This is a genomic window from Vibrio sp. SG41-7, from assembly GCF_014164465.1.
Classification (GTDB): domain Bacteria; phylum Pseudomonadota; class Gammaproteobacteria; order Enterobacterales; family Vibrionaceae; genus Vibrio; species Vibrio splendidus.
Genome location: NZ_JACJFF010000030.1, coordinates 1 through 49,611 on the forward strand (window position 1 = coordinate 1; position 49,611 = coordinate 49,611).

Below are 49,611 nucleotides of genomic sequence, written 5' to 3' on the forward strand. Positions count from 1 at the left end.
CGAGTAGAATCGTGCATCTGCTCGAGTTGCAGCTTTTGTTGAGGAGTCAGTGTAATTTTCATGGGTCTTAGCATGATCCTGATTTTATCGAAAATCAAGCACCTTCATTGATCACGGGTATATAACCCTATAAAGATTAGAGTTATATACGATTGGGATATTGAAGGAAATTGACTCAATAACCTGTGTTTCAGTTAATCGAAACATGTCGCAAATTTATTGATGACAGAATCAAGGATTTTTATGAAAAGAGTGATAACACTGTTCGGTTTGGCTTACTTCTCGTGCTCTGTGCTCGCTGTTGAAAAGACAGTCGATTGCGAGAATGCGATGAATACCATAGAGATCAATCACTGTGCTGCAATTGAGTTGGAAACTGCACAAGTGGAACTTGAACAATATCTTGAAGCGAGCTTTGAGCACAACGATTATGATGCTGAGCTGGTGGCGTCAATTAAGAAGGCTCAGGAGAGCTGGCAGGCGTACATGTCGGCTCATTGTAGCTCTGTGTACACCCAATGGCGTGATGGTTCAATACGAGGCCTTATGGCGCTTTCCTGCAAGACAACGTTAACCAAGCAGCGTACGCATGAAGTGTGGGCAAATTTCTTAACCTACATGGACAGCACTCCACCAGTTTTGCCAGAGCCTAAATTAGCGCCGTAGGCAGATTTGAAATGCGTACAGGACTGTGCTCCTGCTTCAACCTTTGGCGTGCTAATAAGAAAGCGATAGGGGATTTTCTTACTCTGTCGTTCTTAGTTCTTAGTCTCTAGTTTGAAGTATTAAAGCTTGAAGCGTTACAGTTTGAAGTATTACCTAGCAAGGATTCGATTTTGAATAATGTCAGCGTCACCCTTGTTCAGCTTGAAGTTGAATATAAAAACAAACAAAAGAACATTGAGTCGGTCTCTGATCTTTTGGAAGCGGAATCGACAGTCGGGGATGTCACTCTGTTACCTGAATTGTTCACTACTGGGTATATTTTTAACGATGCTGAAGAAATTCATGAACTGGCTGAAGACTTCAACGACAGCAGTACTATTGATTCGTTAACTCAGCTTGCAGCGAAGCATCACACCTTGATTGTTGCTGGTATTGCAGAGAAAGATAGCGGCCAATATTACAATAGCGTCGTGGTGGTTGATGGTTCAGGTTTACTTCATAAATACAGAAAAGTCAGTCAAACCAAATTCGACAAACAGTATTTTTCACGTGGGTGTGAGCTCCTTACATTTGAGCTCAAGGGCTTAAAGTTTGGTGTTGCGATTTGCTTTGATATTTGGTTCCCGGAGATCATGAGGGCGTATCAGTCGGTCGACGTTATTCTGCACCCGGCCAACTTTGGCGGTCACCACAGCTTTGCTATTGCTCAAGCGAGAGCTTTAGAAGAGGGGTGTCATGTCGTGACGTGTAATCGCGTTGGGCAGGATGTGGTTGATGCGTTTACCGCGACTTATTGTGGTAGCAGTAGAACCTATTCACCAAAGGGAGATTTAATGCTTCAGCTCAACGACAAGCAATCTGTAGAAACTGTGAGTATTCAAGATCTCTCGATTGCGCCGCAATATAATGGTATTGATGTCGAAGATGAGGTCCAGCAAATAACCGCCCTGTTAAACCGTTAGACCGTTAAATCGTTAGAACAAAGACTAGAGCGACATAAGATCGAAAAGCGCAAAGTGATTAAACCTTGCGCTTTGGTTTGAGAGTGGATTTTTTAAGTTTTATCATTCATTTGAGTCTGGCGCTCAATCGAATTAACCGCTTTCATCCGCTGAGCTTGATGTATGTTGACCGTAAGTCGATTGAGCAGCTTTTGCAGCAGTTCAATATCAGGCAGTTGCTGGTCTTTTGCTTGCACTTCTAGCTCTAATGCCTGCTTAGAAAGCATGTTGAGACCTAAGTTTAACGACATACCTTTAATGGAGTGCAGGGTGCGACATAGTGGCTCTAACTCCTTCGATAAATAGTATTCGATGACTCGATCAACAGACTGTTCGAACTCAATAATGGTTGAATCGATAAGTAAGCTAAATCCTTCCGTGTCGTCTTTAAGTATGCGTATCACTTCTGACTGACTTATCTCTTCTTCTGTTAATCTCAGTGTTTCAATTGGCTTGCGATGAAGTTCGACGATGTTTTTGATGTCACTCGAGCTTTCGGTTTTTATTTGCTTAGGTAATCGATTCGAAAATTGTTGCAGGGCGTCGAAAAAGCTCTCTTGTTGCAGAGGTTTAGTCAGAATATGGTCGACACCGGCTTGAATGAAGTTGTCATGAGCTTCACGGAAAACATCGGCCGTGTAGGCGAATATCAAGGTGTCGAGTTTTAGTTTCTCGCGGATGTACTGAGTGGTCTCGATCCCGTTCATTTCCGGCATGTGATTGTCCATCAAGATCAGATCGTATTGATTGGTTTTGAGGCGTTCAATTGCCAATTTGCCATTCTCCGAAAGATCAACATGATGGCCGAGCTTTTCACAGAAGCCTTGTGCCACGATCGCATTAATACGATTGTCTTCCACCAATAAAATACGCAATGAATCACAAGTCAGGTTTTCTGTATTGATTACTGGTGTGACGATATCCCCTGTTTTTCCTTCTTGCCAAGCGATAGGTAGAGAGACTTGGAATTTTGTGCCAAGCCCAACAGCGCTCGTCAGTGTTATTTCACCATTCATTAGACTGACTAGATTCTTAACGATCGCGAGTCCAAGCCCCGTCCCGCCAAACTTTCTTGTGGTTGAAGTGTCAGCTTGTTCAAACGAATTAAAGATTTGCTCGTGTTTGTCCTTTGGAATGCCAATACCCGTGTCTGTTACCGTGAGAATAAGTTGGTTGTTTGGTCTGTTGAGATCCGCTTGAATGGATACGTGACCTTCTTTAGTAAATTTGGTCGCATTACCGCCCAAGTTGAACATGATCTGACGTAATCTTGCACAGTCTCCGATCAGCTGGATGCTTGTTGGTATATTATTTTCGATTAACAGGCGAATGCCTTTTTCATCGGCCAAGGGTTTAAGCGCGCTACGTACAGGTTGTATTACTTGGACAAAATTAAAGGGTGCAAAGTCTAACTCAAGTTTATTTTCTTCCACTTTCGAGAAATCTAATATGTCGTTGAGTATCGTCATTAAATGATGGCCAGAATCGAGAATGAGATCGATGTTCTCTTTTGTTTCCGGCTCTTGGGTTTGGCTGGCAATGATCTGGGAGATACCAAGTACTCCATTCATTGGCGTTCGAATCTCGTGGCTCATGGTCGACAGAAACTCGCTCTTAGCCTTTACAGCCGCTTCTGCTTTGGTTCTTTCTTCGACTAACTCCTGATTTTTCTCTCGCATTTCGCTGTCATTTTTTACGAGGTTTGTTGTCATTTTTTGAAAGCTTTGTGTGAGGAGAGCCACTTCGTCTTGGCTGTCGTTCTTTGAACCAAGTTCGAGAGTCGCAGCGCCTTGTTTCAAATGGCCAGCGGCAACTTGGTTCGCTGCTTGAAGTAGAGTGTGTAATCTTCGTTTAATTCGCTTGGACGACCACGTAGCGACAAGGAGTGAGATAAACACCGAAAACAGTGTTCCCAGAATGAGTACATAACTGGTTTGATTGGCTGAGCTTTCGGACTTGGCGACTCTGACACTGATAAGTTGTTGTTCAATTTCAATAAATTGAGCAATCTCTTGACGGACCTCATCAATCAGTTTTTTTCCGGTTTGCTGCTGAGTGAGATAGACAACACTTTGCATTTCAGCTTCACCTCTGTTCACGAGGTTGCGCTGCATGATCTCTTTCTCTCCTGATTTTTCTAGCCATGTGTTGTGGATAGCATCAATTCGATTAAGGCGTTCTACTTGAGGTGGGTTGTCACTCACTTGAGTCGCAAGGGTTTGAATTTTTTGAGGCCATACATCAAGTGCCAAGTAGTAGGGTTCTAAAAAAACGAGGTCACCGGAGATCAGATAGCCACGCTGAGCCGTTTCCATGTCTACTGTTAAGCTGAGAAGTTCTTGAGCCCGAGCGATGGCTTTGTGTGTATGAACGACCCAATTATTGTCTTTCACAATATTTCGGGTGTTGTCATGAACAGAAAAAGCAACGATAAGCATCAAAGCGATAGGAATAAAAAAGCTAACCAATAGCTTCTTCTGTAGGGATATGTTGTCAAACCAACCCGCGATCATAAAACAGCGCTCTCCATGTCGATGTCATTTCATTGTTAGTGTAGATGATAATCAGTAGCTAAGTGCGTAAATAGTTGCTAAGCGCGCAAATGCATACGTTGGGGGTGTAAGTCCTGCATATAAAGGGTATTTATGGAGCAAGTAAGAGTCGTAATTATGTGCCAAAGACAAAAAAGCTAGCCCGAATAAGCTAGCTTTCAACTGTATCATGGGCAGGTTGAGCCCTAAATCGCTTTTACGCTGCTTCGCTCTACAAGAGTCGGTTCTAGTTCAACGACTTGCGGGTAGGCGTCTGGCGTTTGTAGTCGGCTTAGCAGGGTATCGACCGCCGCTTTGCCTAAACGGTGCTTTGGCTGGTGGATTGTGCTTAAAGCGGGTGTCATGTACTTAGATAAGTGGATGTCATCGTAGCCAATGATAGACAGGTCATTTGGAATCAATATGCCATCTTGAGCTGCCGCATGAATCACACCCATCGCCATCATGTCGTTACTAACGAACAAGGCCGAAGGCATTTGACCACGAGCTTTCAATGTTTGGTAAGAATCAAAGCCACCATCGCATTCGAAGTTTGATTCAACAATCCACTTAGGGTTGATCTCTAAATTCGCTTCTTCCATTGCTTGTTTATAGCCTTGATAACGAGAAGAGGCTTGGTTGCGATGCAGTGGGCCAGTAATACAGCCAATATCCGAGTGACCATTATCGATCAGGTGTTTGGTTGCCATGTAGCCACCTTGATGCGAGTTGTCTTGGATTTTATCACTTGCGAACAGCATTGGCCCCCAGTCCATTACCACGACAGGTAACTCTGGGTAGCGCTCGAACACATCGATATGTTGACCTTCAAGCGTTGAACACATCAGCATCAAGCCATCAACACGCTTTTGCAGCAAGGTGTCGATCGAGGATTTCATGCGTTCGCTATCGCCTTCTGTATTACACAAGATAAGGTTGTAGCCTTTCTCATAACAACGACGTTCAACACCTTTCACTACTTCACCAAAGAATGGGTTGGTAGAGGTGGTAACCAGCATGCCCAAGGTTTTGGTTTGCTTCATTTTTAAGCTGCGAGCTAATGCAGACGGCGCGTAGTTGAGTTCTTTGGCCGCACTGTTTACACGCTCAGCAATCTCTTCGCTGACAAAACGTGACTTGTTCATCACATGGCTCACGGTAGACGTTGAAACCTTTGCAACCCGAGCGATGTCTTTCATTGTTGCCATATAAAATCCTTGTGGGAATCACTTTTCCACGTTGGGCGATATTCTGCCTGAAAACAGGGGCTTATGCTTGATATTTGTTGTTACCGAATTTGAAGGCTTACATCCGTTAACTACGGTTTAGCTCAAGAGTTAAACCTTCAAATAGGTATCAAGCTAAGCAGACAGTTGCTCTGCCAAAAACGCATCGGTTTCAGCACGGCTTGGAATCGACGTTTGAGCGCCAAAGCGAGTCACTGAAATGGCAGCGGCAGCGTGAGCAAACTTAATCGCGCGTTCTAATGGCATGTCTTCAAGCAAGCCTGTGACTAATGCGCCATTGAAAGTATCACCAGCAGCGGTTGTGTCCGTAGCTTCAACGCGGAAGCCTGCGATTAATTCACCTTCGCTAGCTTCATTACCTTGACCACGATGACTCACCCAAACGCCTTTCGCGCCTAGCGTGATCATTACCGTTTCGATGCCTTTAGCATGCAGAGCCAAAGCTGCCTGATGAGCAGATGCGTTGTCCGTCACGGTAATGCCCGTCAGCACTTCTGCTTCGGTTTCGTTGGGTGTGATCACATCAACACAAGCAAGCAGTGAATCCGATAATGGACGAGCAGGAGCCGGGTTAAGAATCACTTGCGTGCCGCTCTCTTTTGCTACTTTTGCTGCGTATTCAATGCCTTCAATTGGCGTTTCAAGCTGAGTCAGCAGGTACTTAGCACCGCGAATCTTCTCTAGATGCGGTTCGATTTGGTCGCAAGTCAGCTTGTTGTTGGCTTCCGCAGAGAGACAAATGCTGTTTTCGCCCGTTGCTGATACTTGGATCATCGCGATGCCCGTCGGTGTGTTTTCTGCAACGATCACACCGTCGATGTTGATGCCATCTTTGGCGAAGTCTTGACGAATATTGATCCCAAATGGGTCGTCACCAACACAGGCGATAAAGCCAATGTCTGCGTTTAATCTTGCTGCAGCGACCGCTTGGTTTGCGCCTTTGCCGCCAGGGATGACCTGATAGTTACCGCCAATCAAGGTTTCACCCGGACGAGGGAACGAAGGAACTTGCAGTACGTGGTCAGCGTTAACGCTACCTAAAACAATCAGTTGAGTCATGATACGAGCCTTATGATATATCGTATTTGAAAATGCATGGGTCTTTCTCATTACGTAAATTGCTCGCCTTGTTAGACGGCTTATGAGAAACAGCGATGCACTGTCGGAGTTTTACTTTTTGTCTTGAGCCAATGAGCTAATGAGTTAAGCAAAGCAGGGGATAGGGGACCCCTGCTTTATATCGCGTTATCTAGTCACTATTACTTAGCGATGATTTTTAGAGGTACTGGTACGTACTCGTCTACTGTCTCGCCTTTCAGTACTTTGTCTGCCATTTCAACACCTAAAGAACCGATTAGGTCAGGTTGTTGTGCAACCGTTGCGCCAAGTAGGCCACGGTTAACAGCAGCGATGCCGTCTTCAGTGCCATCAAAGCCAACGATCATTACGTCTTTACCTGAAGCTTGAACAGCGCGAAGTGCACCTAGTGCCATTTCATCGTTTTGAGCGAATACTGCTTGTACGTCTGGGTTAGCAGCAAGCAAGTTTTCCATTACGTTCAGGCCTTTAGTACGGTCGAAATCAGCAGGTTGGCTTGCTAGAAGCTCTAGGTCGCTGCCGTTTACTGCGTTCATGAAGCCTTCACCACGTTCACGAGCAGCAGAAGTACCAGCAATACCTTCAAGTTGGATTACTTTTGCTTTCTCGCCTACTTTTTCCATGATGAAGTGACCTGCCATTTCGCCGCCGATTACGTTATCAGAAGCGATGTGGCTCACTACGTCACCACGACTTGCGCCACGGTCTAGCGTTAGTACAGGGATGTTTGAACGGTTAGCAATGCGAATAGCGTTAGACACAGCATCTGAATCTGTAGGGTTAATCAGGATTGCCTTAACACCACGAATGGTTAGATCTTCAATGTTCGAAAGCTCTTTGCTTGGGTCGTTTTGAGAATCAAGAACGATAAGCTTGTAGCCTAGCTCTTCAGCTTTCGCTTCTGCGCCATCTTTCATGGTTACGAAGAATGGGTTGTTCAATGTAGACAGAACGATTGCCATTGTATCTTGCGCCTGTGCAGACACAGATACCGTTGTAGAAAGAAGAGCAGCAGAAATAAGAGTCGCTAATTTTTTCATGGTGTAAGTCCTTTGTGTAGGGTGAGCTAGGAGGTGAGTCCTAGCTCGTAGTTACATTATTTATAGATTCTAATATTTAAAGGTAAAACAGGGTGTTACTTGTATTAACCTAGAGTGTGAATAGGTTTTATTTGTTTTTGTTGTCGACCAATACCGCCAGAAGAATAACCACTGCTTTTGCAATCATCTGGTAGTAAGAAGATACGTCTAATAGGTTTAGGGCGTTGTTTAGGAAGCCGATAATCAGAGCACCAATCAATGTGCCCATGATGCGGCCACGACCGCCGGCTAAGCTTGTTCCACCCAATACTACTGCGGCGATGGCGTCTAGCTCATAACCCATACCTGCGGTAGGCTGAGCTGATGACAAACGAGATGCCACGATGATGCCTGCAACCGCTGCTAACAGACCACAGATTGCGTAAACGCCGATTTTTACTTTGTCTACGTCGATGCCAGACAGGCGAGTTGCTGATTCGTTGCCACCCAGTGCGTAAACGTAGCGACCAAAACGTGTGTGGTTAAGTAGGTACCATACTGCAGCGAATACCACGGCCATGATCCATACTGGAACTGGGATGCCCATTGCGTAGCCTGTACCGAACCAAGCGAACGCGTCTGCTGTGTCAGTAAAGCCAGTCGAGATAGGACGACCATCTGTGTAAACCATGGTTACGCCGCGCAATAGAGTCATTGTTACAAGCGTTGCAATGAAGGCTTGAACCTTACCCTTGGCGATAATCACGCCACTGATCGCACCCAATGCTGCGCCTGCTACTAGAGCGGTTGGCACTGCGATCATCACTGGGATTTCCATGCCAATCATGCTGGCTGCGAAAGCACCACAAAGTGCCAGTACAGAGCCGACACTCAAGTCGATACCCGCGGTTAAGATAACCAGTGTCATACCTACTGCGATAATGGCGTTAATCGAAGTTTGGCGTAGGATATTGAGGATGTTATCGACGGTGAAAAAGTTTGGGTTTAAGAATGAAACGACAACAATCAGGAAGATCAAAGCAATCAATGACTTTTGATCAATCAGCCACTCTTTGCTGATTAACGGTTTTTTCTTTGGAGCTTCAGTTGTTTTGCTCATGGTTTTAGTACTCATGCTGCGTCCTCGTTGATCTTTTTACCGACCGCACACGCCAGTAATAATTCTTGGTTTGCTTCTTTAGCATCAAATTCACCGCTTACACGGCCTTCATGCATCACCATGATGCGGTCACTCATTCCTAACACTTCTGGCATTTCAGACGAGACCAAAATGATGCTCATGCCGTCGGCTTTAAATTTATTAATGAGTTGGTAAATCTCTTTCTTCGCACCGACATCGACACCACGAGTGGGTTCATCGAGAATCAGTACTTTTGGTTTGGTCATCAAGCCTTTAGCGATAGCCACTTTCTGTTGGTTACCACCAGATAGGTTGCCAATTATTTGTTCGCGAGTCGGGGTTTTGATGTTGAAAAGCTTGATGAAGTCATCGACTGCAATCACTTCATCTTTATGTTGGATTTGACCTTTCTTAGTCAGCAGATCCAGTGCACATAACGACATGTTTTCTTTCACTGAAAGTCCTAGCACAAGGCCATCGCCTTTACGGTCTTCAGAGATGTAAGCAATGCCATTGGCCAAGCCATCTTTCGGGCTTACAGGGTTAATGGTTTTGTTTTCTAGGTTGATGACGCCGCGCTCACTTGGAAGGGCACCGTAAATCACTTTCATCAGTTCAGTTCGGCCTGCACCCATAAGGCCAGATACACCCAGGATTTCGCCGCGCTTTATAGTAAAGCTCACGTCATGAACACCAGAACCCGTCAGGCCAATCACTTCAAGACAGGTTTCACCGTGGCTCTGCCCGATACGTGGGTATTGTTCGTCTAGCTTACGGCCAACCATCATTTCGATTAGGCCATCTTCGTCGGTGTCTTTAACTTCACACTGACCAATGAACTTACCGTCACGAAGCACGGTGATGTCATCGCAAACCTCAAAGATCTCTTTCAAGCGGTGAGAGATGTAAACAATGCCGCAGCCTTCAGAACGCAGCTCGTTAATCACCTTAAATAGAGACTCGGTTTCGGTATCGGTAAGCGCATCAGTTGGTTCATCCATAATGATGACCTTAGATTCAAACGATAGGGCTTTTGCGATCTCTACCATTTGTTGCTCACCAAGGCTCAACTGGCCTAAAGGTGTTTTCGAGCTGTGTTTCACGTTAAGGCGTTTAAGTAGCTTGTCGGCTTCTTGGTACATCTCGTTCCACAAGATGCGACCCATGGTGCCCGTGATTTCACGCCCTAAGAAGATGTTCTCGGCGATGGTTAACTCAGGAATTAGGTTCAGTTCTTGGTGAATGATACTAATGCCTGCTTGTTGAGAGTCACGCGGTCCTTTAAATGCAGCCGGTTTTCCTTGGTAAGCGATAGTGCCGCTGTCCAAATGATAGATACCCGTAAGCACTTTCATAAGCGTGGATTTACCTGCACCGTTTTCACCCATTAACGCCATTACGCGTCCTGGGTAAACGTTGAGGCTTGCCTTATCCAGTGCTTTCACACCAGGGAAGGCTTTCTCAATTGAGCTAAGTTCTAAAATGGCTTGAGTCATGTCGGTTCCTTTACTCGGGGCCAGTTGTATTTGGTTGTGTCTATCTTTTTTCAGCAATGACGCTGGACTGTCGTTGCGTTTCGCATGAGCTAAAACGTTACGCCAGCTTGGAAAATAACATTTGCGTATGGTGTGCATTCACCAGTGCGAATCACCGCGCGGCTTTCATGCGTACGCTCTTTGAATTCTTCATGAGTGATGTAAGTAATCGAAAGCGGTTTGCCGCAACGCGCTTCTTCTGTCTTGATCAAATCAATCAGCGCAGCGTGATGGTCTGGGCTTACTTTCGCAAACTCTTCTGCGATTACAACGCCTTCAATTTGAGATTCATCCAGCATGGTTTTTACTGTCTGCTGAAAACTTGGAACACCGTGAGTCAAAGCAAGGTCTATGCGAGTCACATGATCCGGAATCGGCAACCCTGCATCACAAATCGTGATTTCATCTGTATGGCCAAGAGTCGCCACTAGGTAAGAGAGCTCAGAGTTTATTAGGGTACTTTTTTTCATATCACGACCTATCGAAAAATAACGTTTAATGGGTTGAGAACAACTCAAGAAAAGCCATCGAAACGTTTCGATAGTGATAATAGTGTGTGATTTATCATTTGCACGTTTGATTGTTTTAGAGTGTGATAACGATCATCGAAACGTTTCGATGGGGCGTTTTTTGGTGATCGCAATCACTTTCATCGGCAATTAAGAAGGTAAGGCAACGTAACGTTAACTTAAGGCAAAGGGAGCTAAAGTTTATTCACCGGAACATTTTGAACAGATTCTATAGGGGAGGTTTTAAGGGGTGTTTCTATTGCAACATATCCAGCTTCATTGGTATTGGGTATGACGAACAACGTATAGCCATATCGAGGAATCGTAACAATTTTGATGTTAGATGCTCTCAAGCGAACAAAAACATTCCTTAAGCAATAAATGACATTGGTTAGTGCTTGTGTCGGCACCGTTTCGTTTCCCCAACATGCGTTCACGATGTCTTTTCTAGGGATGGGTTGTCCGGCGCTTTTCGACAGTAGACAAAGCACGGAAAACAAGTGGTGACGTAAATAGATCTTGTTCCCCTGTTTGTTAGTGATGTTTCGAGTATCTACATTAAGAGTTAGGTCGCCAAAGTGGATTTCGTTATTCATTGTTTTTCGATCTTTCTCATTCTTCATTGTGGAGGAGTGGGTTGGGATAGCAGATAAAGCGCGCGGATTATGCAAAATAACGTCACTGTTGAAAGTAAGCATGCGTAAGTCTGTACGAATAAAATCTAAAAATGGGATGGTTTGAAAATTGATGGGAGGTTTTTTTAAGAAATAGATGGATTTTATTTGTCGATTATTCAAATGGTTATTTAGCTATAACTGATTGTGTTGTATGAGATTACAAAGTGATTATATATTTATTTATTTTTTTGTTTTCTGTGAGCTTAACCTGCTTGCCAATTCGACGGGGTGTCGGATAACTCTAACAAGATTGTGCAGCATAGGAAGGCGTAACAATCTTGATTTGCATTAAGTAAGGTCAAGCCGTAATGAACAAAAAATTTCTTCTAAGCATCGCAATGATGTCAGTATTTTCAGCAAACAACGTAATGGCAGCGGACAGCGGTTTCTACCTAGGTGGTGCAATCGGTACGTCTGGTGTGGATGACGGTGGCATGTTTGATTCTGTAAATGTACCCGTTAGCTTTGAAGCAGAAGACAACACATATCGTTTGATTGCAGGTTACAAATTTAATCGCATCGTTGCGATTGAAGCGCAATACACGGACTTTGGTGATGTTGTTGCTAAATCACCAGGTCGCAATGATGGTTTCACTTGGACACCTCAAATCTTTTCAGTAACGGCTAATCTTGGTTACACGTTTGATAATGGCGTTCGTCCGTTTGGTACTATCGGTTTATCGACTATTGATCTAGACATGAAGCTTGCAGACGGCTCTCGCCCTTCAGAAAGTGGTTTTGATGATACGGGAGACGGCATCCGTATGGGTGTTGGTGTTGAATATACACCACCTACAATATCTTCTTTGAGCTTTCGTCTAGCGTACGAAGCCGATGCTTTTGACATCGAAGATGACGACAACGGACACAAGACAGAAGAAACCGTTGTTCTGGACTCTTTTTACTTAGGCGCAATGTACACATTCTAAGTTTCACACCTTGCTAAACGGTAAATCGGTTCTAAATGGGGCGTCGGTTGGCTCAACCCGTTTGGCTAAAGTGGAAGGCCGCAGTTTTTGACTGCGGTTTTTTTTCTGTCTGTTACAGCTTGCGTTTTTACAGGTTCGGATTAGGTAAGACGCCTGTTTTAAAGCGAACCTGAATCGGGCAGTTAAGCTTCACGAATATGAGCGGTGACAGCAACGATGGCATGGTCAGTACTGAATTGATCGTGTTCAAAACTAGGATTGATGAGGTGATGATCGACCACTGTGTAATCAGACAATTCCATCAAACTTGAAGAGTTCTGACAATCGAATTCGTTCGACATCAAAATGTAGTCCAGTACAGATCCTGAAGCGCCGTAGTAATGGGTTGGTTTACGCTGTTCAAGCAAGTCTTGTTCATGCAATTGATGATAAATATCCCAGCTGTCTTTTAAGCGGAAGTGGGAAAGCCAATGCTTGCTGTTTTCGTCTCGGTTGATTGAATAACTTAATAGCCCTTTAAACTCATCGTGGAATAATGGTTTATTAAAGTCACCCATCAACACGACTGGCTGATTGGTTTGGTAGCGATGATTGGTGATGTATTGATGCAGCATCTGAGCTTCAAGGCCACGTTGAACACTCGATAACCAAGAGCCAAGTTGTTCTTGGTGGAAGCGAGTGAGCGTGTCACTTTGTGGCTTTGCGCCTTGCTGAGCGTTATCCGAATCGACAGATTCAGTTCTTGGCTCCGTCGGACGCTGTGATTTGAAATGCACAACATAACAGTCGGTTGAACCTAAATGGGGTAACGTAATCGTCGCGTGAACAGGTGTTCGGTTGAATGAGAAGTTGTCACTAAGGTTGAACGCTTTCAGTAACTTCGAATCTGGCGTAACAGGCTGCACGTTTTCAATCGGGTAACGGGAAGCGATACCAACGACAGGTGAGGTATATAGGTAATCATCTTCAACGTGTGCGCTATCGACTACTGCAAAGTAAGGGTAGCCAAGTTCATTCATCAATTGCTCTAAAGACTGCGGACTAAATATCTCTTGGAAGCCAATCACATCGCAATCTAATGAACGAATCGCTTCAGCCATCCAATGTTGCTTCTTCTGCCATTCTTCGAAGCTGTAGATGTTCTCAAAATCATAATAAGCATTCGGTGGCTCGAGATAGTTCAGAAGGTTGAACGTTGCGAATGTTATGTGGTTTGGTTTATTCAAGGTTGAATCCTATTGAAATCACTTCTTTAAGGATATCTAAAATACTGAGATATTGTTTGGGTTTAGTCAGTTATTTTCATTTGATCTAGCGAAGGTTGTCGCTTTCTGCTTGGATTTTCTCTGCTCGATGCTCTTTAGGTGTCGAGTTTAATTTTATCTACGATCAATCGATCGCTTTTTATGGTTTCACAATGAAAAAATATACCTCTCTCGCTCTTGTGCTGTTGAGCGCTTTCTTCTCTACATCGTCATTGAGTCATTCTTTGGATCCTGAGTCTATTGAGCAAATCGAGTCTCGTGTATCAGCGCGCATTGGTGTCGCAGTTTATGATTCCGCGACTGAGCAAACATGGAGTTATAAGGGCGATGAACGTTTTCCAATGATGAGCACCTTTAAAACTTTAGCGTGCGCGAATCTTCTTTATGACCATGAAAATGAAGGGTTATATTTAGAATCTAAGGTTGGGGTTAAATCTGATGAGCTTATTGCTTGGTCTCCGATGACTAAAGCGTTTGTCGGTAAAGAAATCTCACTCACAGGTGCATGTGCTGCAACCATGGAAATGAGCGACAACACGGCCGCTAATATAGTGTTAGCTGGTATTGATGGGCCTAACGGGTTAACAGAGTTTTTGCGTTCAATCGGAGACCGCGAAACGCGTCTTGACCATATCGAACCCGATTTGAATCATGCTCGTCCGGGCGATGAGCGTGACACCACGACACCAAACACTATGGTAAAAACGTTAAACGAATTGGTGTATGGCAACGTGCTATCAGAAGAATCTAAAGCTCAGCTAAAGACTTGGATGATGGATAATAAAGTCTCCGATGGGATGATCCGTTCGATTCTGCCGGATGGTTGGAATATTGCCGATAGGTCTGGAGCGGGCGCTTATGGCTCACGTGCTATCACGGCTATCGTGTGGAGTGAAACTCGCGCTCCGTTAATAATCAGTATCTCTCTTACAGAAACCGAGTTAACCATTCAAGAGCGTGACACTGTGATAAATGAAATTGGTCAACTCATCTTTGATGCGTATCGCGTACAGTAGTTAATACCACGTTCAATAGTTAATACCCACTTCACTATACTTCGCGCTAGTCACTGGTCCAGCTTCGGTGCTAGCGTGTTTTATTCTTTAGACTGAACCGAGTAATTTGTAAATAAACCGTCAGAGATGGAGTGCTGATGGTTTTATTAGTTATTACATGATGTTAGATTTGAACCTATACTTGATTTAACGGCATGCATTCAAAGCCGATTAATTAACTTGAATATCGAATTCATGACATTTGAAGGGAGAGTCAAATGGGAACAGTTTTTCGACGCAAAGCCTCGCAGCGCACTCAGTTTTTCAGGTCTAATTTAAAGTCCTGTGCAGTTATGCTGCCGCTTATTGCTTTACAACCCTCCGTTACTTACGCTTCTGATACCCAATCCACTCCTGCTGTCACCGTTATTGAAACCACACAATTGGTTGGTTTTGGTGAAGCAAAATATCCAGCCGACTTCACTCACTTTGATTACGTTAATCCTGATGCGCCAAAGCAGGGCAAAGTGACCTATGGCAGTATAGGTACCTACGATAGCTTTAATCGATTCGGTTCTCGCGGCGTTGCTGCAAGTTATACCGGAGAGATTTACGATACCTTGATGTTTTCTCCGAGCGACGAGATTGATGCGTACTATCCATTGATTGCTTCAAAGGTTCGCTACGCCAGTGATTTCACTTGGATGGAAATCGACATCAACCCAAATGCTAAATTCCAAGATGGCGAGCCTATTACCGCGCACGATGTTGCCTTCACTTTTGACAAGTTTTCAAAAGAAGGTGTGCCTCAGTATCGTGTGTATTACAAAGAGATTAAGTCAGTAAAAGCGGTCTCTGATTTGGTTGTTCGTATTGAAATGAACAGTCCAAACCGCGAAAAACTGTTTAGCTTTGCGCAAAGCACTCGTGTATTGCCGGAACATTTCTGGAAAGACAGAAAACTGTCTGAGCCTCTAAGCGAGCCACCAGTCGGTAGTGGTCCCTATAAGATCATTAGCTATAAATCTGGGCAAAGTGTGACCTACGGCCTAGATGAAAACTACTGGGCAGCAGACCTACCAGTCAACGTTGGCCGTAATAACTTCAAGCAAGTGCAATACGATTACTATCGCGATGACACCGTAATGCTGGAAGCCTTTAAAGCAGGGGAGTTCGATCTTCGAACCGAGAACTCGGCTAAGTTCTGGGCCAATTCATACACGGGCGCAAACTTCGATAAAGGCTACATCATTAAAGAAGAGATCAACCATGAGAAGCCTGAAACGACTCAAGGTTTTGTCTTCAATATTCAATCTCCTGTGTTCTCTGATCCTAAAGTTCGTGAAGCGTTAACGTACGCGATGGACTTTGAGTGGATGAACAAGAACATGTTTTATGGTCAGTACAAACGGACTCGTAGTTACTTCCAAAACACTGACTATGAAGCGAAAGGCTTACCAAGCGAAGCTGAAGTTGAGTTGTTGTCTCAATACAAAGACCAAATTCCACCGCGAGTGTTTACTGAAGAATTCCAGCCATCAGTCACCGATGGCAGTGGCCGTATTCGTAGCCAAATGCGCACAGCTTTCAAATTGCTGAAAGAAGCGGGTTGGGTGCTGAAAGACAAAGTGATGACCAACGAGAAGACCGGCAAGCCGATGTCGTTTGAGTTGCTGATTTACAGCCCAACCACAGAACGTATCGCAACACCTGTTCAAAAGAACTTGAAGCGCATGGGTATCGAGATGAAGATCCGTACCATCGATACCACCCAGTACATCAAGCGCTTACGTGACCGCGATTTCGATATGGTGTCTTCGTCATTTTCTGCAAACCCTTATCCTAGCCCGAACTTAATGATCGTTTGGAACTCTAACTACATTGATTCTACTTACAATACTGCAGGTGTAATGGATCCGGTGGTTGACGCGTTAACAGAAGAAATTGCGCGTAACCAACAGCATCCTGAAAAGCTGCTTACGTTAGGTCGTTCGCTAGACCGTGTATTGCAGTGGAACTTCTACAATATCCCTCAATGGCACGTTGGTGAATATCGCGTTGCAATGTGGGACAAGTTTGAGCGTCCAGATGTATTACCTAAATACGATTTAGGTATCGATACATGGTGGATTTCAGAAGAGAAGGCGGCTTTGCTTCCTGAAAAACGTCGCTAGGAGTTAGTTAGCATGGCCGCGTATATATTTCGGCGTTTACTGTTGGTGATCCCCACGCTGTGGGCGATCATCACCATCAACTTTTTCATCATCCAGATTGCTCCTGGAGGCCCGGTAGAGCAAGCCGTTGCTCAACTAGAAGGGCACAACTCTGGCATCATGGAGCGCTTTTCTGGTGGTGGACAAGAAGTTGATTTAAGCGAAAGTGACCAAGCGTCTGCCAGTGGCTATAAAGGCTCTCGCGGGCTTGACCCTGAAGTGGTTGAAGAGATCAAAAAGCAGTTTGGTTTTGATAAACCGATTCACGTTCGTTACTTCGATATGTTGAAAAATTATGCGACCTTTAACTTTGGTGAAAGCCTGTTTAAGGGTGGTAACGTTATTGATCTCATCATCGAGCGGCTGCCCGTCTCCATTTCTTTAGGGTTGTGGAGTACGTTAATCATCTATGTGATTTCGATACCCTTGGGCATCATGAAGGCGATACATCACGGCTCTCGTTTTGATATTTGGTCGAGTGCGGTGGTGATTGTCGGTTATGCGGTGCCGGGCTTCTTGTTTGCGATCATTCTGATTATTTTATTCGCGAGTGGTAACTACTTCAGTTGGTTCCCATTACGTGGGCTAGTGTCGAGTAACTTCGACCAACTCAATTGGTATCAGCAAATTGGCGACTATTTCTGGCACTTAGCTTTGCCTATTTTTGCGATGGTCATCGGCGGCTTTGCCACACTGAGCATGCTGACCAAAAACTCCTTCCTTGATGAGATCAATAAGCAATATGTGGTGACCGCGCGAGCAAAAGGTTTGGACGAGAGCAGTATTCTCTACAAGCACGTTTTTCGTAATGCCATGTTGATTATTATTGCGGGTTTCCCAAGCGCGTTTATTAGTATTTTCTTCACGGGTTCTATGTTGATCGAAGTGATGTTTTCACTCGAAGGCATCGGTCTGCTTGGCTTTGAGTCGACCATTCAGCGAGATTATCCCGTGGTGTTCAGCTCTCTCTATATCATGACCTTGCTCGGCTTGGTGCTGAGCATTATCTCCGACCTGACGTATACCTGGGTTGATCCTCGAATTGATTTTGAAGCGCGTTAATGGCGAATGAATAAAAAGGTATTGATAATAAATGTTTAACAACCCTTTAGCTGAAGCTCGTTGGTTACGTTTTAAAGCAAATAAGCGTGGTTTTATCTCCCTTTGGATATTTACCATCTTGTTTGGCTTGAGCCTGTTCGCTGAGATCATTGCCAACGATAAACCACTCTTGGTTTCTTATGATAATCAGTGGTTTGTACCTGTTATCAATGAGCACGCCGAGACAGAGTTTGGCGGCGAGTTTGAAACCGAAGCCGACTACAAAGATCCGTATGTTATCGAACTCATTGAAGACAACGGTTACATCGTGTGGCCAATCATTCCTTTTAGCTACGATACGATAAACTTCGATATTTCAGGCGCGGTGCCATCGGAGCCAGATTCAGTGAACTGGCTAGGAACCGATGATAAAGGGCGCGATGTGCTAGCTCGCATCATTTATGGGTTCCGTATTTCCGTTCTATTTGGTTTTATTCTGACGATTGTATCGAGCGTGGTCGGCGTCGTAGTCGGGGCGACACAAGGTTACTACGGTGGTTGGGTCGACTTGTTTGGGCAGCGCTTCATTGAAGTTTGGTCTGGTATGCCGACCCTGTTCTTGCTGATCATTCTATCGAGTTTTATTGAGCCGAACTTCTGGTGGCTGCTCGGAATAATGGTGCTCTTCAGTTGGATGAGTTTGGTGGGGATTGTTCGAGCTGAATTCCTACGCTGTCGAAACTTTGATTATGTAAGAGCCGCGCAAGCCATGGGTGTTGATGACAAACGCATTATGCTTCGTCACATGTTACCCAACGCGATGGTGGCGTCGTTAACCATGATGCCGTTTATCCTTTCAGGCTCGGTCACCACATTAACGTCGTTAGATTTCTTAGGCTTTGGTTTGCCTGCGGGTTCACCTTCATTGGGTGAGCTGTTGGCGCAAGGTAAAGCTAACTTGCAAGCGCCCTGGCTTGGTATTTCTGCTTTCGTCGTACTTTCTCTGATGTTGACGTTACTTGTCTTCGTTGGTGAAGCGGTGCGTGATGCTTTCGACCCACATCAACAGAAGTAAGGATAGGTTATGACTTCAAATACAGTTCCTACTTCAGGGTTAACAGCAGAGGCTGCTAATGAATCTCCAGTTCTGACCATTGATAAATTGTCGGTAGGGTTTGGGCGTAAAGACTCGATAGAACAAGTGACGCAAGATGTCTCTTTAGAAATATACAAAGGTGAGACATTAGCGCTGGTGGGCGAGAGTGGTTCAGGCAAATCGGTTACGGCTAATTCAGTACTGAAACTACTGCCTAAAGGCTCGTCACACTACTTGAATGGTAAGATCAATTTCTCTGGTACCGACATTCTGAGTTGTTCTGAAAGGCAATTGCGAGGGATTCGTGGTGGCCGCATTGGTATGATCTTCCAAGAGCCTATGGTGTCGTTGAACCCACTTCATCGAGTCGGAAAACAGCTGGTTGAAACCCTCGCGATTCACCGTGGTATGCGAACCAACAAAGCGCAAGCCTTGGCGATAGAGTGGCTTTCAAAGGTGGGTATTCGTTACCCAGAGCAGAAGATATCAGCGTACCCGCATGAGTTATCTGGTGGAGAGCGTCAGCGTGTGATGATTGCGATGGCACTGATCAACGAACCAGAGCTACTTATCGCTGATGAGCCGACAACCGCATTGGATGTGTCGGTACAAGCGCAGATCCTCGACCTGCTTAAGGAGCTGCAACAAGAGCTGGGTATGGCGATGCTTTTCATCACCCATGATTTGAGTATCGTTCGTAAAATTGCCGACAGAGTGGCGGTAATGAAAGATGGCCGCTTAGTTGAAAGCAATGACTGTAAAACACTCTTTAATGCACCATCTCATCCTTATACTCAAAAACTTATTAATTCCGATCCAAAAGGTTTGCCTGTTCCTGTATCTCCGGAAAGTAAACCTTTGCTCAATGTTGACCAGCTGCGTGTTTGGTTCCCGATTACAGGCGGTTTGTTCAAGCGGACTATTTCGCATGTTAAAGCTGTAACCGACATGGAGTTCAGCTTGAAGAAGGGGCACTCAATAGGCCTAGTTGGAGAGAGCGGTTCTGGTAAATCAACAACCGGTATGGCGATATTGAAGTTGGTGGAGAGTGAAGGTTCAATAACTTACGCAGATGAACAAATCCAAGGCTTAAACCGCCAACAGATGTTACCGTTTCGAAGCCGTATGCAAGTGGTCTTTCAAGACCCATTCTCAGCGTTGAACCCAAGAATGTCAGTGGCTCAGGTGATTGGTGAGGGTTTGTTAGTGCATCAACAATTAGACGACACTGAACTCGATCAACGCATCTGTGATGTAATGAAAGAGGTCGACTTAGACCCAGAAACTCGTCACCGTTACCCAAATGAATTTTCTGGCGGACAAAGGCAGCGTATTGCGATTGCTCGTGCTTTGATTTTAAAGCCAGAGTTTATCTTGCTAGACGAACCGACATCGTCATTAGACAGAACCGTCCAAGCTCAAGTACTGGATTTGTTGAAGTCACTTCAAGAAAAGTATGGCCTGACCTATTTGTTTATCAGCCATGATCTGAGTGTCGTGAAATCCTTGTGTCATTACACCATTGTGATGAAAGCAGGCGAGGTAATAGAGAAGGGTGACACTGAGACTTTGTTTGGTAATCCGCAGCATGAATACACCAAGCAACTTGTGAGTCTTTCCAATGTTGGTGGGACGTTATAACGAAGGTGTCAGCACTAAAACAAATAATGACCTGATCAATTCAACATGGTCATTTTGTTGTTTTAAGATTACACTGCGCCCAATATTCCAGAAGTACATATTTAGGTAGAGGTCACCATGGACCAAGAACATTACGAAGACGCTGATTACGAAGGCCAAGAGCTGGGCGAAGAAGGCGAAGAGATTGAAATTGAAGCAATTGGTATTGATGTTTCATCACAGCCAATCGAGCTCTACAAAGTGTTTAAAATTGCTAACCTAGTGAGTGGTGGCGGTGAAGCTAAGCACATCATCTCTGAAGGCTACGTAGCGGTAAATGGTGAGCTGGAAACGCGCAAGCGTCGTAAAATGTACGATGGCGACTTCTTTGAATTCAACCAAGAATACTATGTAGTGGTGTGTGATCAGCCAGTACAAGAAGAGTCAGAAAAGCCGAAAAAGAAAGAAGCGCCTAAAAAAGATAACAAGGCGAAGAAAGGTCAGTCTAAAAAGGATTCTAAGAAGAAAGAATCTAAGAAAAGCAAAGCAAAAATGCTAAGCGCAACGGCTGAACCAAAGAAAGAGAAAAAAGAGAAGAAGAAAGAAAACAAACCGAAAAAGAAAGCGGATACGCCAAAGCCAACACGTGACGACAAAAGCGGCCGTAACTCGATTGAATTCTTCTAAAGTTATTACTTTGAAACGTAAGCACCGTTAGACCCAGGTTTTACGTTAAACAGATATCAAAAGGCTCACTATTTAGTGAGCCTTTTTTGTAGGTGTAAATTAGGTCCTGACCTAATTTTGTTTTTGATGAGCCACAAACTCTACAAACTTATCCCTAAGTGGGTTTTCACTCTCTCCATTCCATATCAACCCGACTGGCCAAGTGGCGTGTTCACCTTGTAATGCAATGAATTCCACATCGGTGTTACTAATGTACTGCGCGCTGTTTGGCACAATAGTGAAACCGATATTGGCCGAAACTAACGCCAGCAGGGTAAGAATGTCGTCGGCTTCTTTTGTCTTTGATAAGTCGATTTTATTGGAAAGACAATATTGCTGAATCTGTCTGTCTAGTCCGGGGCCGCGATGTTGGGCAAGCTTTAGATAAGGCCATTTCGATAACTCAGAGACGACGAGATTTTTGCTTGGCGCTTGCTTGAGAAGATCTTTGTGTATCGCAATCACAAGCGAATCATTGAACAGTGTTAGGCTTTCTAAATCCGATGATTCTGGTATCCGATTGAAGCTGATATCGAGATCATGGCTCAACAACTCATCCGTCTGCTGCTTAGAAGGTGTGTCATTTAAGGTGATGTGAACGTCTGGATATTGCTGTTTATAAGCCGCAATCAACTTGGGCGCTTCATGATAAGTGGAAACACCAAACCCAATGTTCAAATGCCCCTGAGTTCCGTTCACCACAGAGCCTGACAGTTGTTCAAACGCCTGCATAGAATGAACCAAACGTTGGGCTTCTGCCAGTAATGTTTTTCCTGCGTGCGTCAGCTCTGCGCCATTCCTGCCACGAGAAAACAGAGACGCCCCAATGTTGGACTCAAGTCGTTGAATCTTTTTGGTGAGTGCTGATTGGGTGATGTAGAGCTGCTCTGACGCCAAGCGATAATTGCCCGATTTAGCTAACTGACAAAATGCCTTCAGTAGATTAAATTCCATTCCAAATGCTCATTGAATTGAGAATATGTTTCATTATATGGAATTGAATTGATTTTTTATACTAAGTTCATACCAATCAGATAAAGCAAAGCTTGAGGACGAATCATGAAGAAAGACATCAAAGTAGCGTCGGTTCAATTTAACCACCACGCAGGTGATAAGGCGTACAACTTATCGGTCATAGAGGAATATGTTCAAAAGGCTGCGGACAGTGGCGTGGAGATCATCAGTTTCCCAGAGATGTGCATCACTGGCTACTGGCATGTGTCTGCTTTGTCTCGCGATGAAATTGAAGTGCTAGCGGAACCTGTACCGAGCGGTGAATCCACTCAAAAGTTAGTTTCACTGGCAACGCAATTTGGCATGAGTGTTGGCGCAGGCTTGATAGAGCAGGGTGTGGATGGCGAGTTATACAACACTTATGTGTTCGCGATGCCAAATGGAGAAGTTCAGAGACACCGTAAACTGCATACCTTCGTTAGCCCTCACATGAGCAGTGGCGATCAATATACGGTGTTCGATACGCCGCATGGCTGCAAAGTCGGTATCTTGATTTGTTGGGATAACAACTTGGTCGAAAATGTCAGGATCACTGCTTTGAAAGGCGCCGATATATTGATTGCGCCACACCAAACGGGCGGTTGTCATTCACGAAGCCCGAACGCGATGAAGCGAATTGATCCTGAGTTATGGTTTAACCGAGATGAAAACCCAGATGCGATTCGTGCTGAAATGCAGGGCAAGAATGGCCGCGAGTGGTTAATGCGTTGGTTGCCAGCAAGAGCGCACGACAATGGTATGTTTGTGGTGTTCAGTAATGGTGTCGGCGTTGATATGGATGAAGTCAGAACAGGCAATGCGATGATCCTAAGTCCTTATGGGGAAATCATCACTGAGACCGATAGTGTTGATAACGATATGGTGATTGCAGAGCTAAAAGCAGAAGAGTTAGATATGTGTACTGGTAGACGCTGGATTCGTGGTCGTAAGCCTGAGCTTTATCATTCACTGACGCAGCCGCTAGGTCATGAACTTGATCCGCACCAAGCGCGTTTTACAGAGAAGTAATGTTGTAAGCGCGGGAGAAAAAGGATGTATTAGTAGCGGTTAGAAGGGTGGGGAAGTTGAAAGAGAAGTGAGGGTTTCTGATGTAGTCTACCCACTTAAACTGTTTTTAAGTGGGTAGACTATTTACACATCAAGTACTAAGCATCAAGCATCAAGCATCAAGCATCTAAGTTATATTCTCAGTGTCGAGTGCGAGAAGACGTCAGTTCTGATGCGCGAAGCTGAGCAACGGCTTTTGCTAGTTCAAGCTGAGCTTGTGCAAAGTTGATGTCTACATTGCCCTTATTGATATTTTCTAGAGCTGCATATTTCGCTTCTTCTGCGCGAGCGCGGTCAATATCTTGGCCGTGCAGGGCAGTATCGGCTAACACCGTTACCACATCCGGCTGAACTTCTAGCATCCCGCCAGAAACATAAAGCACTTGCCCCTCTGATTTAGGGTCTGTGACAAACACTGTCACGCCTGGCTTTATTTTACTGAGAAGCGGGGAGTGACCGGGGCGGATCCCCAGCTCACCATCAGCGCCAGAAACGGCTAGGGCATACGCTGGACCTGAAAACAGCGTACCTTCCGCACTTACAATATTAAGTTGAAATGTATTATCTGTAATTCCGATAGCCATGGTGCACCTGCCTCTTAGAGTGATTTTGCTTTGTTAAGCACTTCGTCGATAGAACCACAGTACAAGAATGCTTGCTCTGGGATATCATCGTATTCGCCGCCTAGCAAGCCTTTAAAGCCTCTCAGTGTTTCGCTTAGCGGTACAAATACACCTTTCTGACCAGTAAACACTTCTGCTACGTGATAAGGCTGAGTTAAGAAACGTTCAATCTTACGAGCGCGAGATACTGTCTGCTTATCTTCAGTCGATAGCTCATCCATACCAAGAATCGCGATGATGTCTTTGAGTTCTTTATAGCGTTGCAGCGTTGTTTGTACTTTTTGTGCAATGTCGTAGTGCTCTTGGCCAACCACAAGAGGATCCAATTGGCGAGATGTTGAATCCAATGGGTCGATTGCAGGGTAGAGGCCTAATGCAGCGATATTACGAGACAGTACAACGGTTGCATCCAAGTGAGCAAAGGTTGTTGCTGGCGATGGGTCGGTCAAGTCATCCGCAGGTACGTATACCGCTTGAATAGACGTGATCGAACCTTGTCTAGTCGAAGTGATACGCTCTTGAAGCACACCCATCTCTTCAGCCAGTGTTGGTTGGTAACCTACTGCTGAAGGCATACGACCTAACAGTGCTGACACCTCAGTCCCCGCAAGCGTGTAACGGTAGATGTTATCAATGAACAACAGTACGTCACGACCTTCATCACGGAAGCGCTCAGCCATAGTCAGGCCTGTAAGTGCAACACGTAGACGGTTTCCCGGTGGCTCGTTCATTTGGCCATAAACCATGGCTACTTTGTCTAGAACACCTGCTTCTTTCATCTCGTAGTAGAAGTCGTTACCCTCACGAGTACGTTCACCAACACCGGTAAATACAGAGAGACCTGAGTGGGCTTTGGCGATGTTGTTGATAAGCTCCATCATGTTGACGGTTTTACCTACGCCAGCACCACCGAACAGACCGATTTTACCACCCTTAGCGAACGGACAGATAAGGTCGATAACCTTAACGCCGGTCTCAAGAAGCTCAGTGCTGTTTGCTTGTTCTTCATAAGAGGGGGCTTCACGGTGAATTTCGTAGCTTTCTTTTTGACCGATTTCACCGCATTCATCGATGGGCTGACCGAGAACGTTCATGATACGGCCTAAAGTTTCTACGCCCACAGGAACGGTGATTGGAGAACCGGTGTTTTCAACAGTTAGGCCGCGGCGCAAGACATCTGACGTACCCATTGCAATACAACGAACGATACTGCCACCCAGTTGTTGCTGAACTTCCAATACGAGAGAGCTTGCTTCCTCGCTAGTCACTTTCAATGCATCATAAACGCGTGGGCTGTTGCCGCCGCTGAACTCGACGTCTACCACCGCGCCGATAACTTTAACTATTTTTCCAACACTCATCTCTAAATCCTCAAATTCTATTCTTAACCCACTCTTGTCTGCCCTTAGACAGCTTGAGCACCTGAGACTATTTCACTCAGCTCTTGGGTAATGGCAGCCTGTCGCGCTTTGTTGTATACCAACTGCAAATCATCGATGAGTTGGCCTGCGTTATCGGTCGCCGCTTTCATGGCCACCATCCGGGCTGCTTGCTCACAGGCAATGCTCTCTACGATGCCTTGATACACTTGTGATTCAATGTATCGATGTAACAGCTCAGAGAGGATGTCTCTTGGTGCTTGTTCATAGATGTAGTCCCAACGACGTGCTTTTTTCGCGCCTCCATCGGCCTCAGAATCTGAAGGGTGGGGCAGCAACTGCAAGGTCGTTGGTTCTTGAACCATGGTGTTGATGAACTGGTTATACACGAGATACAAACTGTCGATTTTTTCGTCGTCGTAATGCCCTAGCATCGCGTTAACCGTACCTAAAATGTCTTCTAATTTAGGCGCGTCACCAAGGCCTGACGTTTGCGCGATAACATTGCCGCTGCGTTGGAAGAACGAGATAGCCTTAGATCCCACTAAGGTCGTTTCTACTTCAACGCCTTTGGTACGCCACATCTCCATTTCTTCTAACACTTTCTTGAACAAATTCGAGTTCAAGCCACCACATAAGCCTCGATCGGACGAAATAATGATGTAAGCAACGCGTTTTGGTTCACGCTGTTGAAGGTAGGGGTGCTGGTATTCCAGCGACCCTGATGCGACATGAGAGATAACTTTACGCATGTTCTCGGCATATGGACGTGTTAGCGTCATATTGTCTTGAACTTTACGCATCTTACTTGCCGCAACCATCTCCATTGCACTGGTGATTTTCTGAGTGTTACTAACACTGCCTATCTTGGTGCGAATTTCTTTAGTATTTGCCATTATCTGCTCCTAATTTGTTTTGATTTCCAGCCAACAAACCGGAGCGTTTACCAAGCTTTCAACGCTACAAAGTCACCGAGAAGCTTTGCAAGAGCGCCATCAATTTCATCGTTGTAGTCACCGTTAGCGTTAATGGTGTCGAACAATTCTGGGTTTTGACCTTTTGCGTAAGCAATTAACTCTTCTTCAAAACGTGCAACTTTGTGCAACTCTACGTCAGCCAAATAGCCTTTTTCTGCTGCGTAGATAACCGTTGCTTGCTCAGCGACAGACATCGGCGAGTATTGTTTTTGTTTCATCAGTTCGGTTACACGTTCACCATGATCAAGCTGCTTGCGCGTCATGTCGTCTAGGTCAGAAGAGAACTGAGCAAATGCGGCTAACTCACGGTATTGAGCTAACGATGTACGAATACCACCAGATAGTTTCTTGATGATCTTGCACTGCGCTGCACCACCCACACGAGATACCGAGATACCTGGGTCAACAGCAGGACGTAGGCCTGAGTTAAACAGTTGGGTTTGAAGGAAAACCTGACCATCAGTAATTGAGATTACGTTGGTTGGTACAAACGCCGATACGTCACCCGCTTGAGTTTCAATGATCGGAAGCGCGGTTAATGAACCTGTTTGGCCTTTCACTTCACCATTTGTGAACTTCTCAACGTATTCCGCATTTACTCGTGCCGCACGTTCTAGTAGGCGTGAGTGGAGGTAGAATACGTCGCCAGGGAAGGCTTCACGACCCGGTGGGCGTTTAAGTAGCAATGAGATTTGACGGTAAGCGACGGCTTGTTTTGATAGGTCATCATAGATAATAAGTGCATCTTCACCGCGGTCACGGAAGTATTCACCCATGGTGCAACCCGCATAAGGAGCAAGGTATTGAAGAGCGGCTGATTCTGATGCTGATGCAACAACAACGATGGTGTTTTTAAGCGCATCGTGGTCTTCCAGTTTACGAACAACGTTTGCGATAGTGGAGGCTTTCTGGCCAATAGCCACATACACACATTTGATGCCAGAATCTTTCTGATTGATGATCGCATCGATAGCTAATGCTGTTTTACCCGTCTGACGGTCACCGATGATAAGTTCACGTTGACCACGGCCGATAGGCACCATGGTATCAACGGCTTTATAACCGGTTTGAATTGGCTGATCGACGGACTTACGCTCGATTACGCCGGGTGCAATTACTTCTACAGGGTCGAGTCGGTCACAACTCACTGGGCCTTTGCCATCGATTGGTTCGCCTAATGTGTTCACGACACGGCCAAGAAGCCCGTTACCGACTGGTACTTCCAAGATACGACCTGTCCCTTTCACTTTCATACCTTCAGATAGGTCAGTGTAGGGGCCCATAACTACGGCACCGACTGAGTGCGTGTCAAGGTTAAGAGCAAGAGCGTATTTGCCACCTGGAAGCTCGATCATCTCACCCTGCATGACATCCGCAAGGCCATTAATAGTAATGATGCCATCACGAACCGAGACTATGGTGCCTTCGTTGCGAGCTTCGGTGCTCACATTAAATTTCGAGATGCGATCTTTGATTAGATCGCTGATTTCATTTGAATTTAATTGCATAATTGTTACCTATCTCGCGTGAAGTTGATGGGCTAATCGGTTAATTGATGTGTTCAAAGAACCATCGATGACGGTTTCACCCGCCTTGATTACGATCCCGCCAACCAGCGAGTCATCAATAACCTGTTCCATTTCAACCTGACGCTCTAATTTCTTCTCAAGTGCAGCAGTGAGTGATGTAACTTGATCTTGTGTAAGCAATTCTGAACTGGTGACAGTGACAGGGATTACACGTTCATGTTCGTCCTTTAGGTCGCTGAACAAGTTAAACAAGTCTCTGATCACTGCAAGGCGGCCATTCTCAGCCAAGACTTTAATGAGATTAATGACGTGGTCATCAACGAGTCCTTGGCAAACGTGAATGATGAGATTGACCAGTTCTTCAGATTGCTGTGTGTGAACACCTTCTGCTGATGAAATCTGTTTAGCGATCGTTTCTTCTTCCGCTACCGTCACAAGAATGGACAGCATTGAGTGCCACTCTTGTAACTTGTTTTCACCTAAAGCAAAGTCGAACGATGCTTTAGCGTAGGGATGAGCAATATTGGTGTAATCTGACATATTGCCTCCGTTTAGAGTTCGCTTATCATTTGATCAACTAACGCTCGGTTCGTTTCAGAATCTAGGTTTTTGCTAATCAATTTCTGTGCACTTTGAATAACAGCATCTGCCATATCCGCCTGAAGTTCACGGCGTAACTTTTGACGTTCGCCTTCTAGCTCAGCTCTACCTTGTTCTAAGATGCGTGCCTTTTCTTGCTCACCTTCTTGGTGAGCTAAGGTGATGATTTCGTTGCGGCGTTTTTTGCCTTGCTCAATCAGTTCGGTCACATTTTTTTTCGCATCTGCGACGAGTTGTGCGCCATTTGATTTTGCTAGTTCTAGCTCTTTCGCTGCATTCTCTGAGTGGCGTAAACCATCAGCGATTTCTTTTTGGCGCTCGTCTAACATCGCGGTGAGAGGGGGCCATACATATTTCATGCATAGCCAAACAAAAATCACGAATGAGATTGCTTGACCAAACATGCTGGCATTTAAGTTCATACCTTCCTCACTAAATCTTGATTATTTACAAATCGATCTTTTCAAAGCTTTTAATTAAGCCACGGCAAAGATGATGTATAGACCGATACCAACACCGATCATCGGTACAGCATCCACAAGGCCCATCATGATGAAGAATTGAGTACGAAGCATTGGAGTAAGGTCTGGTTGACGAGCAACACCTTCAAGATATTTACCCGCTAAGTTACCAATACCAGATGCTGCACCTGCTGCACCTAAACCGATCAGTAATGCACCTGCTACATATAAAACTGCGCTTACGATATCCATTTGTATCTCCGATAAATAATGTGTTAGTTAATTTTTTAGTTATTAATTAGTGGTGTTCTTCTGTTGCCATTGCTAAGTAAACAACGGTCAGTACCATAAATATAAATGCTTGTAAGAATACGATTAATATGTGGAATAAGGCCCATGGAACACTTAGTGCCCATTGCATCCACCAAGGCATTAGTGCGATAAGGATGAATATCATCTCGCCTGCATACATATTTCCGAATAATCGTAAGCCTAGTGATATTGGCTTTGAAATTAATGTTATTAATTCAAGAACAAAGTTAACAGGATATAAAAGAGGGTTATCAAATGGCTGAGTAGTTAGCTCTTTGATAAAGCCTTTCAAACCTTTATTTTTAAACGTATAAGTTAACAATAAAATAAACACACCGAGTGCCATCGACATTGGGATATTTACATCCGCTGTCGGTAGGTCTCTAAAGTGTTCTAAACCCATTACACGAGTTAACCCTGGTATTAAATCTATAGGCAATAGGTCGACTGCATTCATTAACAACACCCAAACAAAAGTGGTTAATGCCAGTGGCCCTATTAATTTATCCTCCGCTTGAAAAATCTCTTTGACTAGGTTGTTAACGAAATCAAAGATAAGCTCGATAAAACATTGAAAACGACCTGGAACACCGCTAGTGCCCTTGGTCACTACATATCGAAAAGCTCCAATAAACAGTAAACCCGTGATCCAAGATACCAACATTGAGTCAATGTTGAACGCCCAGAAACCATCACCTGTAGTTAAGAAGGTTAAGTGATGCTCTATGTATTCGTGAGCGGTAGTGACTTGATCCATACTACACGTACTCCGATCTTGTAGAGGCAGTAATAAATGGTGTTAAGAAGTACCCAATCATTGTGAAAATATACGCGTATAATATTACTGGGTTATCCAATTTAAAAAACTGGAATGCCAAGATAAACATTAAGAACGTATAGGTTATTTTCACGACACGACTCATTTGCATTAAGTCACGTAAACTATAATTAGGATTCTTGTGCACCTTAAGGCTTGCATATATAAAACCAAACAGCGGTGGTAACATCGCGATTACGACACCCAAAGCTGAAGACTCCATATCTACTTTATTACCAAAAAACACTTCATATAAAACTACACCGACGGCTAATACTATTTGGCAGAGAACAACTCTTTTAGCAGCAACAAGGATGTCGCTACTTATCCCATTAAGCCTCATAATAAAACCTTATATTTAACAGTGTAAGTCAATATAAAACACAGTTTGAATATGTTTTGTTACTAGCACTTACTTGTTAATAGCAATTTGACTTGTTAATAAACCTTTACTTGTTAACAAAGAAATAATCTTTCTGGCTTTATATCTCCTGACGAAATTAAACGTTAAAAACTAACTCGCTATCGTTTCGACAAAATATAAACTACGCCTAAAATTATGTGATCAAAACGACAAATATCGGCATCAATAATTCCATTTTTGAAATGAGTGTTTTTCATTTATGAAAGTAATAGTTCTATTATTAAATCCATGAATATTTAAAATGCTTTGTTTATAGCGAGAAAAGGGAGGTTTTACCCAGAAAATTAGAGTGAAAAAATATCAGGATATAATGTTATCAAGTAAGTATATTCAATGACTTAGAGTCTTTTCTAAATGTGATGACGGGTTGGTATTCGAAGCGGGGTATAACCAAGATTTTGTTGATATTGGAAGGTTTCGTTTGTGTAGTGAAATAGCAGTATGGTGCTCCTTATCATTAAGCTAATATTTTTTAATATCGTTATCATATTTTCATTATTGATGTATTGGAACGCGAATCAACACGCCCAGCACCGGGTTCAAGATGAAAATTTGATGAAAAATTCAGCGTCCAACCGCTGATGCAACAAGATCTAGGGTCAATGATGAGGGCGAGGAAGCATACATACAGATGGAAAATACGGGTTAATTGACTCAAAAATAGAGGTATCGCTGAGGTTGGGTCGAATTATTATCGGACGAATTCGTAGAGCATCGACCCAGAAGTCACAGTTTCAATACAGAAATAATCGGAATCTAAAGATGTTTGTCATATCAATAGGCCTATAGGAAGCGCCTTCATTCATGTTTCTCTATTACTCTTCATAGCTTAGGTATTGAATACATAAGTCATGAAAGGCTTGTGCTTGTGGCGAGATCGTACGGTCAGCCAATCTGAAAATACCGATCTGACGCTGTAAGGGCGGGTCAATCAATGGAATCCAAACCAAACGGGTTTCATTGGTTGGGAAAGCCAGCTTAGGTAGTGTGGTCACGCCTATCCCGAGTTCTAACACCGAAAACAACGAAGTGATGTTCTCTACCGAATAAAGAGCCTGTTCGCTGAGCATTCGTGCGGGTGTTGGGTCAAGTAGGGTACAAGTACCGTTGCGAATGAAGGGTTGTTTTAACAAAGTTTGCCATTCTATTCCCTCTCGTTGAGAGGCGATGGGGTTGTCTTTGAGGCAGACCACACCAATAGGGTCAGAGAGCAAAGGCGTGAAATCGATGCTCTCTTCTTCTAAATGGGAGCTATTTCCGAGGGCAACATCCACCTCTCCAGAGAGTAATCTCGCTTCCACACCTGCCGCATTATCGTCAATTAAGCTGACCTCAACATTGGGGTACTTTTCGCAAAAAGCCCCTAAAACACTAGGGATAAGTTTTGCGGCCACTGAAGGGACACTCGCTATTCGAACTCGCCCTTGTTGGCCAGCTGCTGCAGCACGGAGGTCGTTATCTAATGCCTTGTAAACATTTAAGAATTGAATGATTTTCGGTAAACATATTTCGCCAAAGGTGTCAGCGTCGATTTGTTGCCCGTTTCAAACAGTGGTTGGCCGAGAATTTTTTCTAGCTCTTTTATCGATGTTGAAAGTGCCGCTTGCGAGCGATTTGCTCGGTGAGATGCCGCTCGAAATCCGCCTTCTTCGACCACTAAAACAAAATGTTTTAACTGTTGTAGCTTAATACTCATGACAGGAATCCTTCTCTAGGCCTTGCTATACCTTACTTTTTTAAAGGTGATAGATTTTATTTATCAAATGCACAAAATTTACCGTTAGATTTATCAGCCGTCAAGGTGCAGTATTTAACCATCTTGAAACATAGTTGTTACAAAGTTGGATGGAATCGTGAACGCACAAACTAAAAAACACCCAGTAAAAACCGAGCTTTTCGCTTCAAAAGCACCACTAGAGTGGGCAATCGTTAATAACGGCACTCTATACACAGCGCAGATTCCAATTGATGAAACTGGCGCAGTAGTAGAAGGCGGTATCGAAGCGCAAACGCGTCAGACTTTTAACAACCTTGTTCATACGTTGGAGTGTGCAGGCGAATCTATGGATTCAGTGCTGCAAGTTCTGATTTACGTGACAGACCGTGAATATCTAAAAACGGTTAACAGCGTATACGGAGAATACTTCAATGCACCTTATCCAAACCGTGCTGCGGTCGTCGTTGCAGGGTTAGCAAGAGAAGAAATGTTGGTTGAGTTCGTGGTTTACGCATCAGCCTCTCAACCTGAATAAAGATACTGTGAACTGAGGCAATTTGCGGATTAAAGCTATTTGTCTGTAAAGATCTTTATTGATACAAGCGTCTTGGTTCAGTTTTAGATACAAGATTTAAACGTTATTTCTTATATAAATTAACGTTTTATTCATTAATCAGATGGTTGCCAGGCTCAAACGCAACCTAACCGTTACAAGGACAGAATGATGACTCAATTACAGAATGTTCAAGCAGAAAACGCACTTTACATTGGCGGCGAATGGCAAGCGGGTGTAAGCACCGTTGCGAACATTAACCCATCAGATATTTCTGAAAACATCGGTAACTTCGCACAAGCAAGTGCTGACCAAGTTCAACAGGCGATTTCAGCGGCAAAGCACGCTCAACCAGAGTGGGAAAAAACGCCGATTGAACGTAAGCAAGCAGTACTTCAAGCAATCGGTGATGAGCTGATTGCACGTTGTGATGAGCTAGGTACGTTGCTTTCTCGTGAAGAAGGTAAGCCTTTTGCTGAAGGTCGTGGCGAAATTTACCGCGCAGGTCAGTTTTTCCAGTACTTTGCGGCTGAAGTGCTTCGTCAAATTGGCGACAACGCAGAATCAGTGCGCCCTGGCGTTTCTGTTGAAGTGACTCGTGAAGCGGTGGGCGTTATCGGCATCATCTCTCCTTGGAACTTCCCGACAGCGACTGCTGCTTGGAAAATCGCTCCAGCGCTTGCTTTCGGTAACAGCGTTATCTGGAAACCAGCAAACCTAACACCAGCAAGTGCGGTTGCACTAACTGAAATCATCCACCGTCAAGGTATGCCTGCAGGTACGTTTAACCTTGTACTGGGTAGTGGTTCAAAAGTAGGTGATGCACTGATCAACTCTAAAGAAGTGAACGGTGTGAGCTTTACCGGTTCTGTTGATACGGGTCGTAAGGTTGCCTCTGCTACAGCGCCAAACTTCGTTCGTTGCCAACTAGAAATGGGCAGCAAGAACGCACTTGTGGTTGCTGATGATGCTGATATCCAAACAGCCGTTGATGCAACGATTGCAGGTTCATTCTCTGGCGCAGGTCAAAAATGTACAGCATCTTCTCGTCTAGTGGTTATGGATGGCATTCACGACCAATACGTTGAAGCACTGATCAAGCGTATGAGCGAGCTGAAAGTGGGTCACGCACTAGAAGACGGTGTGTTCATGGGTCCTGTTGTTGACGGAAACCAACTTGAAGCAAACCTAGGTTGGGTTGAGAAAGCACGTCAAAGCGGCGGTGAACTAGCATTCGGTGGCGAACGCCTAAGCATGAAACACGAAGGTTTCTACATGTCTCCAACGCTGTTCTTAAACACTAAGAACGATTGGGAAGTGAACCAAGAAGAAGTGTTTGCACCAATGGCAAGCGTAATTCGTGTGGCTGACCTAGAAGAAGCTATCGCGACAACAAATGATACACGCTTTGGTCTAACGGGCGGCATCATTACTCAAAGCCTACGTACTAGCGCAATGTTCAAGCAACAAGCGCAAACAGGTTGTGTGATGGTGAACCTACCAACAGCAGGCACCGATTACCACGTACCGTTTGGTGGTCGTAAAGAGTCTAGCTTCGGTCCTCGTGAGCAAGGTCAATACGCGAAAGAGTTCTACACAGTGGTGAAGACAGCTTACCAGCGTCCTTACTAAGCAGCTTTCTGTTAATTAGATTTCTATTAACTAGAACGAGATAGTTGGAGTCTTAGCTAAACAGACACTAACTATACAGCTATCGAATTGGCCTGATTCACAGAGTCAGGCCAACATCCAAACCCAATTACGCTCAATCAATGTAGATTTCAAAGGCTGAGCACCCAGTAAGTGATTTAACCCATTTTTGAAAACATGTTATTTGAGCGTGTTTTCAAAACCGAGCTAGAACACTGAGCTTTCAATAGGAGTGGTTATGTACCAGCAACGGATTGTTATAGATGGATTGCAATACTGCAATTGGAACAGAGAATATTTCCAAACACTAAAGGCGAGCGGCATTACAGCAGTTCACGCTACCGCGGTTTACCACGAGACAGCTCGTGAAACCTTATCTCGCTTTGCTGAGTGGAACCTAAGATTCGAGCAAAATGCAGACATTATCATGCCGATTCATTCAATGGCTGATGTTGAAACTGCAAAAGCGACAGGCAAAGTCGGCATTTTTCTAGGTGCTCAAAACTGTTCGCCAATCGATGATGAGATTGGTCTTATCGAAGTGATGCGTCAGCAGGGCCTTTTGATCATGCAGCTTACTTACAACAACCAAAGCTTACTGGCGACAGGTTGTTATGAGCAGAACGACACAGGCATCACGCGCTTTGGTAAACAGGCTATCGAAGAGATGAACCGAGTGGGCATGATCATCGATATGTCTCACAGCGCTGAACGCTCAACACTTGAAGCGATTGACCTGTCTTCTCGTCCTATTTGTATCAGCCACGCGAACCCTACGTTTGCTCATGATGCATTACGAAACAAATCAAACGATGTGATTAAAGCCCTAACCGCACGCGGTGGCTTAATCGGATTCAGCTTATACCCATTCCACCTACCAAACGGCAGCCAATGTACGTTGGAAGATTTCTGCCAAATGGTTGCGACTACCGCTGACATGGTTGGCGTAGAACACCTAGGTATTGGTAGTGACCTATGCTTAAACCAGCCGCAAGCTGTTCTTGAGTGGATGAGAAATGGCCGTTGGTCTAAAGCAATGGACTATGGCGAAGGCTCTGCAAACAACTCAGGTTGGCCAGATGCGCTGCCTTGGTTCTGTGGTAGTGCGGGTATGGAAAACATCTATAACGGATTGATGCGCCATGGTTTCAGCGAGTCTGAAGCTGGGCAAGTCTTGGGAGAAAACTGGTTTAACTTCTTGAAAGATGGCCTAGAGCCTCAAAGCAAGGGTTAAGTGTTTTTTCACTAGCAATCATCGAATTAGCAGCCTTCTAATAAACGTTCATTTAGACGTGCTGTTTTAACCAATTTCACTATTCAAAAGGAACAACGGTCTATTTCGCAACGCGGTAACCCAAACATGGATTAGCCTGCCCAACACAAAAAACAATAGGGCAGGTGTTAAATACACCTCTTGTAGTCATCATTAAAATGACAGCTGCAAAGAAACCTCTGGAGTCAGAGTATGTCTGATTTAACCAATAGCGTGAAATCTTCAAACGTAAATGCGGGTCAAGCAAACACAGCAAACAAAAATACACAGTCTGAATCTACTTCAGACAAATTAGGACTAACCAACCCAGCACTATGGTACAGCGGCGGCTTTATTGCTCTGTTCGTAGCCCTTGCTTTATTTGATGGCGAGCTGTTATCAAGCCTAGTAAACACGGGTTTTGCTTGGTCTGTAAAAGTGTTCGGTCCTTATTGGCAAATGCTTCTTCTTCTGACTTTTCTTATTGGTCTTGGCCTAGCGGCAGGGCGAACAGGCAAGGTTATCCTAGGTGGCATCGATAAGCCTGAGATGGATGGCTTTCGCTGGATGGCAATCATCTTCTGTACACTACTTGCGGGTGGCGGCGTATTTTGGGCGGCAGCAGAGCCTATCGCGCACTATGTGAGCCCACCTCCGTTGTATGGCGCACAAGAAAATGCACAACAAGGCGCGGTGAATGCTCTATCACAATCATTCATGCACTGGGGTTTTCTTGCATGGGCAATCGTTGGTAGCTTAACGTCTATCGTGGTTATGCACCTTCACTACGACAAAGGCTTACCGCTTAAACCTCGTATTCTTCTTTACCCTGTATTAGGTGAAAGAGCGCTGAAAGGCCATACAGGCGCATTGATTGATGCATGTTGTATTGTTGCAGTAGCAGCGGGCACCATCGGTCCGATTGGCTTCTTAGGCCTACAAGTGAGCTACGCCCTGAACGAACTGTTTGGTATTCCAGATGGCTTCACGACACAGCTGATCATCATCTTGTTCGCTATCGTTCTTTACACATTGTCTGCATTAAGTGGTCTTAACCGCGGGATGCAAATGCTAAGCCGTTACAACGTAATTTTAGCAATGGCATTGATGGTCTACATTCTGATCTTCGGCCCAACAAACTTCATTTTCAATGGCTACATCCAAGGTGTAGGCAGCATGATAGACAACTTCATCCCAATGGCAACATACCGTGGTGACGAAGGTTGGTTGAGCTGGTGGACAGTATTCTTCTGGGGTTGGTTCTTAGGTTACGGTCCAATGATGGCAATCTTCATCGCACGTATTTCACGCGGTCGTAGTATTCGCCAATTGGTATCAACCATCAGTCTTATTGCACCGTTCGTAACATGTTTCTGGTTCACCATTGTTGGCGGTTCTGGCCTTGCGTTTGAAATTGCAGACCCAGGCAGCGTAAGTAAAGCGTTCGAAGGCTTTAATTTACCTGGCGCGTTACTGGCAGTAACTCAGCAACTACCAATGCCAATGCTTATCTCTATTCTGTTCTTGATCTTGACGACGATCTTCATCGTAACGACAGGTGACTCAATGACTTACACCATCAGTGTGGTAGTCAGTGGTGAGACAGAGCCTAACGCAATTATTCGTACTTTCTGGGGTGTGATGATGGGGGTAACAGCATTGATTCTGATTTCCCTAGGTTCAGGCGGAATCTCCGCGCTGCAATCGTTCATTGTAATCACAGCGGTACCGGTGTCCATAATCTTACTGCCATCGCTTTGGAATGCGCCTCAAATCGCAATCAAGATGGCGAAAGAGCAAGGTTTTTAAAGAACAGTTTTTTTTAAAGAGCAGATTTTGTAAAGAAAAGGGCTCTGTAAAAAAAAAGAAACTGATTGAATAAGAACAAATCAGCCTTCGAAAGAAGGCTGATGCAAAAATTCCGAAAGGAACAGCAAAACCGTACTGGTGAAGATACACCGGACGGCAAAGTATTTAGGTCAATCGATCTAGTCAGGACAAATAATAAGGGGCGAGCTCGCTTGCCCCACATAACGTGAAAGCTAACCAGCATACTGTAATAACGAATGCTTCAAATGACGGCAACGATCGGTTCTGAATGGCTAGCAAAATCCTATAACTATAAGGTGGTGAGCAAAATGGATGCACATCGTTCTACCTACACTGAATCAGCATTACGTGACGCAACGGTTGTCATGGCACCGGAAAGGCTAGGTGCGATGCACCAAACACGCATCAGCTTTGTGAGAACTCTGATTCGTAAAATGGCGCAGCAAGAGTGGAAAGTGACGAAACATGAGTGGCAATTAGACGCTCAAGGTTTTGGTCATGTTATCTATAAGCTAGCGACGCCAAACCATGTTTATCATTTGGTTGTTTTTTGCGATGAAATTGCAGATGACGAACGAAATGACCGTGTAATTGCTGAAAAGTGGGACGTAACGTTTGCGCTTGTTCTTGGTGATGTTGATGTCACCCTACTTGAAAGACTTCGTGCGAATGTACCGCTTCAAGAAGCCGGCCGTAATCCAAATAACGTACTTGTTTTAGCGCGTGCAAACAAAAGTGTACGTGTGTTTGAACATATCGTCAGTCACTTGGCGAAAGGTGTTCAACCAACGCCAAAAGAACTCGCTGAAGTAGGTTACATCCTACGAACCACTGCCGTTTATGGTAATGGCAAATTTGGCATTGCAGACTTCAAAATCTTAGAGAAAAATGAGGATTTTAATCAGTCATTTAGTGCGCAAATGTGTGCAGTTTATATGCTACGTGAGTTCAGCCTAGATTGGGTTCATTACCTAGCCGAACAACAGGGCGGTGAGCAAGCGATTACCTTGCATCGAGGATTACAACGTTACCTTGGTGTTGGTAATGCGACTGGTTTAGGTATGGCGCCATACCTGATTAACCACCCTAGTATTGTCGATCAGTGGATGACAACCCGTGAACAGGCATTGGCGGACGTGTTGTCCAGTCAGACTGATACGGCGTTGATCGAGCCACTACGTACCTTAGTTAAAAAAGCGATTTGTCATTTAGAACAAGTCGTTACCATCAATGAAACACAGCAAGAGCTGAACAAAGCCGCTGTTGATGATTTGAAGCACACAGAACAATCATTAGAAGCTTCTGTCAGCCTGTGCGATACATGGGCACAGTTAGTCGAACAATCTAAGCACATGAGTATGGAAGCCCAAGAAATCCTTATCTCATGCTTGATGGAACTGTACCCAGAATTAGTGGACGCCCATCAAGAGCAAATGAATTGCAGCGAAACACTGTCGCTTCCTAGCGGCAAAAAGATTCAAGATCTTCTTGTTGTATTAGAAGAGAAGTATCGCTGGGCGATCACGACTGACTTTACGAAAGCAGAGAACAACTACTGGTTCTGGTATCGCTCTCAAGACAAAGAAGAGCCAAGACTCGGTGTTCGAGGTGAAGAGCTGGGTGAAGAGCGTGAACTGCCGTTGGATATTGGTCGTCAAGCTTACCGTTTGTACCATGCTTTATTGCAATTCGCGCCTGAGCTTTCATTGGCTGAGTTCCTTGTTAAACAGCCGCAACACCGTGCAATTGCGCGCCGTGTGTGGACGCTAGGTAACAAAGCGATGGGCGACATTCAAATGAATGTACTGCATCAAGATTCGCCACCAATGCACTTACTGCGTTGTAAGCTAGCAATGTTTGGTGCGACTAAGTTTGATCCTCGCTCAGACCGTTGGGTACGAGTAACGTTTTTCCAAGGCGCACCACTGCTTGATGAAATTCATCAGGATGAGTGGGTGTTCCCAATATTACCAAGTGAAGCTGAACTGTCTGGTTCGCAAAATGTTTCAATTCACAGCGCAGATGCTTGCGGTACAGATATTTACAGCGCAAATGCGAAAGGCCAACATGGAGGTAAATCGTTATGATCGTTTCTCACAATGAACTGGTAGCGGCCGTCAATAAAGCCTTTTTAGGTATGCGTCGTACATGTGGTGAAGCTGATGTGATAGCGAACATGGTGGCAGATTTACAAATGGTCGGTTTGGATGGTGTTCGTCATTTTAACAGTGCGAGCAACTTCATCGGGCTAGAAGACGACCGCCCTGTCGATATTCAAGTGCGCAGTGATAATACGGTTGAAGTCGACCTGCACAAGGCGAGTTTGGCGTGTCATCTTCCTGTGATTATGGACTACTCGATTGAAAAAATGGTTGGCAAGAAGACGCTGAAAATTGAGCTAAATAACTGCCACAACCGTTGGCTAGCATACAGCGAGCTTGTAAAACTGGCTGCGAAAGGTATCGCGTGCATGGCACGTTGGGATAACGGCTCTAACCCTAAGAGCACTTTGTATGTGCTTAATCGTGGTTGCGTTGCACCAGAACTGTTTTTATCAGATTTGCCACTGGCATCGGTCGAACATATCCACAATATGACCATCGAACTTTCCGTCCAGGATTTCGATATCGAACGTTTGTCAGATGGCTACCAAACACACATTGAATCGGAAGCGCTTTTTAAAACTCAAGAGAAAGCATGGAACGATGGCATTGAGGTGGATGATGGAGAGTGGGCGGCACTGAAAGAGACCGCTACCGCAATCCTAGTTCAGAGCAGCGAACGCTCGACTCAAGGTGCCGGTGAACTGACGGCTTCGTAGTCGCTCGATTTATTAGGTTCATTAGAACTAACAGGTTCGATAGATTAACGGCAAATAAGCGAGTTAGTTTATCAACACAGATAAAACCAAAGAGCTTAACGTATCCTCACCTCGTTAAGCTCTTTTTATTTGCCTCGCGCTTTGGATTTTCTTTACCTCATTCTTTTGCTCTCTCGCTGGATCAGCCTCTTCTAAACTGACTGTTTTGACACACGTTGTTACCCGTTGAGAGGTAATTGAACAATTAAACGAAGCACCTTCACATTCATGTTAAACAAACGGTTTCATTTACAAGCTACTATGCGTATCTTGCTCATAAGGGTGCCAAAGGGCGCCATTTTTATTCGTACCAATGACTTTAGAATCAGATAAAAAGGAATGAAGCGTGCAAGCTAACTTTATTGATGGAACCACCCTGTATCGTCAGCACTCTTTTGAGTTGCCTCTCGATTACCAAGCAAAAGATGGACAACAGATCCAAGTCTTCGCACGTGAGCTGGTTGATCTCGCTAAAGATGAGCAAGAGCTGCCGTGGTTGATCTACTTTCAAGGCGGCCCAGGTTTTCCTTCTCCACGGGTGAGTGGTCAATCGGGTTGGCTAAAGCGTGCATTACAAAACTATCGTGTTCTGCTTCTTGACCAACGTGGTACAGGCAACAGCACGGTGATCAGCCATGAAACTTTGGCGTATTTGTCTCCAGAACAACAAGTCGAATACTTAACGCATTTTAGAGCGGACAACATCGTTCGTGATGCGGAAGCGATCCGTGAACAGTTCGGTATTAAGCAATGGTCGACGATCGGCCAAAGCTTTGGTGGCTTCTGTACACTGAGCTATTTGTCACTGTTCCCACAAAGTCTACAGCGCTGTTATGTAACGGGTGGTATTCCGTCTATTGAGCGTGAAGCTGATGATGTTTATCGTGCGACTTACAAGCGTGTAGAAGACAAAAACAGAGCTTTCTTTGCTCAGTTCCCTCAAGCACAAGCTATGTGTCGCGAGATTTCTGATTACCTGCTTAACAATGATGTGAGACTGCCAAACGGTCAGGCGTTTACAGTTGAACAGTTCCAGTTGATCGGCATTAATCTTGGTGGCGGCGAAGCAAACCTTCCAATGTATTTCACACTGGAAAGTGCCTTTGTTGAAGTGAACGGTAACAAGCAGCTGAGCTATAGCTTCCTAAATCAAATGCAGCAAGAGCAGGGCTACCTAACGAACCCAATCTACGCTATTTTGCATGAATCGATTTACTGCCAAGGCACTGCGTCTAATTGGTCTGCACATCGAGTTCGTGATCAGTACTCACACTTTAACTACCAAACGGGTAGTGAATTCTGGTTTACCGGAGAAATGGTGTACCCATGGATGTTCGACCAACTAGAAACGCTGAAGCCATTACGTGAAGCGGCAAACATGTTGGCTGAGAAATCAGATTGGGGTTCTTTGTACAATGCAGAGCAACTGAGCAAGAATACGGTTCCGATGGCATGTGCGGTTTATGCGGATGATATGTATGTAGAGCTGGATTACAGCCGTGAAACACTTGCGAACATTCCAAACTCAAAAGCGTGGATCACTAACGAGTACGAACACAATGGCTTGAGAGTGGATGGCGAAAGAATTGTAGATAAATTGGTGACGATGGTTGAAGCGTTAGAAAACCTGCCAAAATAATTAGACGGTTTACGTTAGAAGCTGTCTACGTTAGAAATCAGATACGCTAGAAACAAGAAAACGCTGCATCCGTGCAGCGTTTTTTTTATGCCATCGAACTCTGTTTTACTTGGTATCTAGTTGATCACTAGATACCGAGTAAAACGATAGAGTTTAAGAACCGGGAGGGATAGTTCCTAAATTCATTAAGGTTGGATGACGATATCTTGATTTTCAGTGGTCGATAAGCTGGCGCGGTTCTGTTCGATAAGTTGAGCCGCATAAGAGGGAGTCACAGCTTGAATTTCGCCTTTTGAACGAATGGTTAGTGCTTCCCACGCATGATCACGGTATTTGCCTGTTTGTGTATATTCAATAAGTACTCTCATGATTCTTCCATCCGATGTGTGGTTAACGTGCTACTAACATTAGCGCCATTGTTGAGGTTGCACACCTGTTAAAAATGGAACATAAGATTAACCAAATGAGAATGCGTGTAACTTGAAAAACAGCCCCAACTGCACTTATCTTACTTAACTGCGTTTATCGCAACTAACCGTATTTATCGCAACTAACAGCATTTATCGTAACCAACCGTCCTTATCGTAAATAGCGTCCATAAAAAAACGCTGCACAATGGCAGCGTTAAAGTTGAGATAGGTTGAAGGTTGTTTAGCTGTTTTCTAAGCCAACAATCTTGCGTGCAGACATCACTGCACTATCCAAGTCGGTCAATCTACCAGCACTTGCTGGACCAAGAACTGATGAATATAAAGCCAACTGTTTCTCAAATGATAAATCTAATTGGTTATATAGATTTTGGCGGATTTGAGCGTGTTGCTGTGGCTTTGCGCTCGACAGGCCTTCCAACGTATCGTAGATGAGTGTAGTTGTATCCATAACTGTCCTTAGTACATCTTTAGAAAATTTTGCATATTATGCACTTGGTGTCATCTTTGTTCTGCGAGATTGATCGCATTATGTGCAGCTCTGCTTAATTGTGTAATCAGTTAGTTACAATTGTGTTGTACGGCAAAGTGTCGAAAACTCGGGTTATGGTAAAAAGAAAAGGAGACGCACTGGTCTCCTTTGGGTCTATTAATCAATATTAAAACTTACTCATTACTTGCTACTTGCTGAGCTAATCAAATACGTCGAGAACCTAGCGAATGTTAATGTTCTTATCTCGATTTTCGTACATTTCAGGTGTGGTGTGTAATCCTCCAGCGTAACCTGCTGCTTCAAGTGTCTCTCTTACCTCTCGTACGTGCTCCGCCGTGACGGGTTCCTCTCTATCTCCAAGGTGCAATCGCACAAAGGTGATCAACTCAGCCAACCTTTGATCCGACAGCACATCTTCAAAGCTTGCCATTGGCATGAAGTTTCTGTCTTTGTCGAGATAGGTGGGTTGTAGACCGCGCACAGTCACCGCGATGGTGTTGAATGGATCGCTGTGCATGATAATGCCGTTATTCAACAGCGTAGGGGCGATAGGGTCGCGACCTTTACCATCGTCACCATGACACGCTCCACACGTTTGGCGATACGTGGTGTAAATATCAGTCGCGTAAGAGTCTTCATCAAACCCTTTAGGTTGTAACTGAACTGCATCACTAGCAACGGTGTTGTTGATGTCACCGCTGAGTAGGTAATAAGACATTGACTCAATATCTTCACGTGTCATCAAGCTGAGGCTGTTTTTCACTACGTCAGCCATGCCCGCAAAAGCAGTCCCTTTGTCTGAGTGACCCGTGTGTAAGAAATCGGTGAGTGTCGCTTCATCCCAACCATCGACATACAGTTCGTTGGCCGTGATATCGGGCGCATTCCAACCGTCAATCAAGTTACCTTGGAAAATACGTTCAGGTATCAGAGCTTGAGCAATGTTTCTTGGCGTGTGGCACTCCGAGCAGTGTCCAAGACCAGCGACCCAATATTTCCCTTGTTGCCATTTCTCAACGTTTTCGACTTCCGATTTAAGCTCTTCAGGCACTTGATAGTCAATCGGGTCGGTATCCATGAATACGATGTTCCAGCCAAGCAAACCTAAGCGAATGTTGGATGGAAACATCATGCTGTTGTCATCATTGCGTCGTGGCACGGCGGTGATGGACTGCATGTATTCCCACAAATCGACCATGTCTTGGTCTGTGAGATACTGATATGACGTGTAGGGCATAGCTGGGTATAGATAGCCGTTCTTACCCTTGCCGGCAACTAACGCGGCTCGGAAATCATCAAAGTCATAAGTCCCAATCCCTTCGGTGGTGTGTGGAGTTATGTTGGTTGAATACACGGTGCCGAAAGGAGTAACAAACGGTAGGCCGCCAGCAAAGGGTTCGCCACCTTCTGCACTATGACAAGCCACACAGTCACCGGCATACGCTAGGTATTCCCCACGCTCAACAGACGATGCTTTCAAACTCGTGAGCCTTTGTTGATCCACTTCACCGGCGTGTCGGATGTAAGCCCCAAGCGCAAGTATTTCGTTCTCGGTGAGCTGCTCATCAAACGCAGGCATTAGGTTGTTCAAGCCTTTGTTGATAGTGTGTTGTATCTCTTCAATACTGCCGCCGTGCAACCAAATATCGTCTGAGAGATCAGGCACGCCAATCTCTGGGTTCGCAACAGAACCATCAGCGTGACAAGACGAGCAGTATTTTACAAACAGCTCTTTGCCGACTTTAACTTTTACTTCTGGAACATCGGTATGGCGTTGATTGAGGGAAGCTAAGTAGTAAGAAACCTTAGCCACTTCATCGGGGCGCATGATTTCGCTCCAACCTGGCATAGCACCGTTCCGACCTTTGGCGATCGAATGAATCACAGCTTCATCACTGCCACCATAGAGCCACTCTTGGTCTATTAGGTTAGGAAAGTGCTTTTGTCCCTGAGCATTATCTCGGTGACAAGCAGCGCAGTGAGTTTGGAACAGAATCCTACCGCTGTTCACGATCTCTGGGACTGCAGCTAATCCCTCTAACGTAGTTTCGCTGGTTTGTGCAAATTGTTCATTGAGAGTGGTGGATGGTGAACTGAGCTTATCATCGCTTTGTTCCCAATCGACTAATCCTTCCCATTCGCCAAGCCCGGGGTAGAGCACCAAATAACCAGCAGACAAAAGAAATGCGACCGCATAGCTTACAAATAACAGCTTAGGTGGAGGCGCATCTTTCTCTTCAATACCATCAAAGGTGCCAATGGTGTGGTCATGATCGGCCTTGTGATTGCTACGCCAGTATTTAACGACAACAGACACCATCAGAATAAAGAATATTAAGGTTAAGAGTACCGCCCATAGATTCCAGAATGTGCTCATTGTGATACCTCCTGTGACGTATCTTTACCCAGGCTTTGTAAATAGCGAATCAGCGCTTCACCTTTGGTTTTGCCTCTTACTTGCAATCGGGCGTCACCAATTTCTTGATCGGTATAAGGCACACCTAAGGTACGTAAAACTTCCATTTTTGCGCTGATATCATCGCCTGTAAGCGTTTGTTCAAACAGCCACGGGTAAGAGGGCATGATCGATGTAGGAACGACTTTTCTAGGATCAGTTAGGTGAATAACATGCCACTGGTCAGAATACTTTCTACCTAAGTTAGTGAGGTCAGGGCCGGTACGTTTAGAACCCCACAAGTTAGGAAATTCGTAAATATCGTCGGCTTCTTTATTCGGGCGACCATTACGTTTCACTTCTGGCTCTAGAGGGCGAACCATTTGGGTGTGACACACATGGCAGCCTTCACTGATGTAGATGTCTCGCCCTGCCAACTCAATCGGTGTGAGTGGCATTGCTAAACTGCCTTTGGCAATATCGTCTCCGCGGACAATGCTTGGCACTACCCAAACCAACAAAGAGAAGGAGGCAACAACAACGGTGGTCAAAATTAAAATGACGATTGAATGTGTAAAGTCTTTACTCATCATTTAAGCCCCCTCATTAACGGTATGTTTAGCGTCGTGTACTACTGGCATACGAACCGTTTTGTACAAGTTGAATGCCATTAAGAACAATCCAAGTACAAACAGTGCACCACCAAAGAAACGCATGAATAGCCAAGGTGCTTTAAAGTCCATCGCTTCTACAAAACTGTAAATCAGTTCGCCATTTTCATTTTGAGCGAGCCACATATAACCCTCACCGATGCCTGCGATCCAAAGTGCTATCGCATAAATGGCGACGCCAGCATGAGCGAGCCAAAAGTGCCATTTAATTAGTCGTCGTGACCAAAGATCGGTTTGGCCCCATAAGCGCGGAATGAAATAGTAAAAAACCGCTATCCCTGACATTCCAACCCATCCAAGAGCTGCGGAATGTACGTGACCGATGATCCATTCGGTGTTGTGTGCCACCATGTTGAACCAGCGAATAGCGAGTAGCGGACCTTCGAATGTCGCCAAGCAGTAGTAAAGAATTGCTGAGAAAAAGAATAAAAGAATGTAGTCGGACTTCAGCTTTTCTTTGTTTTGCAGGAGGGTCATTGCGCTATTGAACGCACCGGCCCAAGAAGGGAGCCACAATATCAATGACATCACGATTCCGATGTTCTGAATCCAGATAGGAACGGAAGAATAAACCAAATGGTGCGTTCCGGCCCATGTGTAAAAGCCGACCAAGCCCCAGAAGTGGATCACAGACAATCGGTAAGAATAGATAGGTCGATCTGCCGCTTTGGGTATGAAATAGTAATTCATACCAATCACACCTGCAGTTAGTAAGAAGCCGACGGCATTATGTCCCCACCACCATTGAACAATTGCATCTTGAGCGCCTGCAAACACAGAGTAAGACTTCATCGCCAACACAGGCATCGCAAGGTTGTTCACGATGAAAATCATTGCAACGACGATGATGAAAGCAGCAAAGAACCAGTTAGCCACGAAGATATGGCTGACCTTTCGTTTAGCAAGGGTGCCAAAGAACAACACCGCATAAAGCACCCAAACCAGCACGATCATTAAGTCGATTGGCCATTCAAGCTCTGCATACTCTTTTGAGCTGGTGTGGCCTGCGGGTAAGGAAATGACCGCAAGCAATAGAATAAATTGCCATCCCCAAAATACCATCCATGAAAGGCTTTTATTGAACAATTCACAATGGCCTGTTCGCTGGGCAATGTACAAAGATGTCCCCATCAAAATATTCACGACGAACCCGTAAATCACTCCAGAGGTATGTAGCGGGCGCAGTCGACCAAACTGGAAATATTGAGAATCGAAGTTTAAGACTGGCCAATACAATTGCGCGGCGAGAATCACCCCGATGATCATGCCTACGATTGCCCATATTAAAGATGCGATGATGAAGTATTTAACGACCTTAATGTTGTACTGCGGTGTCACTTGTTCCATAACAAGGCTCCTTGCCTAAAGCTTTTATTCGCTGACTGAATTTGATTCGTTGAGTGAGTTTGAATCGTTGCCGAGCATTGAATAGAAATAGGAAATATCGCGGATGTCTTGGTCTGAAAGTGTGTCGGCTTGTTGCTGCATGAGAATTGCCAAACCACTGGTTCTTTCCCTTGTCTGATAGTCTTTTAACGAGGAAATGAGATATCCCACCTTTTGACCGCGAAGGTTCGGGTAGGGGTCTTGCGTTGAGATGCCATCAACGCCATGGCAGGTCATGCACACCTTTGCTTTCTGCTTACCTAACTCGAATTGATCTTGATTAACGTCAGCAGAAACAGGAAACATGACCAACGTCATTACTAGGGTTGAAAGTGTCGTCATGGGGTTAAATTTTTTTATATTCAAACTCATTCTCGATTCCCTTGATTATGAAATGAGTAAGCTTTTTAAGGGCGACACACGATACCTGCTGGTGGAATAGAAGCGACAGATATCAGAAAAACAGGCTCTCAAAGCTGCTTACGTTCGATTAAAGGTTATGCAGCAACAAGCATTCTTGCTACTTACTGACTCATATTTATTGTTAATTTTGATGGTCAGTACGTATTCAGTGGCTGGATTGGATTACTCATTGCCTTTAAAAAGCCGGGATTACTGGTATGAACGTTAATTAAAGTCTTATTTAGAGAAGGGTAAGGTGTTGTTCGCACCTGGTTACAGGAATGAAACGTTATCTGAGAAAGAGTCGAACTGCATCATTGAGAAAATAGGCAATGTCTAAGCAAGTCAAATGACCAATATGAACTAGACTCAATTTAGTGACCTTTTTAGAATGGAGTTTAAAATGAGAGCTGCACTTCTGTTTATACTTTCACTGTGTTCATTTTCTATTTTTTCAGCATCGGAACTCACAATATTCGATCACCTAGGGCAAAAGCATCAATTCAGTCGAGAACAACTGTTATTGCTTCCTCAAAAAGAAATATCCACCTCATTACCTTGGGTGGATGGAGAATTGGTTTATAGCGGTGTGGCCTTACAAACAGTGCTTGAAACAATGGATTTACCCATGGCTTCGCAAGTGACCTTTGTTGCACTAAACGACTATAAAATCGCGGTGCCCAAAGAAGACTTTGACGATTACCAGCCGATCATTGCGATTAAACAAAATGGCCAATTTATGTCAGTCAGAGAAAAAGGTCCGTACTGGTTGATATATCCACTTTCTTCGACTCCAGATATAGATAATACAGATTTCCATGCCAAGATGATCTGGCAGATACGCGATATTCATTTGTAAGGGCTTCGTATGAAAAAGCTGTTGTCATTGACTGCCATTAAAGTCGTCGTGTTATCTTTAGCGGCAGTGGTGCTCACCGTTAATATCTACAGTGTTACCCGCATTAACGATATTAATAAGAGTTTTTCTACCCGACAAAATGAGGCAACGTGGTTCGTTTTTCAATTGGTGAAAGAATACGCCAATTTCTTGATGGTAAGCCGCTCTGAAACCATTGATTATGATGAGTTATGGTTAGCGTACGATATTACGTGGAGCCGTTTTGATATATTGATTAACAGCACTGAGTCTTCCAATTTCATCAAGTCAGCAAACTTTAAGCCCTATTTCACAGCGGAATTTGATAAATTTAAGAGCTTGGAGCCCTCAATTAAACTGGTCAGCCAAGGGTTGTTGCCCAAGGAATCGTTACAGAAAAAGGTCGATATTTGCTACCACACACTCGTAGATTTTATTAACGACAAATTTCGATTACAAAGCCCTGTAATTGAAGAAAATACCTCAATGGTTGATAACTTAGTGACAGTCCATCGGATCAGTAGCGTTTTTCTTGTTGGCATCTTGTTGTTGACTGGGATTATTTTTTATATGGATTTTTCTATCAAAAGAAAGCTCTACTCTACGGATTTTATTACAGGGTTTCGCAATCGAATTTCATTGATGAAATTTGTGAAAAATAGCTACTCGAAGGACAATAACTTTGATCTCTATTTTGTCCGTATCAGGAACCTTACCGAAATTAATCAAAAATATGGCCTTGAATATGGTGATCTTGTCGTTAGTTCGGCCGCTAAATCTCTGACCGCTAAGATACCAGAAAGTACCATTTCATTTCGAAGCAGCGGAAGCCAGTTCTTATTTTTTATTAGTCTCCTAAAAGGTTAAAACCACCGACTTTAGTCGGTCAGCTTTAGCTATGATACTTTACAACTCTGTACATAGGTGGAGTTGGTCATGGACTATCGTTACGGAAGCCATACGGTT

At 44.5% G+C, this 49,611-nt stretch carries 43 protein-coding genes and 2 pseudogenes; 19 read left to right on the plus strand and 26 right to left on the minus strand.

All coding sequences use genetic code 11. The features are described 5' to 3' along the window. Positions 1-243 precede the first annotated feature (243 nt). Complete coding sequence (locus H5300_RS10460; RefSeq protein ID WP_182795940.1) at positions 244-666, plus strand: lysozyme inhibitor LprI family protein; 423 nt, start codon at positions 244-246, stop codon at positions 664-666. 170 nt (positions 667-836) lie between these two features. Further along, complete coding sequence (locus tag H5300_RS10465) at positions 837-1,628, plus strand: carbon-nitrogen hydrolase family protein (protein ID WP_182795941.1); 792 nt, start codon at positions 837-839, stop codon at positions 1,626-1,628. A 92-nt stretch (positions 1,629-1,720) separates the two neighbouring features. On the opposite strand, the gene H5300_RS10470 is transcribed toward H5300_RS10465, so the two are convergent. The 8 genes from H5300_RS10470 to H5300_RS10505 form a co-directional block, all read right to left on the minus strand. Further along, positions 1,721-4,180, minus strand: coding sequence for a CHASE3 domain-containing protein (locus tag H5300_RS10470; protein ID WP_182795942.1), 2,460 nt, complete (start codon positions 4,178-4,180; stop codon positions 1,721-1,723). A 224-nt stretch (positions 4,181-4,404) separates the two neighbouring features. After that, on the minus strand, positions 4,405-5,406 hold the full coding sequence (locus tag H5300_RS10475) for a substrate-binding domain-containing protein (RefSeq protein WP_182795943.1): 1,002 nt from the start codon (positions 5,404-5,406) through the stop codon (positions 4,405-4,407). A 153-nt stretch (positions 5,407-5,559) separates the two neighbouring features. Next, positions 5,560-6,504 carry a ribokinase gene (gene rbsK / locus H5300_RS10480; protein WP_102456392.1) on the minus strand — a complete coding sequence of 315 codons (945 nt, stop codon included), beginning with the start codon at positions 6,502-6,504 and terminating at the stop codon, positions 5,560-5,562. Positions 6,505-6,704: 200 nt separating this feature from the next. Then, positions 6,705-7,583 carry a ribose ABC transporter substrate-binding protein RbsB gene (rbsB, locus tag H5300_RS10485; RefSeq protein ID WP_009844904.1) on the minus strand — a complete coding sequence of 293 codons (879 nt, stop codon included), beginning with the start codon at positions 7,581-7,583 and terminating at the stop codon, positions 6,705-6,707. A 127-nt stretch (positions 7,584-7,710) separates the two neighbouring features. After that, positions 7,711-8,697: a ribose ABC transporter permease gene (gene rbsC, locus H5300_RS10490; RefSeq protein ID WP_004730344.1), complete on the minus strand. Its 987-nt coding sequence runs from the start codon at positions 8,695-8,697 to the stop codon at positions 7,711-7,713. Beyond that, the gene (gene rbsA / locus H5300_RS10495; protein WP_182795944.1) at positions 8,694-10,199 is read right to left on the minus strand and encodes a ribose ABC transporter ATP-binding protein RbsA; all 1,506 of its coding nucleotides are present in this window, start codon (positions 10,197-10,199) and stop codon (positions 8,694-8,696) included. The genes rbsC and rbsA overlap by 4 nt, the downstream gene beginning before the upstream one ends. A gap of 89 nt (positions 10,200-10,288) precedes the next feature. Further along, positions 10,289-10,708 (minus strand): D-ribose pyranase, encoded by a 420-nt coding sequence (gene rbsD / locus H5300_RS10500; RefSeq protein WP_029405037.1) that lies wholly within the window; start codon positions 10,706-10,708, stop codon positions 10,289-10,291. Between the two features lie 233 nt (positions 10,709-10,941). Beyond that, positions 10,942-11,343, minus strand: a complete 402-nt coding sequence (locus H5300_RS10505; protein WP_017081200.1) for a winged helix-turn-helix domain-containing protein — start codon at positions 11,341-11,343, stop codon at positions 10,942-10,944. Between the two features lie 389 nt (positions 11,344-11,732). Between H5300_RS10505 and H5300_RS10510 the strand changes: the two genes are divergently transcribed. Then, positions 11,733-12,353, plus strand: coding sequence for a porin family protein (locus H5300_RS10510; RefSeq protein WP_182795945.1), 621 nt, complete (start codon positions 11,733-11,735; stop codon positions 12,351-12,353). A gap of 182 nt (positions 12,354-12,535) precedes the next feature. Here H5300_RS10510 and H5300_RS10515 read toward each other — a convergent pair whose 3' ends face one another. Further along, positions 12,536-13,579 (minus strand): endonuclease/exonuclease/phosphatase family protein, encoded by a 1,044-nt coding sequence (locus tag H5300_RS10515; RefSeq protein WP_182795946.1) that lies wholly within the window; start codon positions 13,577-13,579, stop codon positions 12,536-12,538. 191 nt (positions 13,580-13,770) lie between these two features. Between H5300_RS10515 and bla the strand changes: the two genes are divergently transcribed. The 6 genes from bla (at position 13,771) to H5300_RS10545 (ending at position 21,270) form a co-directional block, all read left to right on the plus strand. Next, on the plus strand, positions 13,771-14,634 hold the full coding sequence (gene bla / locus H5300_RS10520; RefSeq protein ID WP_102462839.1) for a class A beta-lactamase: 864 nt from the start codon (positions 13,771-13,773) through the stop codon (positions 14,632-14,634). 257 nt (positions 14,635-14,891) lie between these two features. Next, positions 14,892-16,787, plus strand: coding sequence for an extracellular solute-binding protein (locus H5300_RS10525; protein ID WP_108180866.1), 1,896 nt, complete (start codon positions 14,892-14,894; stop codon positions 16,785-16,787). A 12-nt stretch (positions 16,788-16,799) separates the two neighbouring features. Continuing rightward, positions 16,800-17,888, plus strand: a complete 1,089-nt coding sequence (locus H5300_RS10530; RefSeq protein ID WP_004730359.1) for a microcin C ABC transporter permease YejB — start codon at positions 16,800-16,802, stop codon at positions 17,886-17,888. Between the two features lie 31 nt (positions 17,889-17,919). Continuing rightward, the gene (locus H5300_RS10535) at positions 17,920-18,942 is read left to right on the plus strand and encodes an ABC transporter permease (RefSeq protein WP_182795947.1); all 1,023 of its coding nucleotides are present in this window, start codon (positions 17,920-17,922) and stop codon (positions 18,940-18,942) included. 9 nt (positions 18,943-18,951) lie between these two features. Then, positions 18,952-20,604: a microcin C ABC transporter ATP-binding protein YejF gene (yejF, locus tag H5300_RS10540; RefSeq protein WP_182795948.1), complete on the plus strand. Its 1,653-nt coding sequence runs from the start codon at positions 18,952-18,954 to the stop codon at positions 20,602-20,604. A gap of 117 nt (positions 20,605-20,721) precedes the next feature. After that, positions 20,722-21,270 (plus strand): RNA-binding S4 domain-containing protein, encoded by a 549-nt coding sequence (locus tag H5300_RS10545; RefSeq protein WP_182795949.1) that lies wholly within the window; start codon positions 20,722-20,724, stop codon positions 21,268-21,270. 111 nt (positions 21,271-21,381) lie between these two features. Here H5300_RS10545 and H5300_RS10550 read toward each other — a convergent pair whose 3' ends face one another. Then, on the minus strand, positions 21,382-22,263 hold the full coding sequence (locus tag H5300_RS10550) for a LysR family transcriptional regulator (protein WP_182795950.1): 882 nt from the start codon (positions 22,261-22,263) through the stop codon (positions 21,382-21,384). 105 nt (positions 22,264-22,368) lie between these two features. Between H5300_RS10550 and H5300_RS10555 the strand changes: the two genes are divergently transcribed. Next, positions 22,369-23,331 (plus strand): nitrilase family protein, encoded by a 963-nt coding sequence (locus H5300_RS10555; protein WP_182795951.1) that lies wholly within the window; start codon positions 22,369-22,371, stop codon positions 23,329-23,331. A gap of 179 nt (positions 23,332-23,510) precedes the next feature. Here H5300_RS10555 and H5300_RS10560 read toward each other — a convergent pair whose 3' ends face one another. From H5300_RS10560 to H5300_RS10605, 10 genes and pseudogenes are all read right to left on the minus strand, one after another. Next, entirely contained in the window at positions 23,511-23,954 is a 444-nt protein-coding gene (locus H5300_RS10560; RefSeq protein ID WP_004730391.1) for a F0F1 ATP synthase subunit epsilon, read from the minus strand. A gap of 14 nt (positions 23,955-23,968) precedes the next feature. After that, on the minus strand, positions 23,969-25,354 hold the full coding sequence (gene atpD, locus H5300_RS10565) for a F0F1 ATP synthase subunit beta (protein WP_182795952.1): 1,386 nt from the start codon (positions 25,352-25,354) through the stop codon (positions 23,969-23,971). Between the two features lie 44 nt (positions 25,355-25,398). After that, positions 25,399-26,268, minus strand: coding sequence for a F0F1 ATP synthase subunit gamma (gene atpG, locus H5300_RS10570; RefSeq protein WP_017082383.1), 870 nt, complete (start codon positions 26,266-26,268; stop codon positions 25,399-25,401). A gap of 47 nt (positions 26,269-26,315) precedes the next feature. Next, positions 26,316-27,857, minus strand: a complete 1,542-nt coding sequence (gene atpA / locus H5300_RS10575; RefSeq protein WP_012600780.1) for a F0F1 ATP synthase subunit alpha — start codon at positions 27,855-27,857, stop codon at positions 26,316-26,318. Between the two features lie 9 nt (positions 27,858-27,866). Continuing rightward, positions 27,867-28,418, minus strand: a complete 552-nt coding sequence (locus tag H5300_RS10580; protein ID WP_009844933.1) for a F0F1 ATP synthase subunit delta — start codon at positions 28,416-28,418, stop codon at positions 27,867-27,869. A gap of 11 nt (positions 28,419-28,429) precedes the next feature. Next, positions 28,430-28,900, minus strand: a complete 471-nt coding sequence (locus tag H5300_RS10585; protein WP_004730401.1) for a F0F1 ATP synthase subunit B — start codon at positions 28,898-28,900, stop codon at positions 28,430-28,432. Between the two features lie 54 nt (positions 28,901-28,954). Further along, positions 28,955-29,191 (minus strand): F0F1 ATP synthase subunit C, encoded by a 237-nt coding sequence (gene atpE, locus H5300_RS10590; protein ID WP_004730405.1) that lies wholly within the window; start codon positions 29,189-29,191, stop codon positions 28,955-28,957. A 46-nt stretch (positions 29,192-29,237) separates the two neighbouring features. Further along, the gene (gene atpB, locus H5300_RS10595) at positions 29,238-30,008 is read right to left on the minus strand and encodes a F0F1 ATP synthase subunit A (RefSeq protein ID WP_017082381.1); all 771 of its coding nucleotides are present in this window, start codon (positions 30,006-30,008) and stop codon (positions 29,238-29,240) included. Position 30,009: 1 nt separating this feature from the next. Further along, entirely contained in the window at positions 30,010-30,411 is a 402-nt protein-coding gene (locus H5300_RS10600) for a hypothetical protein (RefSeq protein WP_004730409.1), read from the minus strand. An 896-nt stretch (positions 30,412-31,307) separates the two neighbouring features. Then, positions 31,308-32,188: pseudogene (locus tag H5300_RS10605) on the minus strand (LysR substrate-binding domain-containing protein). 157 nt (positions 32,189-32,345) lie between these two features. On the opposite strand from H5300_RS10605, the gene H5300_RS10610 reads away from it, so the two are divergent. The 7 genes from H5300_RS10610 to H5300_RS10640 all read left to right on the plus strand — a co-directional run bounded on the left by H5300_RS10610 (position 32,346) and on the right by H5300_RS10640 (position 41,993). Then, positions 32,346-32,744 carry a RidA family protein gene (locus H5300_RS10610; protein ID WP_004730412.1) on the plus strand — a complete coding sequence of 133 codons (399 nt, stop codon included), beginning with the start codon at positions 32,346-32,348 and terminating at the stop codon, positions 32,742-32,744. A 189-nt stretch (positions 32,745-32,933) separates the two neighbouring features. Then, positions 32,934-34,394, plus strand: coding sequence for an aldehyde dehydrogenase family protein (locus H5300_RS10615; protein WP_029405889.1), 1,461 nt, complete (start codon positions 32,934-32,936; stop codon positions 34,392-34,394). A gap of 256 nt (positions 34,395-34,650) precedes the next feature. Then, a complete protein-coding gene (locus H5300_RS10620) occupies positions 34,651-35,646 on the plus strand; it encodes a membrane dipeptidase (RefSeq protein ID WP_004730415.1) in 996 nt (331 codons plus the stop codon). Positions 35,647-35,877: 231 nt separating this feature from the next. Then, a complete protein-coding gene (locus tag H5300_RS10625) occupies positions 35,878-37,473 on the plus strand; it encodes a BCCT family transporter (protein ID WP_017080145.1) in 1,596 nt (531 codons plus the stop codon). Between the two features lie 266 nt (positions 37,474-37,739). After that, entirely contained in the window at positions 37,740-39,581 is a 1,842-nt protein-coding gene (locus H5300_RS10630; RefSeq protein ID WP_182795953.1) for a hypothetical protein, read from the plus strand. Then, positions 39,578-40,315 (plus strand): DUF3726 domain-containing protein, encoded by a 738-nt coding sequence (locus tag H5300_RS10635; RefSeq protein WP_004730420.1) that lies wholly within the window; start codon positions 39,578-39,580, stop codon positions 40,313-40,315. The genes H5300_RS10630 and H5300_RS10635 overlap by 4 nt, the downstream gene beginning before the upstream one ends. Before the next feature lie 385 nt (positions 40,316-40,700). After that, positions 40,701-41,993, plus strand: coding sequence for an alpha/beta fold hydrolase (locus H5300_RS10640; protein WP_182795954.1), 1,293 nt, complete (start codon positions 40,701-40,703; stop codon positions 41,991-41,993). A 185-nt stretch (positions 41,994-42,178) separates the two neighbouring features. On the opposite strand, the gene H5300_RS10645 is transcribed toward H5300_RS10640, so the two are convergent. From H5300_RS10645 to H5300_RS10670, 6 genes are all read right to left on the minus strand, one after another. After that, positions 42,179-42,361 carry a hypothetical protein gene (locus tag H5300_RS10645; RefSeq protein ID WP_004730424.1) on the minus strand — a complete coding sequence of 61 codons (183 nt, stop codon included), beginning with the start codon at positions 42,359-42,361 and terminating at the stop codon, positions 42,179-42,181. A gap of 283 nt (positions 42,362-42,644) precedes the next feature. Then, positions 42,645-42,872, minus strand: coding sequence for a PAS factor family protein (locus H5300_RS10650; RefSeq protein ID WP_004730426.1), 228 nt, complete (start codon positions 42,870-42,872; stop codon positions 42,645-42,647). A gap of 262 nt (positions 42,873-43,134) precedes the next feature. After that, positions 43,135-45,291 (minus strand): cytochrome c, encoded by a 2,157-nt coding sequence (locus H5300_RS10655; RefSeq protein ID WP_182795955.1) that lies wholly within the window; start codon positions 45,289-45,291, stop codon positions 43,135-43,137. Further along, the gene (locus H5300_RS10660; protein WP_004730430.1) at positions 45,288-45,902 is read right to left on the minus strand and encodes a cbb3-type cytochrome c oxidase subunit II; all 615 of its coding nucleotides are present in this window, start codon (positions 45,900-45,902) and stop codon (positions 45,288-45,290) included. Before H5300_RS10660 ends, H5300_RS10655 begins: the two co-directional genes overlap by 4 nt. Then, positions 45,903-47,327 carry a cytochrome-c oxidase, cbb3-type subunit I gene (gene ccoN / locus H5300_RS10665; protein WP_065681396.1) on the minus strand — a complete coding sequence of 475 codons (1,425 nt, stop codon included), beginning with the start codon at positions 47,325-47,327 and terminating at the stop codon, positions 45,903-45,905. 24 nt (positions 47,328-47,351) lie between these two features. Continuing rightward, complete coding sequence (locus H5300_RS10670; RefSeq protein WP_017085163.1) at positions 47,352-47,738, minus strand: cytochrome c; 387 nt, start codon at positions 47,736-47,738, stop codon at positions 47,352-47,354. Positions 47,739-48,159: 421 nt separating this feature from the next. On the opposite strand from H5300_RS10670, the gene H5300_RS10675 reads away from it, so the two are divergent. After that, a complete protein-coding gene (locus H5300_RS10675) occupies positions 48,160-48,627 on the plus strand; it encodes a hypothetical protein (protein ID WP_017091205.1) in 468 nt (155 codons plus the stop codon). Between the two features lie 9 nt (positions 48,628-48,636). Next, a pseudogene (locus tag H5300_RS10680) lies at positions 48,637-49,494 on the plus strand (diguanylate cyclase domain-containing protein); the annotation flags it as partial. Positions 49,495-49,611 lie beyond the last annotated feature (117 nt).

What these genes read in the sequence shown, in the direction of transcription:
- H5300_RS10460 (WP_182795940.1), top strand. Translation starts at nt 244, where the DNA reads ATGAAAAGAGTGATAACACTGTTCGGTTTGGCTTACTTCTCGTGCTCT.
- H5300_RS10470 (WP_182795942.1), bottom strand. Translation starts at nt 4,180, where the DNA reads ATGATCGCGGGTTGGTTTGACAACATATCCCTACAGAAGAAGCTATTG.
- H5300_RS10475 (WP_182795943.1), bottom strand. Translation starts at nt 5,406, where the DNA reads ATGGCAACAATGAAAGACATCGCTCGGGTTGCAAAGGTTTCAACGTCT.
- rbsK (WP_102456392.1), bottom strand. Translation starts at nt 6,504, where the DNA reads ATGACTCAACTGATTGTTTTAGGTAGCGTTAACGCTGACCACGTACTG.
- rbsB (WP_009844904.1), bottom strand. Translation starts at nt 7,583, where the DNA reads ATGAAAAAATTAGCGACTCTTATTTCTGCTGCTCTTCTTTCTACAACG.
- rbsC (WP_004730344.1), bottom strand. Translation starts at nt 8,697, where the DNA reads ATGAGTACTAAAACCATGAGCAAAACAACTGAAGCTCCAAAGAAAAAA.
- rbsA (WP_182795944.1), bottom strand. Translation starts at nt 10,199, where the DNA reads ATGACTCAAGCCATTTTAGAACTTAGCTCAATTGAGAAAGCCTTCCCT.
- rbsD (WP_029405037.1), bottom strand. Translation starts at nt 10,708, where the DNA reads ATGAAAAAAAGTACCCTAATAAACTCTGAGCTCTCTTACCTAGTGGCG.
- H5300_RS10505 (WP_017081200.1), bottom strand. Translation starts at nt 11,343, where the DNA reads ATGAATAACGAAATCCACTTTGGCGACCTAACTCTTAATGTAGATACT.
- H5300_RS10510 (WP_182795945.1), top strand. Translation starts at nt 11,733, where the DNA reads ATGAACAAAAAATTTCTTCTAAGCATCGCAATGATGTCAGTATTTTCA.
- bla (WP_102462839.1), top strand. Translation starts at nt 13,771, where the DNA reads ATGAAAAAATATACCTCTCTCGCTCTTGTGCTGTTGAGCGCTTTCTTC.
- H5300_RS10525 (WP_108180866.1), top strand. Translation starts at nt 14,892, where the DNA reads ATGGGAACAGTTTTTCGACGCAAAGCCTCGCAGCGCACTCAGTTTTTC.
- H5300_RS10530 (WP_004730359.1), top strand. Translation starts at nt 16,800, where the DNA reads ATGGCCGCGTATATATTTCGGCGTTTACTGTTGGTGATCCCCACGCTG.
- H5300_RS10535 (WP_182795947.1), top strand. Translation starts at nt 17,920, where the DNA reads ATGTTTAACAACCCTTTAGCTGAAGCTCGTTGGTTACGTTTTAAAGCA.
- yejF (WP_182795948.1), top strand. Translation starts at nt 18,952, where the DNA reads ATGACTTCAAATACAGTTCCTACTTCAGGGTTAACAGCAGAGGCTGCT.
- H5300_RS10545 (WP_182795949.1), top strand. Translation starts at nt 20,722, where the DNA reads ATGGACCAAGAACATTACGAAGACGCTGATTACGAAGGCCAAGAGCTG.
- H5300_RS10550 (WP_182795950.1), bottom strand. Translation starts at nt 22,263, where the DNA reads ATGGAATTTAATCTACTGAAGGCATTTTGTCAGTTAGCTAAATCGGGC.
- H5300_RS10555 (WP_182795951.1), top strand. Translation starts at nt 22,369, where the DNA reads ATGAAGAAAGACATCAAAGTAGCGTCGGTTCAATTTAACCACCACGCA.
- H5300_RS10560 (WP_004730391.1), bottom strand. Translation starts at nt 23,954, where the DNA reads ATGGCTATCGGAATTACAGATAATACATTTCAACTTAATATTGTAAGT.
- atpD (WP_182795952.1), bottom strand. Translation starts at nt 25,354, where the DNA reads ATGAGTGTTGGAAAAATAGTTAAAGTTATCGGCGCGGTGGTAGACGTC.
- atpG (WP_017082383.1), bottom strand. Translation starts at nt 26,268, where the DNA reads ATGGCAAATACTAAAGAAATTCGCACCAAGATAGGCAGTGTTAGTAAC.
- atpA (WP_012600780.1), bottom strand. Translation starts at nt 27,857, where the DNA reads ATGCAATTAAATTCAAATGAAATCAGCGATCTAATCAAAGATCGCATC.
- H5300_RS10580 (WP_009844933.1), bottom strand. Translation starts at nt 28,418, where the DNA reads ATGTCAGATTACACCAATATTGCTCATCCCTACGCTAAAGCATCGTTC.
- H5300_RS10585 (WP_004730401.1), bottom strand. Translation starts at nt 28,900, where the DNA reads ATGAACTTAAATGCCAGCATGTTTGGTCAAGCAATCTCATTCGTGATT.
- atpE (WP_004730405.1), bottom strand. Translation starts at nt 29,191, where the DNA reads ATGGATATCGTAAGCGCAGTTTTATATGTAGCAGGTGCATTACTGATC.
- atpB (WP_017082381.1), bottom strand. Translation starts at nt 30,008, where the DNA reads ATGGATCAAGTCACTACCGCTCACGAATACATAGAGCATCACTTAACC.
- H5300_RS10600 (WP_004730409.1), bottom strand. Translation starts at nt 30,411, where the DNA reads ATGAGGCTTAATGGGATAAGTAGCGACATCCTTGTTGCTGCTAAAAGA.
- H5300_RS10615 (WP_029405889.1), top strand. Translation starts at nt 32,934, where the DNA reads ATGACTCAATTACAGAATGTTCAAGCAGAAAACGCACTTTACATTGGC.
- H5300_RS10620 (WP_004730415.1), top strand. Translation starts at nt 34,651, where the DNA reads ATGTACCAGCAACGGATTGTTATAGATGGATTGCAATACTGCAATTGG.
- H5300_RS10625 (WP_017080145.1), top strand. Translation starts at nt 35,878, where the DNA reads ATGTCTGATTTAACCAATAGCGTGAAATCTTCAAACGTAAATGCGGGT.
- H5300_RS10630 (WP_182795953.1), top strand. Translation starts at nt 37,740, where the DNA reads ATGACGGCAACGATCGGTTCTGAATGGCTAGCAAAATCCTATAACTAT.
- H5300_RS10635 (WP_004730420.1), top strand. Translation starts at nt 39,578, where the DNA reads ATGATCGTTTCTCACAATGAACTGGTAGCGGCCGTCAATAAAGCCTTT.
- H5300_RS10645 (WP_004730424.1), bottom strand. Translation starts at nt 42,361, where the DNA reads ATGAGAGTACTTATTGAATATACACAAACAGGCAAATACCGTGATCAT.
- H5300_RS10650 (WP_004730426.1), bottom strand. Translation starts at nt 42,872, where the DNA reads ATGGATACAACTACACTCATCTACGATACGTTGGAAGGCCTGTCGAGC.
- H5300_RS10655 (WP_182795955.1), bottom strand. Translation starts at nt 45,291, where the DNA reads ATGAGCACATTCTGGAATCTATGGGCGGTACTCTTAACCTTAATATTC.
- H5300_RS10660 (WP_004730430.1), bottom strand. Translation starts at nt 45,902, where the DNA reads ATGATGAGTAAAGACTTTACACATTCAATCGTCATTTTAATTTTGACC.
- ccoN (WP_065681396.1), bottom strand. Translation starts at nt 47,327, where the DNA reads ATGGAACAAGTGACACCGCAGTACAACATTAAGGTCGTTAAATACTTC.
- H5300_RS10670 (WP_017085163.1), bottom strand. Translation starts at nt 47,738, where the DNA reads ATGAGTTTGAATATAAAAAAATTTAACCCCATGACGACACTTTCAACC.
- H5300_RS10675 (WP_017091205.1), top strand. Translation starts at nt 48,160, where the DNA reads ATGGAGTTTAAAATGAGAGCTGCACTTCTGTTTATACTTTCACTGTGT.